This window comes from Halomonas sp. NO4 (assembly GCF_010994375.1).
GTDB lineage: Bacteria > Pseudomonadota > Gammaproteobacteria > Pseudomonadales > Halomonadaceae > Halomonas.
Genome location: NZ_WHMA01000009.1, coordinates 38,032 through 94,985 on the forward strand (window position 1 = coordinate 38,032; position 56,954 = coordinate 94,985).

The window sequence follows — 56,954 nt, forward strand, 5'->3', positions numbered from 1 at the left end:
GGAGCGGGAAACGAGATTCGAACTCGCGACCCTCGCCTTGGCAAGGCGATGCTCTACCACTGAGCTATTCCCGCATGACCGACAGTCTATGCTATCGCTAACGCTACCGGAAGTGGCGTCCCATAGGGGGTTCGAACCCCTGTTCCCGCCGTGAAAGGGCGGTGTCCTGGACCACTAGACGAATGGGACGCATGTTTCTCGCCTCAACGAGGTGGCGCGAATATTACTCAAGCCCCCCGTGACTGTCAACTCCGACCATGAACGCCCGGGGGGATGGAAATTCCCGCCAGCGACAGTGTCTGATGGAAGGACCTGTCGAGCCCCTGAAGAAACGCCCGAACCGAAAGGAAAAGGAGAAGAGGCCATGCGCAAAAAGGTCGAGAAGAGCGACGTCGAGTGGCGTGCCCAGTTGACCCCGGAGCAGTACCGCGTCACCCGGGAAAAAGGCACCGAGCGCCCCTTCAGCGGCAACTATCGCGTCAGCGACGAACACGGCATCTACCACTGCATCTGCTGTCACGCCCCGCTGTTCGAGAACGAGCACAAGTACGACGCCGGCTGCGGCTGGCCGAGCTTCGACCGCCCACTGGGCAGCTCCGTCGTGGAAGAGCGCCCCGACGACTCCCACGGCATGCAGCGTACCGAGGTGGTGTGTGCCCACTGCGATGCCCACCTGGGCCATGTCTTTCCCGACGGGCCACCCGACACCACCGGGCTGCGCTACTGCATCAACTCGGTGGCGATCGCCTTCCACCCCGGCGAATAGCCCGGCTCCCGCTGCCCTGAGACGGCCGCCCATCTGCTATGATGGGCGGCCGTCACGCTTTTGGCAGGAGAGACGTAATGCTCGGCTGGTACCCGGGACACATGAACAAGGCGCGCCGCCAGATCAAGGAGGCACTGCCCGAGATCGACGTGGCGATCGAGGTGCTCGACGCCCGCCTTCCCTACTCCAGCGCCAACCCCATGCTGGCCGAGCTGAACCGCCACACGCCGGTGCTCAAGATCCTCTCGCGGGCCGATCTCGCCGACCCCGAGCGCACCCGCGAGTGGGTCGCCCACTTCGATGCCCAGCCCGACACGCGGGCACTGGCCGTGACCACTACCCAGGCCCGCGAGCTAAAGCGCATCCCCCGGCTGTGTCACGACCTGGCCGGGCAAGTGCGCGCCGACCGCGACGTGCGAGTGATGGTCATGGGCATTCCCAACGTCGGCAAGTCGACCCTGATCAACGGCCTGGCCGGCAAGGCCATCGCCAAGACCGGCAACGAACCGGCGGTGACCAAGCGCCAGCAGAAGGTGCGCATCGCCGGTCGCGTGGCGCTGGTCGACACCCCCGGCGTGCTGTGGCCGAAGATCGAGGACCAGGCCAGCGCCTATCGCCTGGCGGCGAGCGGCGCCATCCGCGACACGGCCATCGACTACGTCGACGTTGCCGTGGTCACCGCCGCCGAGCTGGCCCGGCGCTACCCCGAGGCCCTCCAGGCGCGCTACAAGCTCAAGGCCCTGCCCGCCTACGCGCCCCACCCCGAGGCCGAGCGCGTCGAGGCCGACGGCCCCGAGCGCCCCGACCTACTGGCGCTGGCCGGCTTCGACGGCCATGCGATACTCGCCGAGATCGCCAGCAAGCGCGGCGGCCTGCGCGCGGGCGGCGAAGTCGACCTGCACCGCGGCGCCGAGGTGCTGCTCCACGAACTGCGCCACGGCAAGCTGGGGCGGCTGACGCTGGAAACACCGGCGGACATCCCCGCCCCCGCGGCCGAGAGCGGCGAGAATGTCGCCGGCAGCGACGCCTCGGCCTGACACGACCCGCGCCCCAGCGGGCGCCACTGGACACCACAGACTTTCGGAATCGCCATGGACACGCCCTCCCTGTTCAGGAAATCACACAAGCTCGACAACGTCTGCTACGACATCCGCGGCCCCGTGCTCGAGCACGCCAAGCGGCTGGAGGACGAAGGCCAGCGCATCTTGAAGCTCAACATCGGCAACCCCGCGCCGTTCGGCTTCGAGGCCCCGGAGGAGATTCTCCAGGACGTGATGCGCAACCTGCCTACCGCCCAGGGCTACTGCGACTCCAAGGGGCTCTACTCGGCACGCAAGGCCATCATGCAGGAGTGCCAGCGCAAGGCGATCCCCGGCGTGGGCGTCGAGGATATCTACATCGGCAACGGTGTTTCCGAGCTGATCGTGATGGCCTTCCAGGCGCTGCTCAACGACGGCGACGAGGTGCTGATCCCGGCACCCGACTACCCGCTGTGGACCGCCGCCGCCAACCTCTCGGGCGGTCGCCCCGTGCACTACCGCTGCGACGAGCAGGCCGACTGGGCGCCCGACCCCGCGGATATTCGTTCCAAGATCACCGGCCACACCCGCGCCATCGTCATCATCAACCCCAACAACCCCACCGGGGCCGTCTATCCGCCCGAGGTCATCCGCGAGCTGCTGGCCATCGCCCGCGAGCACGACCTGGTGGTGTTCTCCGACGAAATCTACGACAAGATCCTCTACGACGGCACCGAGCACGTCTCCACCGGGGCCCTGGCCGACGAGGACCAGCTGGTGGTGACCCTCAACGGGCTCTCCAAGAGCTACCGCTGCGCCGGTTTCCGCTCCGGCTGGATGATCCTCTCCGGCCAGGTGGCCATGCAGCGCGCCAGCGACTTCATCCAGGGCATCACCATGCTCGCCTCCATGCGCCTGTGCGCCAACGTACCGGCCCAGCACGCCATCCAGACGGCGCTGGGCGGCTACCAGTCGATCAACGACCTGATCCTGCCCGGCGGGCGCCTGCTGGCCCAGCGCGACATCACCCATGAAAAGCTCAACGCCATCCCCGGCGTCTCCAGCGTGAAAGCCAAGGGCGCGCTCTACGCCTTCCCCAGGCTCGATCCCAAGGTGTTCAACATACGCGACGACCAGCAGCTGGTGCTCGACCTGCTGCTGCAGGAGAAGATCCTGCTGGTCCAGGGCACCGCCTTCAACTGGCCGGAACCGGACCACGTTCGCATCGTCACCCTGCCCTGGGCCGACCAGCTCGGCGACGCGCTCGACCGCTTCGCGCGCTTTCTGTCGCGCTACCGTCAGTGAGGCCGGTATGATCGGCTGGACCTGGCGCCGGAGCGCTTGAAACCCGGCGCCCAAGACCGTATCTAAGCATCAGCTTTTTTGCGCCGTGACCGGCGCGGCCCCACGACGATCGACGGAGAGATCCCGACATGATGCGAATCCTGCTCTTCCTGGCCACCAACCTGGCAGTACTGGTGGTGGCCAGCATCACCCTGCGCCTGCTGGGGGTGGACAGCTACCTCAGCGACCAGGGCCTCAACTTCCAGAGCCTGCTGATCTTCTGCTTCATCTTCGGCATGGCCGGCTCGATGATCTCGCTATTCATCTCCAAGTGGATGGCCAAGCGCTCCACCGGCACGGTGATCATCGAGCAGCCGTCGAATGCCACCGAAAAGTGGCTGCTCGACACCGTCGCCGAGCTGGCCCGCGACGCCGGCATCAAGACCCCGGAAGTGGGTATCTTCCCCGCCCAGCAGTCCAACGCCTTCGCCACCGGCTGGAACAAGGACGACGCCCTGGTAGCGGTGTCCGCCGGCCTGCTCAACCGCATGAAGCCGGAAGAGGTGCGCGCCGTGCTCGCCCACGAGATCGGCCACGTGGCCAATGGCGACATGGTCACCCTGGCGCTGATCCAGGGCGTGGTGAACACTTTCGTGATGTTCTTCGCCCGCGTGGTCGCCCACCTGGTCGACCAGTTCCTGCGTTCGCGCAGCGACGGCGAGGGCGGACTCGGCTTCATGGGCTACTTCGCGGTGGTGATCGTCGCCGAGATCGTCTTCGGCATCATCGCCTCGGCCATCGTCGCCTGGTTCTCGCGCTTCCGCGAGTACCGCGCCGATGCCGCCGGCGCCAAGCTCGCCGGCTCCGGCGCCATGATCAACGCCCTGGCGCGCCTCAAGGCGGAGGTGGAGATGCCCGACCAGATGCCGGACACCCTGCGTGCCATGGCCATCACCAAGGGCCAGACCGCCTCGCTGATGGAGCGGCTGTTCGCCAGTCACCCACCGCTGGATGATCGGATTCGGGCATTGAAGGAAGCGGCTTATCGTTGAGCTGCCAATCCGCCTAGCGCAAACAGCACGGGCCCGCCAATGGCGGGCCCGTGCTGTTTTGGCCTTGACGAACCGCGGCTCAAGTCACCCGGAAGCCCGCGCCGGCCAGCAGCGGCGCGAGGTCGTCGGCCCCCTCCCCCACTTCCACCCTGAGCGTGGCGAACTCGCGGCGCAGCGGGTAGTTCGCCCGGCAGGCGTCGAAGCCGCGGGCGATTCCCTGGCGGTGCTGTTCGCGCAGCAGGCTGTCATGGTCGCGGCGCACGTCGTAGACGGCCCGCGCACAGAGCGCGAGCGCCGCCTCGGGCGCGAGCCCTCCTTCCAGGCGCAGCCCCGACACCGCCGGAGTGGGCAGCAACGCGCCCAGGGCCCGCCGAGCCGGCAGCCCCACCGCCTCGCACAGCGCGCGGTAGACCTGGTAGGTGCCGCGCAGCTTGCCGTCGAGGCTGTGGCCGGCAATGTGCGGCGTGGCGATGGTCGCCAGGTCGCGCAGGGCCGGGTCGATGGCCGGCTCGCCCTCCCAGACATCGAGCACCGCCGAGATGTCGCCCGGCCCGGCCAGGCGGCCGCGCAGCGCCTGGCCGTCCACGCAGTCGCCGCGCCCGGCATTGAGCAGCAGCGTGCCCGGTGCCAGCTCGGCGAGGCGCCGGGCACCGAGCAGGTGGCGGGTGGCGTGGGGGCCGTCGCGCACCAGGGGGGTATGCAGGCAAAGCACGTCGCAGGCATCGATCAGGGCGTCGAGGTCGTGAAAGCCAGCCGTGCCCTCTCGCTCGGCACGCGGCGGGTCGCAGGCCAGGCACTCGACGCCCAGGGCGGCGAGCCGCGCCTGGAGCCGCCCGCCCACGTTGCCGACGCCGACAATGCCCACGCGCCGATCGGCCAGCCGCCAGCCGTAGCGTTCGCCCAGCGTCAGCAGACACGTGAGCACGTAGTCCACCACCGCCTCGGCGTTGCACCCCGGCGCGCTGGAAAACGCTATCCCCTGACGGGCCAGCGCCGCCTCGTCGACATGGTCGGTACCGATGGTGCAGGTGCCCACGAAGCGCAGCCGACTGCCCGCCACCAGCGCCTCGTCGACGCGGGTGATGGAGCGAACCACCAGAGCATCGGCCTCGCGCACCGCGGCGGCATCGATCTCGCGACCGGGCAGGCGGACCACCTCGCCCACCTCCCCGAAGCAGGTCTCGGCCGCGGGTACGTTGGCGTCGACGACAATGCGCATGCTCACTCCCATTCGAGTTCCTGGAGAACCACCGCCGGGATGGGGGCATTCGACCAGACGCCCGTGAGCCCGACCTTGTGGATCGCCTGCTGCGGTTTCAGAAAGAGGAAGACGTTCACCGCCTCCTCGGCCAGATGGCGCTGCGCCTCGCCCAGCAGGGCATGGCGAGCCTCCGGCTCCTGGGCGGCCTCGATCTGCGTCCAGAGCGCCTGGAAACGCGGATCGCGGTAGTTGAAGTAGTAGTCGTCCCGGGCGTAGATATCGATGTCCATGGGCTCGACATGAGCCACGATGGTCAGGTCGTACTCCCGGTCGTTGAACACCTGCTCGAGCCATTGCGGCCAACTGACCCGCTGCAGCGCCACCTCGATGCCCACCGCCTCGAGATCGGAGGCGATGTAGAGGCTGGAGAGTTCGGCATACTGGGTCGGCGGCACCGTGAGGGTCAGCGACAGGCCCTCGGCATGGCCGGCGTCGGCCAATAGCTCCCGCGCCCGCTGCGGGTCGTGGGGGTAGCGGTCGGCGAGGTCGACGTAGGCCGGATGGCCAGGCGAGAAGTGGCTGCCGATCAGCGGCGGCGTGATGGCAGGGTAGATCTCGAGCAGCGCCTCGCGGTTCACGGCGTGAGCGAGCGCACGGCGCACGCGACGATCCGCGAAGGGCTCGCGGGCGTGATTGACGGCCATGATCACCTCGCCCTCGCTGAAGCCGTCGAGGATGCGGTAGTCGGCGCGATGGGAGAGGGCCAGGTGCGAGGTGAGGCTGCTGGCGTCAGGGTAGAGGTCGATCAATCCCTCGGCGAGCCCGCCCTCCAGCTCCAGCCGATTGCTGGTATACGTGAAGGTCGCGCGCTCGATGGCCGGCGCCTCGCCCCAGTACTCCGCAAACGCCGCCAGCGCCACGCCCTCGCCGCGCTCCCAGCCCTGGAACGCATAGGGGCCGGTGCCCACCGGCCGGCTGGCGTTGGTGGGCTCGCTGGCGGGGTGCACCATCACCGCCGCGGAGAGCCCCAGGCGAAACGGCAGCAGGCTGTCGGGGCGCGACAGGTGCAGCACGAGGCTGTGCGAGCCAGCCACCTCCACCTCACGGATCGCCTGGTAGAGCAGCCGCTGCGGGTTGCCGGCCGCTTCGCTGAGCAGCCGGCGTAAGCTGTAAGCCGCCACCTCGGCATCGAACCGTTGGCCATCGTGGAAGCGCACCCCCTGGCGCAGCCAGAAGCGGTACTTGAGGCCATCCTCGCTGACCTCCCAGCGCTGCGCCAGGGCCGGGCGCACCTTGCCGTGGCGGTCGATGCGCGTCAGCCCCTGGAAGACATTGCGGTGCGTCGTCTCGGCCGTGGTGGCCGAGGCCGTGCGTGTGGGGTCCAGGTGCGGCGGCTCGAGCTGCAGGTCGACCCTTAGGCTCTGCTGGGCCACCGCCAATGCGGGCACCGCCATCAGCAGGGCCAGCCCCCATGCCGCCATCACGCTGCTTCGCTTAGCCATCGCCTCCTCCCTCGCTGTCCGACTGGCGTAGCGGTCGCACCACCACGCGGTTGCGCCCGCGCCGCTTGGCCTCGTAGAGCGCCTCGTCCGCCGCCTTGAGGCACAGGCTGAAGGCCGCTGCAGGAATCTTCTGCGCCACCCCGAAGCTTGCCGTCACCCGCAGACTCACTCCGTCGACGACGATGGCGCTGCGCGCCAGGCGACGGCGCGTGGCCTCGAGCAGTGGCTCGAGCGCCGCCGCCGAGTACCCGGGAACCAGCGCCACGAACTCCTCACCACCGTAGCGCGCCAGCAGCGCCGCCTCCGGAAGCCCCTCGTCCAGCAGCTCGGCCACCCGGCAGATCACCTGGTCGCCAGCAGCGTGGCCATGGGTGTCGTTGATGCGCTTGAAGTGGTCGATGTCGACCATCACCACGCTGTAGAGGTTCTCCTGCAGCTCCGCCTGGCGCGCGTCGAGGGCGCGCTCGAAATGGTGGCGGTTGTACAGATGGGTCAGGGCATCGTGGCTGGCCAGGAAGTCGAGCTCGCGGTTCATGGCCAGGATGCGTCGTTCGTTGTCGCTGATATCGTGCATGTAGCGCTGCATGGAGCGCGCCATGCGGGCGATCTCGTCGCGACCACTGACGTCGAGCTCCTCCGGGGCGGGGCGCTGGCGACTGATCGCCCGGTGCAGCTGCAGCACGCGACGCACCACCGAGCGATTGACATAGAGCACCGTCACCAGCAGCACCAGCATGGCCACCCCGGCGAAGGCGGCCAGCACGCGCTCGCGCCGGCGAATCTCCTCGTTGAGCCGTTCCACCGAGGTGTCCAGTTGCGAGCGGATATGGTTGACGTGGAATCCCACCGCCACGCCGAGCTCCATGGACAGCGTGCGGTTGATGCGGACCTGCTCGGCGATGCGCTCCTCGAGGTGGTGCAGGCGCAGAATGCCATCCGCATCGTGCAGTCCGCGACTGACGCGCTGCGCCTGGGTGTCGATGCGCTGCTGCACCAGGGTGTCCAGCGCCCGCAAATTGTCGACCAGCTGCTCGAGCGTCTCGTCGAGTTCCCCGAAGGTGCCCTGGGTGGCGGGCGAGGCCTCCAGCTCCACCACCAGCTCGCGAATCCACGCCTCGCGGTCGCCGATCTCGAACATGGCCTGGCGGCGGCTGAAGTGATCGTCGGCGAGCAGCAGCAGGGCACCGCTGCCCACCATGCTCTCGCTTTGCTGCTTCAAGCGGCTGGCGGTCATCAGCGCCCGGGTCGACTCGCTGGACAGGCGCGACAGCGCCTGGCGGTACTCGCCGAACGACAGCAGCGCCACGCCGATGGTCGACAGGATCACCAGCGTCAACAGCGCCGTCAGGACCGCGAGCCTGGCGGTCAGACCGAATCCCTCTCTCATGTCACATCCTGTGCCCGATGCGTGGCCCTCGCCACACACCCGCCTGGCAAGGTAACCGTGCCGCGCTTGTCCGGCAGCGCGAGTGCTTTACAATACTCCCTCTTTTTCTATCGGCCGCCATGGCGGCGACTTGATGGCCACAGCCGGGAGCAAGCGTGATCGTCCGCTGGGAAAGTGACCATGACTACGTGCTGGTGCATGTCCACCAGGACATGTTCGGCGACTGGATCTTCAGCCGCGCCTGGGGCCAGATCGGCACCCAGTTCGGGGGGCTGAAGCATCAGCTGGCCGACGATCACGCCCAGGCAATGATGTGGCTCGGCGACGAGGCCACCATCCAGGCCTCGCGCGGCTTCCGCAAGGTGCTGGAAGCCGACGACCACAGCCCCGAAGGGCGCGAGGCGGTGGGCCAGCTCTCGCTGCTCGACGACGCCTGAGCCGAGACTCAGCCCAGGTAACGCCGCCCCTGGCGCATGACGGCGCCGCGTGGCGCAGCGCGCGCCACTTCCTCGGCGCCCTCTCCCCCGGCTTCTTCCAGGCGAGCCCAGGCCGCCTCGTCCAGTCGGCCGCGCGCCGCCAGCCAGGCGGCCAGCCGTGGCGGCTCGAAGCCGCGATCGAGCTCCTCCCCCGCCGCATCCACCAGCACCGGAATGCGTACCCCGTAGCGCTCGACCAGCGCCGCGTCCTCGCTGATCTCCACCCTGTCCAGCCGATACGCCCCGCGATGCAGCCTGGCCAGCAGCGCCTCGAGCTGCTCGCAGAGATGGCAGCCCAGGGTGGTGTAGAGAGTCAGGCGATTCATTCGGCCTCCGGGTGGCGAATCAGGAACACATGGTGCAGGTCGGGGTTGCGGGTGAAATCCGGATCGAATGTCCGCGCCGAGATATCCTCCACCGCGTAGCGTTCGGCGAGGCCGGCATTGAGGCGGAAGCGACGCTGATTGTTGGAGAACACCAGGGTGCCGCCGGGCGCCAGACGCGCCATGGCCAGGTCGACAAGGCGGACGTGATCGCGCTGCACGTCCAGGGTGCCCTCCATCTTCTTGGAGTTGGAGAAGGTGGGCGGGTCGAGGAAAATCAGGTCGAACTCGGCACGCGCCGTCTCCAGCCAGCGCAGGCAGTCGTCGCGCACCACCCGGTGGCGCGCCGGGTCGAGCTTGTTGAGGGCGAAGTTGTCCCGCGCCCACTCCAGATAGGTGTTGGAGAGGTCGACGCTGACGCTGTCACTGGCGCCCCCCGCCGTCTCGCTGCCCAGCGCCGCCTGCACCGTGGCCGTCCCCGTATAACAGAAGAGGTTGAGGAAGCGCTTGCCCGCGGCCATCTCGCCGAGCAGGCGCCGTACCGGCCGGTGGTCGAGGAAGAGCCCGGTGTCCAGGTAGTCGTGCAGGTTGACCCACAGCCGGGCGCGCCCCTCGTTCACCACGAAGCGCTCGCCGCGCTCGGCCTGCTTGCGGTACTGGGCCCGGCCGCTCTGGCGCTCGCGGCGCTTGACCACGAGGCGCGACGGGTCGACCTCGAGCACCTCGGGAATCACCGCCAGGGCATCGAACAACCGCTTCTGCGCCTGGGCCGGGTTGACCGAGCGCGGCGGCGCGTACTCCTGCACGTGCACGCGGTCGCCGTAGACGTCGATGGCCATGGCGTACTCCGGCATGTCGGCGTCATAGAGGCGGTAGCACGCCTCGCCGGAACGACGCAGCCACTTGGCGAGCCGCTTGCGGTTCTTGACCAAGCGATTGGCGAACATCCGGGCCCCTTCGCCGTGTGGCGACTGTGCGACCTCGGCAGTCGCCGGATCGTGCCCCTCCGCCACCGCGGGCACGTCCATCAGCAGCAGCTTGGCCTCCAGGGGGCCGTTGCGCAGCGCGTACTGCTTGTCGGCGCGCAGGCCGATGCGATGCCCCAGATCCGGGTTGGCGGTGAACACCGCCAGACGCCAGCCGGGGAAGGCGCGCCGCACGGCCTCCCCCAGCTCGGCGTAGAGGCTGACCAGCTCGGGCAGCTCGCCGAGCCGCTCGCCGTAGGGCGGGTTGGTGATCACCAGCCCCTGCGCATCCCGCTCGAGCGATTCCGGCCGCCGCAGCTCGCCGAGCGAGGCCCCGTGGAACTCGATCAAGGCGGGAATGCCGGCGCGCATGGCGTTGGCCCTGGCCGCGGCGAGCGCCGGCGGACTCTGGTCGAAGCCGAACAGGCGCGCCCGGCAGCGCTTGCGCCCGATGCGCGCTCGCGCCTCGGCCTCGCGCTTGAGCTCGCGCCACACCCCCGGGTCGTGGCCCGCCCAGCCGTGGAAACCGAAGCGCTCCCGGTGCAGGTTGGGCGCCATGTCGGCGGCCATCAGTGCGCCCTCGATGAGCAGGGTGCCGGCCCCGCACAGGGGGTCGACCAGCGCCTCGCCATCGCGCGCGCGTGCCGGCCAGCCGGCGCGGATCAGCAGCGCCGCGGCCAGGTTCTCCTTGAGCGGGGCGTGGCCCACCTCGCGCCGGTAACCGCGGCGGTGCAGGCTCTCGCCGGCGAGATCCACCCCCAGCGTCAACCGACCGCGATGCAGGTGGGCATAGAGGCGCAGATCGGGCTGCTGGAGCTCCACCCGGGGGCGCGGCTGGCCGGCCAGCTGCAGGGCATCGACCACGCCGTCCTTGACGGTCTGCGCGCCGAAGCGGGTGTGGCGGATCTGCTCGCTGCGGCCATGGAAGTCCACCGCCAGGGTGGCGCCGGAGCGCAGGTGCTGCGTCCAATCGACGCCAGCCACGACCGCGCGCAGCGCCTCGGGGCGCTCGATGCCCTCCTCGCGAACGAGACACCGCACGATGCGGTTGGCCAGCCGCGACCACAGGCAGGCGCGATAGGCGCCCGCCAGGTCGGCGCGGAAGTGCACGCCGGCCACGGTGGTCTTGAACGGCTCGCCGCCCAGGGTGCGCAACTCGTCGGCCAGCAACTCCTCGAGCCCGCGGGGACAGGTCGCCAGGAAGGCAGGGTGCTGCGTGTCAAACTCGGTCATGACGCTCCCGCCGGCCGTTGGGGCCGGTGATGTCTGCATTGTTACAATTCGACACCGATCTTATGACAAAAGATGGGTCGACAATCGGCTCCATGATGCGCTATGACTGACAACAGTAGCTACTATCACAACGCATGCGTTCTGTCCGCGGGCCCTGAGCCCGCCCCCACTCGCTCGGCCGTTGCCCACGGCCCTGGAGCGGTGGCACGACGGGCCACACCTTAAGGTGCGGCCCAACCAGGTACCTTTCAAAGAGGTCATCCGATGAAAAGACAGAAACGTGATCGGTTTCAGCGCGCCTATCTGCATGGCTACAAAGCGGGTATCACGGGGCGCTCCCGCGACGACTGTCCCAGTCAGGATGTCAATGTACGCGAATACTGGATGAGCGGTTGGCGTGAAGGCCGTGGGGATCAGTGGGCCGGCATGACCGGCGTCTCCGGCATTCACAAGAACCCCATGGTCATTTGACCTTCCACCCTCGTTACACCCAATCGATTGTCCCCTGCCGTCGCCAAGGCGGCGGCCAACAGCCAAGCCCGTGACTGCGGTCACGGGCTTTCTTCGTTTCGCGACGTCGCCGGGGGCGGCGTTGGCGCCTCCCTCGGCTCGCGTCCAGGCAGGGCCTTGAGCCCCCGCGCGCACTCCGCCACCAGCGCCGGGCCTCGGTAGATGAATCCCGAATAGAGCTGCACCAGGTCGGCGCCGGCCTCGCGCTTGGCCACCGCGGCTTCGCCACTGTCGACGCCGCCCACCCCGATGATCGGCAGCTCGGACAAGTGACGACGCAACTCGCGCACCACCGCATTGGAGGCCGCGAACACCGGGCGGCCGGAGAGCCCGCCCGCCTCCTCGGCGTGGGGCAACCCGGCCACCGCGTCGCGCGACACCGTGGTGTTGGTGGCGATCACCGCATCGATGCCGTTGGCGGCGATGCTGCGTGCCACCAGCGCGACCTCCTCGGCGCTCATGTCCGGGGCGATCTTCACCGCCAGGGGCACCCGCCGCCCGCTCTCACGGTCGAGCCGGCTGCCGGCCTCGCGCAGCTTGCCCAGCAGTGCATCCAGGTGCTCACCGAACTGCAGCTCGCGCAGCCCGGGGGTGTTGGGCGAGGAGATGTTGACGGTCACGTAGTGGGCGTGAGCGTGCACCTTCTCGAGGCACAGCAGGTAGTCGTCGACGGCACGTTCCACCGGCGTGGTCAGGTTCTTGCCGATGTTGATGCCGATCACGCCATCATAGCGGCTCGCCTTGACCCGCTCGACCAGGTGGTCCACCCCGGCGTTGTTGAAGCCCATGCGATTGATGATGGCCCCCACCTCGGGCAGGCGAAACAGGCGCGGCCGTGGGTTGCCGGGCTGAGGACGGGGCGTCACCGTACCCACCTCGACGAAGCCGAAGCCCAGCGCACCCAGGGCGTCCAGGTGGTCGGCGTTCTTGTCGAGCCCGGCGGCCAGTCCCACCCGGTTGGGAAAGCGCAGCCCCATCAGTTCCACCGGGTCGGCGACCCGCTCGCCGGCCAGGCGCGAGGCCAGACCCAGCCGCGTCGCCGCATCGAGGGCACGCAGCGCCACCCCGTGGGCGGTCTCGGCGTCGAGGCGGAACAGCAGCGAGCGGGCAAGGGCGTACATGGGCATCTCCGGGCAGCAACGAGCGGCCAGGAGTATACCAGCCCTGTCCGCCCGTCACGACGCTACCCTCGGCTCACCCCTCGCCGTTGCTCTCGGCCAGGTCCACCAGCTCGCGAACGGCCACGGCAAACAGCGGAAAACCGCCCTGGCCACCCCCGCGCACCTCGCTGACCAACCGGCACCAGCGTTCGTGCAGGTGGCGGTGCTGGTCGAGCCAGTGGGCGACCCGCTCGTCGGGTTCGCGGCCGCCATCCTCGGCCTTGAGCACGCTGACGGTGAGTGCCAGCTGCTGGCGGTCGATATCGTCGCGGAAGGTCTCCCGCGCCTGGGCCTGCCAGCTGTCGCGCACCTTGAGGTCGGTGACCTGCTGGAGCATCCACGGCAGCTCGAGGCGATGGCCGACCTCGAAGAATACCTCAGCCACCCGCTGCGGCTTCTCGTCGGACTGTCGCGCCGCCTGAATGATGCCCAGCGCGCCGTAGAGATTGCCGGCGGCGGCCACCGTGGCGGCCAGCCCCTCGGGCACACCGGCGGCGAGCAGTTCTTCGCGGCGGACCTCCCACCGGCTGTGTTCCTCGCCGCGCAGCAGCTCGCCGATGCCCTCCTGGAGCTGGGCCACGCGCGGGGCGAAATACTCGATCGCATCGCGGGTGGAGAGGCCCAGTCGCTGGCGCAGGAACCAGCGGGTGGCGCGCCGAATCAGGCGCATCAGGTCGAGCATCATGGCGTACTGCACCTGGCTCGGCACCTGGTTGTCCAGCGCCTCGATCTGCTCCCAGGTGGTGGACAGCTGGAAGCTGTCGCGGGCCACGATGTAGGCGCGGGCGATCTCCGAGCGCTCCGCGCCGGTGGAGTCGATCAGGCGTCGCACGAAGACGATGCCCATGTGGTCGACCAGGTCGTTGGCCACCTGGGTGGTGACGATCTCGCGCTTCAGGCGGTGGTCATACATCTCGTTGCGGAAACGCTTGACCAGCACCGGCGGGAAAATGCGCTCCAGGTACTGCTGGATATAGGGATCGTCAGGCACGTCGGAGGCCAGCACCTCGCCCTTGAGCACGCTCTTGGCGTAGGAAATCAGCACCGAGAGCTCGGGCAGCGTCATGCCCTGGTCGTTGTTCACCCGCTCGTGGAGGTCCTCGTCGGAGGGCAGGAACTCCAGCTCGCGGTCGATCTGGCCGGCCGCCTCCAGTTCGCTGATGAAGCGGCGGTAGGGGCCGATGCCCACCCGCGAGAGGATCTCCGAGAGATCCAGCGCCTGGGTTTGGCGATAGTTATCGCGAATCACCAGCGCCGAGACCTCGTCTGTCATCTCGGCGAGCAGTTGGTTGCGCTGCTTCTCGGTCATGTCGCCGCGCTTGACCACCTCGTCGATGAGGATCTTGATGTTGACCTCGTGGTCGGAGCAGTTCACCCCGCCGGCATTGTCGATGAAATCGGTGTTGACGCGGATGCCCCTGGCGGCAGCCTCCATGCGGCCGCGCTGGGTCAGGCCCAGGTTGCCGCCCTCGCCCACCACGCGGCAATTGAGGTCGCGGCCATTGATGCGCAGGGCGTCGTTGGCCTTGTCGCCCACCTCGGTATCCGTCTCGTCGCTGCCCTTGACGTAGGTACCGATCCCCCCGTTCCAGACCAGGTCGACCGGCGCCTTGAGCAAGGCGCGGATCAGCTCGTTGGGCGCGAGCTTGTCCTCCTGGATGCCGAAGACCTTCTTCATCGGCTTGGAGATGGGGATCGACTTGGCGCTGCGCTTGAACACCCCGCCGCCGGCGGAGATGAGGCTGGTGTCGAAGTCCTCCCAGGACGAGCTCGGCGCGGTGAACAGGCGCTGGCGCTCGGCGTAGGTGGCCGCCGCGTCGGGCTCGGGATCGACGAAGATGTGCAGGTGGTTGAAGGCCGCCACCAGACGGATCTGGTCGGAGAGCAGCATGCCGTTGCCGAAGACGTCGCCGGCCATGTCGCCGATGCCGAGCACCGTGAAGGGCTCGCGCTGGGTATCCAGGCCCAGGCCACGGAAATGGCGCTTGACCGACTCCCAGGCACCCTTGGCAGTGATGCCCATCTTCTTGTGGTCGTAGCCGTTGGCCCCGCCCGAAGCGAAGGCATCGCCCAGCCAGTGGCCGTACTCCGCGGAGATCTCGTTGGCGATGTCGGAGAAGGTCGCCGTGCCCTTGTCGGCGGCCACCACCAGGTAGGGGTCGTTGTCGTCGTGGCGCACCACGTCGCGCGGGGGCACCACCTCGCCGCCCACCAGGTTGTCGGTGACATCGAGCAGCGCGCGGATGAAGGTCTTGTAGCAGGCGATGCCCTCCTCCTGGAGGGCCTTGCGGTCGCCTCCCTCGGGCAGGCGCTTGCACACGAAGCCGCCCTTGGCGCCCACCGGCACGATGACGGCGTTCTTGACCTGCTGTGCCTTGACCAGCCCCAGCACCTCGGTGCGGAAGTCCTCGTGGCGGTCGGACCAGCGCAGTCCGCCGCGCGCCACCTTGCCGCCGCGGAGGTGCACGCCCTCAACCCGCGGCGAGCAGACGAATATCTCGTACACCGGCCGCGGGCGCGGCATGTTGGTGACCCGGCTGGGGTCCAGCTTGAAGGCGATGTAGTCCTTGATGCGCCCCTCGGGGGTGGCCTGGTAGTAGTTGGTGCGCAGGGTCGCCAGCATCAGCTCCATGTAGCGGCGCAGCAGCTGGTCGTCGTTGAGACTCGCCACGTCATCCAGGAGGCGGACGATGCGCTCTACGCTGGCATCGATGGCCTCCGGCTCGCCCTGCTGCTGCGGATGGAAACGCAGCTCGAAGAGGCGCACCAGCTCGCGGGTGATCTCGGGGTGGTTGGCCAGGGTGGTGGCGATGTAGTCCTGGGACATGCCGAAGCGGATCTGCTTCAGGTAGCGGGCATAGCCGCGCAGCACCGCCACCTCGCGCCAGTCGAGGTTGGCCATGATCACCAGGCGGTTGAAGGCGTCGTTGTCGGCTTCGCCGGCCCAAATGCGCTGGAAGGCCTCGATGAAGGGCTCGCGCATCGCCTGCAGGCTGACCTCGACGCTGGTGTGGTGCTCCAGATCGAAGTCGTGGATCCAGTAGCCGGCCTCCGGGGTGTCGATCTCGTAGGGGCGCTCGCCGATCACGCGCAGGCCCAGGTTCTCCATCATCGGCAGCACGTCGGAGAGCGGGATCGGCCGATCGCGATGGAACAGCTTCAGGTTGACCCCGCTGCTCTCCTCTTCCACGAGACGGTAGAGCGACAGCGAAAGGGCCTTGCCCTCATCCAGCGAAACCAGGTGGTGGACGTCGAACACCGCCGTGCGAGCGCCGAAGTCCTCCCGGTAGCTGGCCGGGAAGGCGTTGCGGAAGCGATCCATCAGGTGGTTGGCCTGCTCCTCGCCGTAGCCCTCCACCATGGCCTCCTGCAACTCGTCGCGCCAGTTGCGCGCCAGGCGCGCCACCTTGGCCTCAATGCGCTTGATGTCGAACTCCACCGGCGCCTCGCGATTGAAGCGCAGGATGAACTGGATGCGCGCCAGCACTGACTCCGACAGGTAGGTATTGAAGTCCCCGAAGGTGGCATCCAACTCTTCACAGAGCAGGTCTTGGATGCGCAGACGCAGGTCCGTGGAGAAGACATCGCGCGGCACGAAGACCAGGCAGGAGTGGAACCGCCCGGAATGGTCGGTGCGCACGAACAGCCGCACCCGGCGCCGCTCGCGGATGTCGAGAATCCCCAGCGCCGTGCGCGCCAGTTCCTGGATGTCGATCTGGAAGAGGTCGTCGCGGGGGTAGACCTCGAGGATCTGCAGCAGCTGCTTGCCGTTGTGCCCCTTGGGATTGAAGCCGGCGATGTCCATGACCGCCTGGAGCTTGCGCCGCAGCAGCGGGATGTTGCGCGGCGACTCGTTGTAGACGGTGGCCGTGAACAGCCCCAGGAAACGCCGCTCGCCGACCACCCGGCCATGCTCGTCGTAGCGATCCACCGAGATGTAGTCGGGGTAGGTAGGGCGGTGCACCCGGGCGTGGTGGGCGCTCTTGGCGAACGACAGCAGCTGCGGCACCAGCACGAAGCGGCCGCCCTCGATGCCCAGCTCGGTACGGATGCGCTCGCGATAGCGCGGCTGGTCGAGACGGAAGACCCCGAGCTCGCTGCCGGCGACCTTCTCCAGGCGGTCACCGTCGCCGTCCGACTCGATGGTGAACTCGTCGTAGCCCAGGAAGGTGAAGTTGTCGCGGACCAACCACTCGAGAAAGGCAATCGCCTCGTCGTGGTCCGCCGGGTCGACCTGTTCCGGACAGCCCGCCTTGAGCTCCTCCACTGCGGCCCGGACCCGTTCGCACATGGCGTGGTAGTCGCCCACGGCGGTACGCACGTCCTGCAGCACCTCGTGGAGCCCGGCCTCGATCTCCTCGAGGAAGCGCGCATCGGAGTGTCGGTCGATCTCGATGACGATCAGCGACTCGCGGGCCTCCGGCGCCGTCTCGTCGCTCGGCGAGGTGACGCGCTTGAGGTCGTGCTTGGCACTGCGCTCCACGGCGAGCACCGAGTTGTGGATGGCGTGCACGGTGAGCCCGCGCCGATTGAGCTCGAGGCGCACCGAATCCACCAGAAAGGCCATGTCCGGGTGCAAGACCGCCACGAAGGTGTGGGTTGACTGCCAGCCGTGCTCCTCGAAATCGGGGTTGAAGACCCGCACCTTGGGCTTGGCGGGGTTGTGGTACTGGATGAAGTGCCAGACCGAGAGCGTGGCGCCGTAGAGGTCGTCGAGTCGCCGATCGGCGAGATCCTCCAGGGGCACCGTGGCATAGAAGTAGCGCGCGAAGGCATCCACCGCCTCGACACGCGCCGGCTCGAGCCCACTCTCGAACCGCTCGCGAAGCTGGTCGAGAATGTCCTGCCTGTCCGCTTCGATCGTCTCGTAATGCATCCCTCACCTCGGCTGCCACGGGCCACCGACGGCGGCCCCGGAAAATGTTCAGCGGCCCTCGACCGCTGACGCGAGCTTACGCCAGGCCCCGCACGCAACCCACCGACTTGCCGGTCTTTTCATGGTGCATGTCGCTTGCGCATCGCCATCGGCGGCGCGGCCGCTTGACTTTTCCGGCGGCAGCGAGGCCGCTCAGGACTCGCGCCTTTCCAGCAGTACGCCGCACTCGCAGTGGCCGGTCCAGGGAAACTGGTCGAAGAGCGCCAGACGCGCGACGTCATGGGTTCGGCTCAGAGTCTCCAGGTTGCGCTCCAACGTCGCGGGGTTGCATGAAATATAGACGATACGCCGATACTCGCTCAGCTGACGGCAGCTGGCCTCGTCGAGCCCGGCGCGCGGCGGGTCGACCAGCACGGTGGAGAAGTCGTGGTCCTCCAGCGCCATGGCTGCCACCCGGCGGCCGCCCTTCTCCCCCTTGAGCGCCACGGCGAACTCCTCGGCGGACATGCGCGCCACATGGACGTTGCCGATGCCGTTGGCCGCGAGGTTGGCCCGGGCGCTGGCCACCGAGACCCGCGAGATCTCCGTGGCCACCACGCGCCGGAAATTCTCGGCCAGCGCCACGGTGAAATTGCCGTTGCCGCAGTAGAGCTCCACCAGGTCGCCGTCGCCGCTGTCGCGCGTCGCATCCCGCGCCCAGGCGAGCATCGACCGACACACCTCGGCGTTGGGCTGGGTGAAGCTGTTCTCCACCTGCTGGTAGTGGAAGGTATGCCCCTCCACCTCGAGCCGCTCCCAGACGTGATCCCGGGAGAGCACCAGGCGCTGCTTGCGGGCCCGCCCGATGACCTCGATGCCCAGGCGCGCCTGCAGACAGCGCGCTTCCGCCTCCCAGGCCTCATCCAGACGGCGGTGGTAGATCAGGGTGACCAGCGCCTCGCCGGACAAGGTGGTGAGAAACTCCACCTGAAAGAGCTTGCGACGCAGTACGGGGCTTTCCAGCAGCACCTCGCGCAGGCGCGGCATCAGGGTATTGATGCGCCGGCTCGCCACCGGGTAGTCGTCCAGGCGCACCACGCGCTTCTGTTGGGGGTCGTCGGGATCGCCCTCGGAGCCTGTCGTCTCGAACATGGCGTAGAACAGGTCGTCGCCTTCATGCCACAAGCGGAACTCGCAGCGCTGCCGAAAGTGGATCGGCGGCGAAGGGAAGACTTCCAGCTCGGGGGGCGAGAAACGCGCGAACAGGCGCTGAATGCGCTCGCGCTTGGCAGCGAGCTGGTCGGCATAGCGGGACGGGTCGACAACGGGAACGGACACGGCATCTCCTGGCAGGGGAAAGCAATCAGAGGGCGAAAACGGGATGGCGGAAAGCGCTCAGCCGAGGGGCAGCAGGCGCGGCTCGGCGAACTGGAAGCGGGCCAGCGCCCGGGCCAGGCGCGCATCGGGTGCGGTGGCCAGGCTCGGGTCGAGGCCGCGACGCGGGTCGGGGTCGCTCACCACCTGGCCGGTACGGCGGGCGATGGCCGCACTGGAGTCGACCAGGGTGACCGGCCAGGGAGACGCCGCGGCGAGCGCGTCGCGCAGCAACGGAAAGTGCGTGCAGCCGAGCACCACGGTGTCCAGTGTCGGGACCTGCCACAGCGGCGCCAACGCCGCCCGGATGGCAGCCTCATCCACCGCGTCCCCCGACACGTGCCGCTCGGCCTCGGCCACCAGGCCGTCGGCCGCCACGCGCGACACCCGGCAATCGCTGGCGAACTCGCGGATCAGTCGCTCGGTGTAGGGGCGCCCCACGGTGGCGGTGGTCGCGAGCAGGCCGATATGGCGGCTGCGGCTCAGCCGGGCGGCCGGCTTGATGGCGGGCACCGTGCCCACCACCGGCACGGCCAGGCGGTCCCGCAGCGCATCCAGGGCCAGGGTGCTGGCCGTGTTGCAGGCCACCACCAACGCCGCGCAGCCGCTCGCCGCCACGGCCGCCTCGCACACCGCCAGGATGCGCGCGACCAGCCAGGCGTCGGGGCGGGTGCCGTAGGGCAGCATGGCATTGTCGCAGGCGTAAGCCAGTGCCGCACCGGGCAGCTGGCGGCGCAGCTCGGCGACCACCGAGAGGCCACCGACACCGGAGTCGAAGATCAGGATCGGGCCGGGCATGCAGCGGTGCGAGTCATTCCGTTGAAGCGTCCCTGCCGGCTGGGCCGGCAGGGACGGGGCGAGAGGTCAATCATGCGGCAGGGCTCCGCGGTGGCGAGGCGCCCATTCTACCAGTCCTCCGCTTCACGCAAAGCCCGACGATCGGCCGCTCGTCTCAGGTCGCGGGTTCGGGCGCCTCCTTGAGTTCGGCATAGAGCTCCGGATAGGCCTGCTGGAGCCGTTCCAGCTCGGCCGCGGCACCCTCCGGCAGTGCCTCGGCGAGGCGGTCCAGATCCTCATCGTCGAAGTGTTCCCGGATCAGCGGAAACAGCAGCTCGCGCTCATCCCGCAGGTAGGCGCGGTGGGCGTCGAGGTAGGCCCTGAGATCATCGGCGAAGCGATCCATGGGCACCACGGCATCCATGAGGATCATGTCGAGATCGTTGGAGAGCCGCTTGAGCTGGCGCCGCAGCGCCTGGTAATCCTGGCTGAGTCGGTCCGTCAGATCCCGGCAGCCCGGCTCCTTGGCCTGCAGACGCTCGGCCAGGACACGCTCCAGCGGCTGGGTGAACCCCTCCATGTAGTCGAGAATGTAATCGACCACCTCCCGTACCAGCTGGAAGTTGGGGCGCTCACCGGCAGACAGGGTCTTCTGCTTGAGCTGAAGGACGTGCAACATGCGCGCCATGTTGGCATGATCCTGGCGCAGCTGGGTCAGCATGGGCATGTCGAAGCCTCCTCTACCTGCGGATGGACGGCATATCATCTTGGAGTCACGTAACGCGGGGCGGGTTCAGTGCCGGTTCTCGCCCGGCCCGATGTGGGACGCTGTATCAAGCTAGTGCCTTTGCGCCGACTCCGCCTATCGCCAAATGTCATATAGACAAAGCGGAAACGCAACATTCAACGCTTGACGCCCGGGGTCCGCCCCGACACCGTTCCAGTCACCCCGCGCGAGGACACGCCCATGGACCTGTTCGAGCAGGCAAACGACGACGCCCCCCTGGCCTACCGGATGCGCCCCCGACGCCTGGCCGACTACGTCGGCCAGCAGGCGCTGGTAGGGCCGGGCAAGCCGCTGTCACGCATGGTGGAGACGGGCAAGGTGCGCTCGATGATCCTGTGGGGGCCGCCCGGCAGCGGCAAGACCACCCTGGCCGAGATTCTGGCCGAGGAGTCGGGCGCCCACCTGGAGCGCCTCTCGGCGGTCATGGCCGGCGTCAAGGAGATCCGCGCCGCGGTGGAGCGGGCCCGTGCAGCCCAGGGCCAGGGGCAAGTCACCCTGCTGTTTCTCGACGAGATCCACCGCCTCAACAAGAGCCAGCAGGACGCCCTGCTGCCCCACGTGGAGTCGGGCCTGCTGACGCTGATCGGTGCCACCACGGAGAATCCCTCTTTCGAGGTCAATTCGGCGCTGCTGTCGCGAGCCCGGGTGCACGTGCTCAAGTCCCTCGACGAGACGGAACTGATCGAGGTGCTGCAGCGCGCCCTGACCGATCGCGAGCGTGGCCTGGGCGAGCGGCAGATCCAGGTAGACGAGGAGGTGCTTGGCCTGCTGGCTCGCGCCGCTGCCGGCGATGCCCGCCGGGCCCTGGGTCTGCTGGAGACTGCCTGCGACTTCGCCGAGCCGGCGCCGCAGGGCGGCGAGGTGTTGCGTCGCGAGGTGCTGGACGACGTGCTCGGCCACCAGGCGAGCGCCTTCGACAAGCAGGGCGACCGCTACTACGACCTGCTCTCGGCGATCCACAAGTCGGTGCGCTCCTCGCGCCCCGACGCGGCCCTGCTCTACATCGCCCGCTTCATCCAGGGCGGTGGCGACCCGCTGGACGTGGTGCGCCGCCTGACCGCCATCGCCTCCGAGGACGTGGGCAACGCCGACCCGCGCGCCCTGCCGCTGGTCATGGCCGCCTGGGACGCCTACCGGCGCCTGGGCGACTACGAGGGCCAGCGCGCCATCGCCCACGCCGCCCTGCACCTCGCCGTGGCACCCAAGAGCAACGCCATCGACCAGGCCTGGAAGCGCGCGAAGGATTTCGTGGCCGCCCAGCCGAGCCTGGAGGTACCCACCTACCTGCGCAACGCCCCGACCCAGCTGATGGAATCCCTGGGCCACGGCGCGGGCTACCGCTACGCTCACAACGAGCCCCACGGCTACCCGGCCGGCACGAGCCACGACTGCTGGCCGGAGGCACTGCCGCGCGAGCGCTTCTACCGGCCCACGGAGTACGGCCAGGAGAAGCGCTACGGGGAACTGATGGCGTGGCGCGAGCGGCTCGACGCCGAGGCGGACGAAGGCAGCGCGTAGCGCTGACCACCTTGAACCTTGTTACTGGCCGAAGGCCCTATTGCGTCTGGCGAATCACGTCGACGCCATCGGGGACATCGAGCGTGAACCGGTCGGCATCGATGGCCGGGTTCATCTGCACGTCGAGAAACTCGATGGCGGTCTGCTGGCCGGTGCTGTCGGTCATCCGCAAAAAGCGCAGCTGCTCGCCGCGAAAGGTCATCTCCAGCGACTCGAAGAGGGTGTCGGGCGCCTTGGGTACCAGAGTGAAGCTCTCGGCGCTGCCCTGCTGGCTACGCGATACCTCGTAGCTCTCGGTGAGCTCGCTGGCGCTGCCGGAGAGCAGCAGCGCCGGCGTATGGGTGACGCGCTGGTCCAGCGCCTGAACGGTGACCTGCTCCAGATCGGGGTCGTAGAGGGAGACCTCCTCGCCATCCGATACCACCACCTGTTCGTAGGGGGCATCCACCTCCCAGCGGAACCTGCCGGGGCGCGACAACCACATCTGGCCGCGAGCCTCCTGCAGCCGCTCGCCGCTGCCTTCGAGGATCAGCTGCTCGAAGCGGGCCTGGTAGGACTCGAGCGGCTCGAGCATGGCGGTCAACCGTTCGGCGCCCTCGCTGGCCAGCGCCGTCAGCGGCACGGCAAGGGCGGCAACCAGCGCGGCAAAGCATTTCTTCACGGTCATCGTCATGGGTCTCCCTGGACGGTTGCACGACATTCCTGTCACTCGGACTGCCGCGGCGCCGGCGGGTTGCATACCCGCCGACGCTTGCAGGATGGTTGCACGGTTGTCGCTCGCTGTCGCTCGGCGAAGACAGCGTCAATCGCCTGCCGGCGGCGGCGCCAGCACCTCGCGAGCCCCGTTGGTGCCCATGGAGGAGACCACGCCGGCCGCCTCCATCGCCTCCACCAGGCGCGCCGCACGGTTGTAGCCGATCTTGAAGCGGCGCTGCACCGCCGAGATGGAGGCGCGGCGGCTCTCGGTGACGAAGGCCACCGCCTCGTCGTAGAGGGCATCCTGCTCGGCGTCGTCGCCCTCGCCGCCGCCCTCTGCCTCGAGCCCGGTGAGCGCCTCCGCGCTGACCCCGCCGGAGAGGATCTCGTCGATGTACTCCGGCTCGCCGCGGCGCTTCCAGTCCTCCACCACGCGGTGCACCTCGTCGTCGTCGACGAAGGCGCCGTGCACCCGGGTAGGCAGGCCGGCCCCCGCCGGCAGGTAGAGCATGTCGCCGTGGCCGAGCAGGTTCTCCGCCCCGCCCTGGTCGAGGATGGTGCGCGAGTCGACCTTGGAGGAGACCTGGAAGGCCATGCGGGTGGGGATGTTGGCCTTGATCAGACCGGTGACCACGTCCACCGACGGCCGCTGGGTAGCGAGAATCAGGTGGATGCCCGCGGCGCGCGCCTTCTGCGCCAGGCGGGCGATAAGCTCCTCGACCTTCTTGCCGACGATCATGAACATGTCGGCGAATTCGTCGATCACCACCACGATGTAGGGCAGTTTCTCGAGCACCGGCGGATGCTCGTGCATCTGCCAGGGCTGCGGTTCCCACAGGGGGTCGGCCACCTGGGCCCCGGCGCGCTCGGCCTCGTCGAGCTTGGCGTTGAAGCCGGCGATGTTGCGCACCCCCATGGCCGCCATCAGCTTGTAGCGCCGCTCCATCTCGGCCACGCACCAGCGCAGGCCGTTGGCGGCCTCCTTCATGTCGGTGACCACCGGCGCCAGCAGGTGCGGGATGCCGTCGTAGACGGAGAGCTCGAGCATCTTGGGGTCGACCATGATCAGGCGCAGCTCGTCGGGAGTGGCCTTGAGCAGCATCGAGATGAGCATGGCGTTGACCCCCACCGACTTGCCCGAGCCGGTGGTGCCGGCCACCAGCAGGTGGGGCATCTTCCCGAGGTTGGCCACTACCGGGCCGCCGCCGATGTCCTGGCCGAGCGCCAGGGTGAGCGCCGAGGCGGCCTCCTGGTAACGGTCGGAGTCGATCACCTCGCGCAGGCGGATCATCGCCCGGTGCGGGTTGGGGATCTCGATGCCCACCGTGGGGCGCCCCGGGATCACCTCCACCACGCGCACGCTCTTGACCATCAGCGAGCGCGCCAGGTCCTTGGCCAGGTTGCTGATCTTGGAAACCTTCACGCCCGCCGCCGGCTTGATCTCAAAGCGCGTGATCACCGGGCCCGGCCAAGTGTGCACCACCTCGGCCTTGACGCCGTATTCGCGCAGGCGCGTCTCCAGCAGCTCGGCCATCTCGGCGAGCTGCGCCTCGCTGTAGTTCTGCTGGTGGGGCTCGGGCGGCGTCAGCAGGCGCAGGCTGGGCAGCTTGCCGTCGGGCTCCGGCAGGCCGTCGAGCACCGGGCGCTGGCTCTGCAGGTGCTCCACGGTCCACAGCGCCGGCCCTTCCGGCTCATGAGCCGCCGTACGGGCCTGCTCGGCAGTGGCCATGCGTCCCCTGTTCTCATCGTTGTCCGTTCCGACAGCCTCGGACGGCGCGCCGTCGTGGGCGGCGGCGGTCTCGCGCCAGGTCCGTAGCCCGGCCGCCTGGTCGCCCGCTCCCTGGGGCTCGGGCGGGGTGTCCGGCTCGCTCTCGGACGGCTCCGGCGGGGCAAAGGGCGTGCCGGCATGGGGCGCGGGCGCGGATGCCTCAGCCCCCGACGGGGGTTCATCAACCATCGCGTCCCAGCGCAGCCGCGGCTCGTTGTCCGGCACGTCGGGCTCGGTCGGTTGCCAGTCGCCAACGCCCGGTTCGCGGCGCTCCCCACGCCCCGGGCGGGAGGCCGCCTCGGGCTTCGGGGCGGTCGGCTTCGGCGCGGCCGGTTCCAGCGGCGCCGCCGAGCCGGGATCGGCCGCGATGGCCGAGGATTCGGGCTCACGGGCGCTCAGCGGCATGGCCTCGGCGGCCGGGTCGGGCTCGTCACGCCGGGCACTGAGCGACGGCATGACCGGCTCGCGGGGCTCGACCGCGGCGGCGGCCTCGGCGGTCCGCTCCTGCCGTACGGCGTAGGCGGCCGCCGGCTGCTTGGCGGAGGGCGTGCGCTCGGGCACCTCCCAGGGAATCTCGGTGTCGCCGTCATCGCCGTAGCCGGCATCGTGAGCGCCGGCATGCAGCGCCGGCTCGCGGCTCGCGGCTCCGGCACGCCGCCCGGGGAGCCAGCGCCGCCAGCCGCGGCGGGATGCCTCGTCGTCACTGGCCGGTGCTTCTGCCGCCTCCTCTTGCGACTCGTCAACCGCCGCCTCGGTCTCGGCGCCGGCCTCGCTGCGGCGTGCCGCGCGGCGCTCGCGGGCCAGCCCGAAGGGCACCGCCACCCAGCGCCAGAGCCTGAGCGCCCCGTGGCCCAGATCATCCATGACGCTCAGCCACGACAGGCCGCTGAACAGGGGGAAGCCGCACAGCATGGCGGCCACCGCCAGCAAGCCAGTGCCGCCGGTATCCACCAGGGGCACCAGCGCGCCCACCAGCCCTTCGCCGAGAATGCCGCCCGAGGCGTAGGGCAACCGGCTCTCGGGATGGTAGAAGTGCAGCGCGCCCAGGGTGGTGGTACCGAGCAGCAAGAGCACGAGGCCCCCCAGGCGCACGGCGAGCGCCGTGGCATCCCACTCGAAGCGCACCTGTCGCGAGCGCACCAGCCACCAGCCGGCGAAACCCAGCATCCCGGGCCACCAGAGTGCACTGGCGCCGAACAGCGAATAGAGCACGTCGGCCAGCCAGGCACCGATGGGCCCCATCCAGTTGCTCACGCTGGTCTCGGGCCCGCGATGCGACCAGCCGGGGTCCGCCGGCTGGTAGCTGAACAGCGCCAGCAGCAGGAACACGCACGCGGCCAGCAGCACGATCACCACGCCTTCGCGCGTCGCCCCCTGCAGGCGCAGCCCGAACCGTTTGGCGCTCGCTCTGGCCTGTTCGGCCGTGGCCCGTGCCGAGGCCCGCTTTTCCTTCACGCTCAAGTGTTTCCCCCTCGCGCCGCGGCAGCGACGCCTTGCTGGAAGCCTGAAAAGGTGCGAATTCGTCTCCGGGGCTCATCATACCGGCCCGACGCGCCAGCGCACAGGGAGCAGCCACGGTGCTTGAGCTGCCCGGGCAGCACCGTCACACTGAGTGTTCATTCGCGCGGAGACGCCCTGTTCATGCTGCCCTGGCTGCCCCCGTTCCCGGTCCGGTTCCCGCCCGTCACCCAGGCACTGCGTGACCCCGACGGCCTGCTCGCCGCCGGCGGCGACCTGACCCCGGAGTGGCTGCTGGCGGCCTACCGGCGCGGCATCTTCCCCTGGTATGGCGACGACCAGCCGATCCTGTGGTGGAGCCCCGACCCGCGCATGGTGCTCTTTCCCGAGGCGCTGCGCGTCTCACGCAGTCTCGCCAAGCGGCTGCGCAACGGTGGCTTCGCGGTCACCTTCGACCGCACCTTCGAAGCAGTGATCGCCGCCTGTGCCGCCCCGCGACCCGGCCAGCCGGGGACCTGGATCACCGACGAGATGCGCGAGGCCTACGTCAGCCTGCACGCCATGGGCTTCGCCCGCTCGGTGGAGGTGTGGCGGGGTGAGCGCCTGGTGGGCGGGCTCTACGGCGTGGCCATGGGCGGCGCCTTCTTCGGCGAGTCGATGTTCTCCGGCGAGCGCGACGCCTCCAAGGTGGCCCTGGTCCATCTGGCGAACGCCATGCAGGCCGGCGACGGGCGCCTGATCGACTGCCAGATGCACACCGACCACCTGGCGCGGCTCGGCGCGCGGGACATCGCCCGTGAGGCGTTCATCGGCTATCTTGAAGAGTGCCTGAAAACCCCGGCGCCGCGGCGCAGCGGCTATCCGCTGCCCGCCTGGCCGCTGCCAGACAACGCCGTGCGCCCGTCAGCACATCATGCACTCACATAGGAGGCGGTCGCCGTGAGCAGCAATGCGCCCCACCAGCCGGTGCGCGACCTGCGCTTCTTCCTGACGGTGCCTCACGCCTGCAGCTACCTGGAGGGACGCGAGGCCACCACCCTCTTTCTCGATCCTCAGGAGTCCCACAGCGAGGGCGTCTACGACGCCCTGGCCCTGCTCGGCTTCCGTCGCAGCGGACGCCACCTCTATCGCCCCCACTGCGAGGGCTGCAGCGCCTGTCTCTCGGTGCGCATTCCGGTGGCCGACTTCGCGCCCAGCCGCAGCCAGCGCCGCGTACGGCGCCGCAATGCCGATCTCCGCTGGCAGGTGCGCCCGGCGCTCTACGACCCCGAGCACTACGCGCTCTACGATCGTTACATCCGCACGCGCCATGCCGACGGCGACATGTACCCCCCGAGCCACGAGCAGTATCGCACCTTCCTGACCCTGGACGAGCCCTACGCCCGCCTGATGGAGTTTCGCCTGGGGCACCAACTGCTCGGCGTGACCGCCTTCGACCGCCTCGACCACGGCCTCTCGGCGATCTACACCTTCTTCGACCCCGACCCGACCTGGAACCGCCGCTCACTGGGCACTTTTGCGGTCCTCAGCCTGGTGGCCTATGCCCAGCACCTGGGGCTGCCCCACCTCTACCTGGGCTACTGGATCCGCGAATGCCGCAAGATGGCCTACAAGGAGGCTTACCAGCCCCTGGAAGTGCTCGACGGCCGCCACTGGCGACGCCTCCTGACTGCCGGCTGAGCACGGCCTTTCCGCCGGGGGCGCGTGGCTTTGCCTTGACGACCGGCTTGCGGCACAATATCGCGCTATCCTGTCTGGCACGGGGAGTCGTTGTGCGCACCTGCCACCGGCCTCCGCCGCCACGTCAATCCAGACACCATCAGCGAGGAATCGCCTATATGGCACGTGAAGACCATATCGAAATGGAAGGCGTCGTCGTCGATACCCTTCCCAACACCACCTTCCGCGTCGAGCTGGAAAACGGCCACGTCGTGACCGCCCATATCTCGGGCAAGATGCGCAAGAACTACATCCGTATCCTCACCGGCGACAAGGTCAAGGTCGAACTCACGCCCTACGACCTCACCAAGGGTCGCATCGTCTACCGCTCGCGCTGAGCCCACGCTCCCCCGCCTCGCTGCGTCGAGCGTCGCGCCCGGAACAGGCCCCGACGTCTCCAGCCCTGACACGACAACGCCCCGTCCGTAGACAGGGCGCTGTGCGTGCCATCGTTGCGACGGCGATCAGGGCGCGTCGGCCAGCTCCGACTCGGTGGCCAGGTGCAGCTCGTCGTCCTCCACGCTGACGTGAACCACCCCGCCGTGCTCGGCCAGCTCGCCGAACAGGATCAGCTCGGCCAGGGGCTTCTTGAGCTTCTCCTGGATCAGACGTGCCATGGGGCGAGCCCCCATGTCGGGATCGTAGCCCTTCTCGGCCAGCCAGCTGCGGGCTGCCTCGTCCACGTCGAGCTGGACGCGCTTCTCGTCGAGCTGGGCCTGCAGTTCCACCAGGAACTTGTCCACCACGCTGCGCACCACCTCGGTGGGCAGGGAATGGAACTGGATGATGCCGTCCAGGCGGTTACGGAACTCCGGCGAGAAGGTCTTGCGGATGACCTCCAGGGCGTCGGTGGAGTGATCCTGGGTCTGGAAGCCGATCGAGCGACGGGCCTGCTGCTCGGCGCCGGCATTGGACGTCATGATCAGGATGACGTGGCGGAAGTCCGCCTCGCGGCCGTTGTTGTCGGTCAGGCGGCCATGGTCCATGACCTGCAGCAGCAGGTTGAAGACTTCCGGGTGCGCCTTCTCGACCTCGTCGAGCAGCAGCACGCAGTGCGGCTGCTTGGTGATCGCCTCGGTGAGCAACCCACCCTGATCGTAGCCGACGTAGCCGGGGGGCGCACCGATCAGCCGCGACACGGTGTGGCGTTCCATGTACTCCGACATGTCGAAGCGAACCAGCTCGATGCCCATGATGTGCGCCAGCTGACGAGCCACCTCGGTCTTGCCCACCCCGGTGGGGCCGGAGAAGAGGAAGCTGCCCACCGGCTTGTCGGGCGACTTGAGCCCGGCACGGGAGAGCTTGATGGCGGCGGCCAGGCTGTCGATGGCCTCCTCCTGACCGAACACCAGCATCTTGAGGTCGCGGTCGAGGTTCTCGAGCAGCTTGCGGTCGGAGCTGGAGACGCTCTTCGGCGGAATGCGCGCGATGGAAGCCACCACCGCTTCGACCTGGTCGACGTCGATGGTGTCGACGCGCACCTCCGGCGGCAGCAGCCGCTGGTGGGCGCCGGCCTCGTCGATCACGTCGATCGCCTTGTCGGGCAGGTGGCGGTCGTTGATGTAGCGATCCGCCAGGCGCGCCGCGCTCTCCAAGGCCCCATCGGTGTACTTGAGCTGATGGTGCTCCTCGAAGCGCGAACGCAGCCCCTTGAGGATGCGAATGGTGTCCTCCACCGAGGGCGCCATGACGTCCACCTTCTGGAAACGCCGCGCAAGCGCCCGGTCCTTCTCGAAGATGCCACGGAACTCCTGAAAGGTGGTGGAGCCGATGCAGCGCAGATCACCAGAGGAGAGCAACGGCTTGAGCAGGTTCGAGGCGTCCATCACCCCGCCGGACGCGGCGCCGGCGCCGATCACGGTGTGGATCTCGTCGATGAAGAGGATGGAGTTGGGCTGCTTGCGCAACTCGGCCAGCAGGCTCTTCAGGCGCTTCTCGAAGTCGCCGCGGTACTTGGTGCCGGCGAGCAACGCACCCATGTCGAGGGCGTAGACAACAGCGTCGCCGATCACCTCGGGGACGTCCTCCTCGACCACGCGCTTGGCCAGGCCCTCGGCGATGGCGGTCTTGCCCACGCCGGCCTCGCCGACCAGCAGCGGGTTGTTCTTGCGCCGCCGGGCGAGGATCTGGATCACCCGCTCGAGCTCGTGGTCGCGGCCGATCAGCGGGTCGATCTTGCCCAGCCGCGCCTGCTCGTTGAGGTTGGTGGCGTAGCCGGTCAGCGGGTTGGCGCTGGTCTCGGCACTGCCTTCCTCGGCCTCCTCGGACTCCTGGGAGGGCGAGGCCTGGTTCTGACCGTGGCCGGCCACCTTGGAGATACCGTGGGCGATGTAGTTGACCGCATCGACGCGCGCCACGTTCTGCTGCTTGAGGAAGTAGACCGCCTGGCTCTCCTGCTCGGAGAAGATGGCCACCAGCACGTTGGCTCCGGTCACCTCGCTCTTGCCGGAGGACTGCACGTGGAAGACGGCGCGCTGCAGCACGCGCTGGAAGCCCAGCGTCGGCTGGGTCTCGCGATCGCCCTGATCCTCGGGGATCAGCGGCGTGGTGGAGTTGATGAAGTCCTGCAGGTCGGACCGCAGCTTGTCGAGGTTGGCCCCACAGGCCCTGAGCACATCCGCCGCGGAGGCGTTGTCGAGCAGAGCCAGCAGCAGGTGTTCCACGGTCATGAACTCGTGCCGCTTCGAACGCGCCACGGTAAAGGCCGTGTTCAGGGTCAGTTCAAGTTCTTTGCTCAGCATGGCAGTCCCCTTCTCGCCGCCTAGGGCTTGCGTCGGATCTTTCACAGTCCGGCATCAATCAACATCGGGCACAAACGCGACCGTTGCAAGTCGGGCACTCAACGACGCCTTTCACATCCCGTCTGACCATGCCAGCCGTCAGTCCGCTGCCTCGGTATCGCAGAGCAGCGGATGCTGACACTCTCTCGCATATTGATTGACTTGATGGCTTTTGGTTTCCGCGATGTCGCGGGTAAAGATTCCACAGGTGGCCTTGCCGCGGGTGTGAACCGTCAACATGACCTGCACCGCGGTCTCGCTGTCCATGTGGAAGAAGGTCTGGAGCACCTCCACCACGAACTCCATGGGGGTGAAGTCGTCGTTGTGCAACACCACCTTGTACATCGGCGGGCGGGCCAGCTCGGGATCCGAGGACTGCACGGCCAGGTCGCTGTCGTCGTCCTCCTCGGGTCGCGGGCGCTGCGTCATGCCGGCGACAGGACCGGCCAACACCCACCCGCAGAGATCATCTGTCTTGAACATAAGAGCCACACACCATCTCGACAAGCCGGAAACCACCGGGCGCCTCCAGAGCGTTTTGACGCCGCGTCGCCGGCAGGGTTCACCGATTCGTGTCCTCGCCTGCCGTCGTGGCGGCAGGCTCCAACGCAAGGGCCCCTGCCCGCCTGGCGGCGAACAGGGGCCCCGTGCCTGGACGTCGCCCGTTACATGTTGTCGGCGACGGCCTGGCCGAACTCGGAGCACTTGAGCAGCACCGCCTTCTCCATCACGCGGTGGAAGTCGTAGGTCACCTCGCCCTTGGCAATGGCCTTCTCCATGCCCTTGAGCACCAGGTCGGCTGCCTCGATCCAGCCCATGTGACGCAGCATCATCTCGGCGGAGAGGATCAGCGAGCCGGGGTTGACCTTGTCCTGGCCGGCATACTTCGGCGCGGTGCCGTGGGTCGCCTCGAACATGGCCACGGCGTCGGAGAGGTTGGCGCCCGGGGCGATGCCGATACCGCCCACTTCCGCGGCCAGGGCATCGGAGAGGTAGTCGCCGTTGAGGTTCAGGGTGGCGATGACGTCGTACTCGGCCGGACGCAGCAGGATCTGCTGCAGCATGGCGTCGGCGATGACGTCCTTGACCACGATCTCCTTGCCGGTGTTGGGGTTCTTGAAGGTCATCCAGGGGCCGCCGTCGAGCAGCTCGGCACCGAACTCCTCCTTGGCCAGCTCATAGCCCCAATCCTTGAAGGAGCCCTCGGTGAACTTCATGATGTTACCCTTGTGCACCAGGGTCACCGACGCGCGGTCGTTGTCCACGGCGTACTGCAGGGCCTGGCGCACCAGACGCTTGGTGCCTTCCACTGAGACCGGCTTGACGCCGATGCCGCAGTTCTCGGGGAAGCGGATGTTCTGGACACCCATCTCCTCGCGCAGGAACTTGATCACCTTCTCGGCTTCCGGAGTGCCGGCCTTCCACTCGATACCGGCGTAGATGTCCTCGGAGTTCTCGCGGAAGATGACCATGTCCACGTCGGCGGGCTTCTTGACCGGGCTCGGCACGCCTTCGAACCAGCGCACCGGACGCTGACAGACGTAGAGGTCGAGCTTCTGGCGCAGGGCCACGTTCAGGGAGCGGATGCCGCCGCCCACCGGGGTGGTCAGCGGGCCCTTGATGGAGACGACGTAGTCCTTGACGGCCTCCAGGGTCTCCTCGGGCAGCCAGGTGTCGGAATCGTAGACCTGGGTGGCCTTCTCGCCGGCGTAGATCTCCATCCAGTGGATCTTGCGCTCGCCGTTGTAGGCCTTCTGCACGGCCGCGTCGATGGCGATCTTCATGGCGGGCGTCACATCGACACCGATGCCGTCACCCTCGATGAACGGTATGATCGGCTCGTTCGGCACGTTCAGGGTGTTGTCGGCGTTGACGGTGATCTTCTGGCCGCCTTCAGGGACGACGATTTTCTGGAACCCCATTGAGAACTCCCCTGTCTGGTCTGTTCAGTGGAGCGCGGAGTATAGCATTCACCGCGCCGATCGGAGTAGGCTTGGAATCAGATTTGTCGACAATCCATGGTAGCAAGACCTTGGTCGAATGAGCGCCCTCTACTTGTTGCACAAGCCCTACCGCATGCTCTCCCAGTTCACCGACCGTCGCGCCGGGGAGGAGGCGCGCCGTGCGACCCTGGCCGACGCCATCAACGTGCCGGGCATCTACGCTGCCGGCCGGCTCGATTACGACTCGGAGGGCCTCCTGCTGCTCACCGATGACGGGGCGCTGATCCACCGCATCAGCGATCCGCGTCACAAGCAACCCAAGACCTACCGCGTGCAGGTGGAGGGCACCCCGGACGAGGCCGCCCTCGCCGCGCTGCGCAATGGCGTCACCCTCAAGGACGGCCCCACCCGGCCGGCGAGGGTGCGCCGGCTCGAGGCGCCCGAGTTGCCCGAGCGCGACCCGCCGGTCAACCCCCGGCGCCACCCCGAGACCACCTGGCTGGAGCTGACCCTCACCGAAGGGCGCAATCGCCAAGTGCGTCGCATGACGGCCCAGGTCGGCCACCCCACCCTGCGCCTGGTGCGCACCGCCATCGGCCCCTGGCGCCTCGACGGCCTGGCCCCCGGCGAGTGGCGCCGCGAGGCCCTGCACGCCCCGCGGCGCTCGCCGCGGGCCAGGAGGCGTCAATGAACCGCTGGCAACCCCGCGTCACCGTGGCCACCGTCGTGGAGCGCGCCGGGCGCTTCCTAATGGTGGAGGAGCACCCCGACGGCGGAGAAACGGTGTTCAACCAGCCCGCCGGCCATCTGGAGCCGGGCGAGCGCATCCGCGAGGCGGCGCTGCGCGAGCTGCGCGAGGAGACCGCCTGGCAGGTCGGCATCACCGACTACCTGGGCATGTACGTCTATGAGGCGCCGGGCGGCCAGACCTTCCACAGCCACGGCTTCTTCGGCATGGCGCTGGCCCACCTCGGCACGCCCCGCGACCCGGACATCCTGGCCGTGCACTGGCTGACCCTCGAGGAGTTGGAGGCGCTGGAGCGCGCCGGCCGGCTGCGCAGCCCCCTGGTGCTGCGCCGCGTGCGCGACGCCCTGGCCGCCAAGTTCTATCCCATGGACGTGATCCACGAGCGCTAGGCTTTGCCCCGCATCAACAGGCGGTAGAGTGCCGGAATCACCAGCAGGGTCAGCAGCGTCGAGGCGACAAGCCCCGAGATGATCGCCCAGGCCATCGGCGGCCACAGGGTCGACTGGGTCAGCGTCAGCGGCACCAGGCCGGCCACCGTGGTCGCCGTGGTGAGCAGTACCGGCCGCGTGCGCCGCGCCACTGCCGCGATCACCGCCTCGGCCACCGCCAGCCCCTGACGGTGATGGGTATTCATCAGGTCGATCAGCACGATGGCATTGTTGACCACGATGCCGACCAGGGCCACGACGCCCAGGATTGCGGTAAAGCCGAACGACTGACCGGTCAGCCACAACCCCGGCACCACGCCGACGACGGCCAGCGGCACCGTCGCCAGGACGATGACCAGCTGGCGGAAGGAGTTGAACTGCGCCAGCAGGCACACCACCAGCAGCAGCGCGCCGATCGGCAGCGTCTGGAAGAGCGCCGTGTTGGCCTCCCCCGCCGACTCGGCCGCGCCGCCCACGCGAAAGCTCACCCCGGCGGGCAGCTCGAGCCCCTCCAGGCGCGGCAGCACCTCTTCGAGCACGCCGGCATAGGTCCAGCCCTCGGCCACCTCGGCCAGCACCGTCGTCATGCGCTGCAGGTCGCGATGCTGGATGACCGCGGGACGCCAGCCCAGTTCCAGCGCAGCGATCTCGCCGAGGGGCACCGCACGGCCGTCGGCGCCGCTCAGGCGCAGCCCCTCCAGCCCTTGGGTGGGAAAGCGCTCCCCCTCGGGCGCGCGCACCAGCAGCGGGGCGGGATCGCGCTCGCCGCGCCAGGTGCTGACTTCCACGCCGCGACTCGCCCCGGCCAGCGCGCGGGCCACGTCGCCCCGGGTGAGGCCGTGCTCCGCCGCGCGGGCATCGTCGGTGACCACCGCCAGGGTGGCCAGTCCCTCGCCCAGCCGATGGCGCGCGTCCCGGGCGCCATCGGCCTCGCGCACCACGGACAGGATGCGGCCGGCCGCCGCGGCCAGCGCCGCGCGCTGCTCGGCGAACACGCGAATCTCCACCGGCGCCTCCAGCGGCGGGCCCTGACCCAGGCGCCTGGCCACCACCTCGGCGGCCGGCAGGCGCTCCGGCGACACGACCCGCAGCCACGCCATCAGCGCCGGCAGATCATCGCGGCTCCCGGTCTCCACCACCAGCCGCGCCAGGTGAGGCTGGCGCGGCTGCTCGACGAGGTTGTAGTAGAAGCGCGGCCCGCTGAAGCCGGCGAAGCGGTGCACCGCCCGCACTTCCGGCCGCTCGCGCAGCGCCACGGCAAGCGTCTCGGCCCGGTGAGCAGTGACATCGAGGTGGGTCCCCTCAGGGAAGGTGAGATCGACGAGCAACTGGTTACGGTCGGTGTCGGGAAAGAAGTCGTGGTTGAGCAGCGGCGTCATCGCCACAGCACCGGCCAGCAGCACGGCGGCGCCCACCAGCACCCAGGCCGGCCGGCGCACGGCAGCCCCACCCAGGCGCGCGCCCAGCGCCGGCAGGCGCTCGCGGCGTGCTGCCCGGCGCGGCCTGAGGATGACGGAGGCGAACAGCGGGGTGACGAAGACGGCATAGACGTAGCTCATGGCCAGGGTGAGCATCACCATCACCGGGATGGCGCGGGTGAAGTCGGCGGTGTTGCCGCGGGAGAGCAGCAGCGGAACGAACGCCGCCAGGGTGGTACCGGTCGCCGCCAGCAGCGGCATGGCAAGCTCGCGCACCGAGCGGGTCACCGCCTGAGCCGCCGAGCGCCCCTGGTCGCGGTGCCACTGGATGTTCTCCACCATGACGATGGCGTTGTCCACCAGCATGCCCAGGGCGACCACCATGCCGGCCACGGCGATCTGGTGCAGCACGCCGCCGCCCATGGCGTAGAGCGCCAGGGCGGAAAAGGTCACCAGCGGCACGATCACCATCACGGCGAGCCCCAGCCGCGGCCCCATGGCGAGGAACAGCAGTACACCCAGAATGGTGATGCCCAACAGCAGCGACAGGCCCAGCTCGTCCAGGCGACGCTCGACCCAGCGCGGCTGGTAGAAGGTCTCCTCGATGGCCAGCGGCGCGTAAGCGGGCCGCAGCTCCTCGACCAGCGCCCGCAGCCGCTCGCCGACGCGCACCGCGTTGACACGGTCATTGGCCAGCACCACGCCCAGCGCCACCGCCGGCCGGCCGTCGTGCCACAGCCGCGCGGTGGGCGGCTCCTGAGGAGCAAGGTGCACGTCAGTGAGCTCGCCCAGCGGCACCTGATCCCCCTGCCGGGTGCGAATCGGCGTGGCGGCGAGGGCCTCGAGCGAGGCGAACTCGGTCTGCGGGTCGAGCACCAGCGAGCGCCCACCCACCCTGAGGCTGCCGCCGGGCGAGGTGAGGTTGCGCGAGGCGAGCTGGTCGCCGAGCGCCCGCGCGTCGAGGCCGGTCCGCTCCGCCAGGGTGTCGTCCCAGCCGATCACCACCTGCTGCCCGGGGTCGGCGAGCAGGTCGATGCGGGCGATCGCCTTGAGCCGGAAAAGATCACGCCGCAGCCGCTTGGCCGCCTCACGCAACTCGAGCAGGTCCGTGGAGCCGGTGACCGCGAGCACCACGCCATGGGCGTCCGAATCGCGGTCGCTGATGTCGGCCTCGCCCACCCCCTCGGGAAAGCGGCGGCTGGCCCGCTCCACGGCGATGCGCACTCGCTCCCAGGCGGCATCGGTGTCGTAGACGTGCTCGTGCATCTCGAGGGTGAAGTGGGCCACCCCCAGGCGCGCGGTGCCGATGATGTCGTTGATCTGCTCGACCTGAGCCAGCTCCTCCTCCAGGGGGTTGAGCACCAGCCGCTCGACCTGCTCCGGCTGGGCGCCGGGATAGGGCACCAGCACCTGGCCGAAGCGGTAGGGGAAGAAGGGATCCTCCTGGCGGTCCATGGCCATCCAGGCCGCCAGGCCGAGCAGCGCCAGCAGCCCCGCCAGGGTGAGGATCAACCGCCGGTAGCGCAGCGAGGTGAGCAGCCAGGTCATGGCAGCACCTTGACCCGGTCCCCCGCCGTGAGGCGCCCCTGGCCGGCCGTCACCACCCGGTTGCCCGCCGAAAGCGACGGCGACGACACCGCCACCCAGCCCTGGGCCAGCCGGCCCGGTGTCACGGCGACGCGATGCACCCGTTCATCGTCGTCCAGCACCAGCACGTGCGGGTCGTGGCCGCCCGGGTCGACGACCGCTGCCAGGGGCACCTGCAGAGCGGGTGGTGCCGCCGCGGCCAGCTGCACCCAGAGCGATTCGCCCAGCGCCGGCGCGGTGGCGGCATCGACGGCAATGACCACCGGCGCCATGCTCGCACCCGCCCCGCCGATGTCGCGAACCTGGCCGGCAACGCGCTGTGCGCCGAACGTCGCCATCAGCTGCGCAGGCTGGCCCACCGCCAGCCGCTCGGCCAGGGAGGCCGGCACCCGGATTTCCACCTCGCGCGCGCCCAGGCCGGCCAGGTTCAGGATCGGCTGGCCGGCGGCGACGAACTCGCCCGGCTCGACCAGCAGGTCAGTCACCTCGGCGGCGAAGGGCGCGCGCAGAGTGAGCTCGTCGAGCTGGGCCGCGGCCTCGTCGCGCCGGGCCAGGGCCTGCTCGCGGGCCTGAACGGTGGCATCGCGCTCCGCCACCAGCCGATCCAGCTCATCCTCAGCGCTGTGGTTGCGCTCGCGCAGCGTGCGCACGCGGGACACGTCCTGCTCCAGCCGGCGCAGGCGCGCCTCGAGCTCGCGCACCCGGGCCTCGGCGGCCGCGAGCCCCGGGGCCATGGCCGGGTTGTGGAGCCGCGCCAACGGCTCCCCCGCTTCAACGCGCTGACCGCGACCCACCCGCCGCTCGCGGAGCACGCCGGCGTGCAGGAAGGCCGGCGACGCTCGCTTGCGGGCGCGCAGCGTGCCGGGAAAGCGATAGCGCGCCTCGGCCGCCGAGAGGCGCACCGCCACGCTGCGCACCGCAGGCAGCGCCTGCGCAACAGGCTCGCCTCGAGCGGGCTCGGCATGGACGCTCGCCAACACAGGAGCTACCAGCATCAACGCAGCCCTCAGGGCCCATCGCTTCATCGCCTTCATCGCCGCCTCCCAATAACGAACTGGCCGACCAGTCAATTATCCGCTCAAAAAAACGCCTCAGCCGCGGGGGGTAACCCCTTCCATGAAGATCGTCAGGAAATCCGCCAGAAACGCCTCATCGCTGCCCATGCCCGGCCATTGCTGATGATGAGGCTTCGCCTCGAACCACTGGGTGCAGGCCATCACGAACACCGCGATCACGTGGGTGGGGTTGACGTCGCCGCGCAACAGGCCGCGCTGCTGCGCCTGGCGAACCCATTCGGCCCCCGCCCCAACGAGCTTGGCATCCAGCTCGCTGCAGGTGTCGTCGCCTTCCAGGTGGGTCCAGGCGAACAGCCGCACCACGCCGGGGTTGTCGCGCAGGAAGTGGAAATAGGCTTCCACCGACGAGCGCAGCAGGGCCGCATCGGGTTCGCCGGCCTCCTCGAGCATGGCCATCTGGGCCGTGAAATAGCGCTCGAAGGCGCGATCCTTGACCGCCTCCCACAGCTTCTCTTTGCTGCCGAAGTGGTGATGAATGAGGCTCTTGGTGACGCCCGCCGAGCGCGCCAGGGCGCTCAGCCGGACGGCGGAGAAGCCCTGATCGACGAACAGCGCCTCGGCGGCATCGAGGAGGCGGGTGCGGGTGCGCTCGGGGTCGCGGGTCTGGACGGTCGTGTTCATGCTCCCCAGCCTAGTTTTAACTGGTCGGCCGGTCAATTATTTGACCAGTACTACCGCATCACTTCGCTGACCTGTGGCCATGGGACATCTCGCGCGAGGCTGATCCGTCGACAGGTCCCGGGGCGCCGGACCGTCGATGAGGCGCTGTGACCCCCTCCCTGGGCGCTACCTTCGCCATCCATGGCGAAGGACCTCCTCTTCGACCTGTCCCCGGCGCCTCTTGCTTGCGCGGCTTCACGGATGAAGCCGTGGCGCAAGATACGCTATAATCCCCGCCCATTTGAGACACATCACCCGAGAGCGCCCATGACCGCCACCCCAGGCAAGGTGATCGTCGGCATGTCCGGCGGCGTCGACTCCTCCGTTTCCGCCCTGCTGCTGCTCGAACAGGGCTACCAGGTCGAAGGCCTGTTCATGAAGAACTGGGACGAGGACGACGGCACCGAGTACTGCACCGCCAAAGCCGACCTGGCGGACGCCCAGGCCGTGTGCGAGAAGCTCGGCATCAGGCTCCATACGGCCAACTTCGCCGCCGAGTACTGGGACAACGTCTTCGAGCACTTCCTGGCCGAGTACCAGGCCGGCCGCACGCCGAACCCGGACATCCTCTGCAACCGCGAGATCAAGTTCAAGGTGTTCCTGGAGTACGCCGAGATGCTGGGCGCCGAGCGGATCGCCACCGGCCACTACGTCCGCCAGGGGGTGGTGCGCGGCGACGCCGACGGCCAACTGCGTCCGCGGCTGCTCAAGGGTGTGGATCCCAACAAAGATCAGAGCTACTTCCTGCACGCCGTGCCCGAGGCCGCCATCGCGCGCACCCTCTTCCCGGTGGGCGAGCTGGAAAAGCCCGAGGTACGCGCCCTGGCCGAGCGTCATGGCCTGGCCACTGCCAGGAAAAAGGATTCCACCGGCATCTGCTTCATCGGCGAGCGGCGCTTTCGCGACTTCCTCAAGCAGTACCTGCCGGCCCAGCCCGGCGTGATCGAGACGCCCGAGGGCGAAGTAATCGGCGAGCACATGGGGCTGATGTACTACACCCTGGGCCAGCGCCAGGGGCTGGGCATCGGCGGGCTTGCCGACCACCCCGAAGCGCCCTGGTACGTGGCCGCCAAGGACCTCGCGCGCAACGTGCTCGTCGCCGTGCAGGGCAAGCACCACCCGCTGCTCTATACCGACAGCCTGGCCACCGAGCCCATGGACTGGGTGGCCGGCGAGCCGCCGGTGGCCGAGGGACACGTCACCGCCAAGGTACGCTACCGCCAGACCGACGTGCCCTGTACTCTCCACACGCGGGAGGATGGCGGCGTGGAAGTGCGCTTCGACGCGCCACAACGTGCCGTCACGCCGGGGCAGTCGCTGGTACTCTACGACGGCGCGATCTGCCTCGGCGGCGGGGTGATCCGCGACACCTGGAATGCCACGGAGGGCCGCCCATGACCGCCACGACCCCGATCCACCGCGCCCCGGACTCGCCGGTGGCCCGCCAGGCGCTGGCGCTGGCCGGCGTCTTCCAGGCGGCGAGCCTGGTCGACGAGCTGGCCCGCACCGGGCAAACCGAGCCGCGCCCCTGGGAGACGCTGATCCACGCCACCGTGGACACCAATCCGGAGAGCTTCGAAGCGATCTACGGCGGCCACCCCAACAACCTGCGCCGCGGCCTCGAGGTGCTCGAGGCGGTGGTGGGACGCCGCCAGGCCAATCCCGCGGTCATGCGCTACGGCTTTTCGATGCTGCTGCTGATGAACAAGCTGCGCACCAACACCGCCATGATGGATGCGCTGGGCACGCAGCTCACCCGCATCCAGGGTCAGGCCGAGCACTTCGGCGCCACCCACGAGAACGTCATCGCCAGCCTTGGCGAGGCCTACCAGGAGACGCTCTCCACCTTCAAGACGCGCATCGTGGTGCAGGGCGACCCGTCGCTGCTGCAGAACCGCATGATGCCCGAGCGGGTGCGCGCCATCCTGCTCGCCGGCATCCGCTTCGCCCTGCTCTGGCATCAGCAGGGCGGCCGGCGCTGGAAGCTGGTCTTCCAGCGCGGCGCCCTGAAGAAAGCCCTCGACCAGCTTTCCTGAGCCCTTCGTTTCCCCTTGATCACCCAGACCCGGAATTCGACCATGCAACCCGCTGCCCTGCCTCTCTCTGCCCTGACCGCCCTCTCCCCCGTCGACGGCCGCTACGCCGCCAAGGCGGCCAGCCTGCGCGAGCACTTCAGCGAGTTCGGCCTGATCCGCGCCCGCGTCACCGTCGAGGTGCGCTGGCTGCAGCGCCTCGCCGAGCAGCCCGGCATCACCGAGGTACCGCCGCTCTCCGCCGCGGCCACGGCCTTCCTCGAGGCGCTGGTCCGTGACTTCTCGGTGCCCGACGCCGAGCGCATCAAGGCCATCGAGGCCACCACCAACCACGACGTCAAGGCAGTGGAGTACTTCCTTAAGGAGCGGATCGCCGAGGTTTCGGAGCTCCACGCCGTCACCGAGTTCGTCCACTTCGCCTGCACCAGCGAAGACATCAACAACCTCTCCCACGGCGTGATGCTCACCGACGGCCTCGCCGCCCTGCTGCCGGTGATGCGCGAGGTCGCCGACGCCGTGGCCCGCCTCGCCCATGAGCATGCCGCACTGCCGATGCTCTCGCGCACCCACGGCCAGACGGCGAGCCCCACCACGCTCGGCAAGGAGATGGCCAACGTCGCCTATCGGCTGCGCCGCCAGCTGAAGCAGATCGAGGGCGTGGAGATCCTCGGCAAGATCAACGGCGCGGTGGGCAACTACAACGCGCATCTCGCCACCTATCCGGAGGTGGAGTGGCAGGCCAACGCGCGCACCTTCGTCGAGGGCCTGGGACTCACCTTCAACCCCTACACCACCCAGATCGAGCCCCACGACTACATCGCCGAGCTGTTCGACGCCATCTGCCGCTTCAACACCATCCTCATCGACTTCGACCGCGACGTCTGGGGCTACATCTCGCTGGGCTACTTCAAGCAGAAGACCGTGGAGGGCGAGATCGGCTCCTCGACCATGCCCCACAAGGTCAACCCCATCGACTTCGAGAACTCCGAGGGCAACCTGGGGCTGGCCAACGCCGTCCTCGGCCACCTGGCGCAGAAGCTGCCGATCTCGCGCTGGCAGCGCGACCTCACCGACTCCACGGTGCTCAGAAACCTCGGCGTGGGGCTGGCCTACGGTCTGATCGCCTACCACGCCTCGCTCAAGGGCATCGGCAAGCTCGAGGCCAACCCGGCGCGGCTGGCCGAGGACCTCGATGCCAGCTGGGAGGTGCTCGCCGAGCCCATCCAGACGGTGATGCGCCGCTACGGCATCGAGAAGCCCTACGAGAAGCTCAAGGAGCTGACCCGCGGCAAGCGCATCGACCAGGCCGGCTTCGCCGCCTTCATCGATACCCTGGAGCTGCCGGCCGAGGTGAAGTCCGAGCTCAAGGCGCTGACGCCGGCCACCTACATCGGCAACGCCGCCGAGCAGGCGCGCCAGCTATGAGTGGCTCCGACTCGCCCCTCACCCTGCTCGGCGGTCTGAGCGCCGCCGAGTTCCTGCGCGACCACTGGCAGCGCGAGCCGCTGCTGATTCGCGGCGCCTTCCCCGATTTCCAGTGCCCGCTCGACCCCGACGAGCTGGCGGGACTGGCCTGCGAGGAGGGCATCGAGGCGCGGATCGTCGAGGAGCGCGGCCGCGACGGGCCCTGGCAGGTGAGCCACGGCCCCTTCGACGAGCGCACCTTCGCCAAGCTGCCCGAGCGCGACTGGACGCTGCTGGTGCAGGCCGTGGACCACTACGTGCCGGAAGTGGCCGAACTGCTCGACCACTTCTCCTTCCTGCCCCGCTGGCGTCTCGACGACATCATGATCAGCTACGCCCCGCCGGGCGGCAGCGTCGGCCCCCATGTCGACCAGTACGACGTCTTCCTGCTGCAGGGCAGTGGCCGGCGCCGCTGGCAGCTGGGCGGCAAAGTACCCGACGACGCCCCGATCCTCGCCGGCATCGACCTGCGCATTCTCGAGCGCTTTGACGTGGAGCCGGGACACGATTGGGTTCTCGAACCCGGCGATATGCTCTACCTGCCGCCCGGCTGGGCCCACCACGGCGTCAGCCAGTCCGACGACTGCCTGACCCTCTCGGTGGGCTTCCGGGCACCCTCGGCGGATGAGGCGATCACCTCCTTTGCCGACTACCTGGGCGAGCAGCTGCCTGCCTCACAGCGCTACGCCGACCCCGGCATGACCCCGCCCGTCGATCCCGCGGAGCTTGACGACGCCGCGGTCGCGCGCATGCGCCGGCTGATCCTCGACACCCTCGACGACCCCGCTCAGCTCGCCCAATGGTTCGGGCGGGTGATGACCCAGCCCAAGTACGTCGACCAGCTGGTTGCCGCGGAGACGCCGACCGAGATCGCCGACCTTGTCGCCGAGCTACAGGCCGGTGCCGAACTGCTCCGCAGCCCCGGCTCGCGCTTTGCCTGGCGCGCCCTGGACGTCGACCGCGCGACCCTCTTCGCCGATGGCGACGGCCTTGACTGCTCCCTCGAGCTGGCCCGGGCCCTGGCCTCCGACGCCCCGCTGGACGCCGAGCTGCTCGACATTCCCGGGGCTGCCGAGGTGCTCGCCACTCTGCTGGATGCCGGCAGTCTCGCCTGGGACGACGAGGAGGAGTGAACGCATGCCAAGCGCCATGCCCGCCAAGGTCGAGATACAGGAAGGCAGCTGGGCCGAGCTCGGCGCGCCAGCCAGCGAGATCCGCCGCGTTGTCTTCATCGAGGAACAGCAGGTCCCCCGGGAAGAGGAGTGGGACGGGCGCGACGACGCCTGTCGCCACTTCCTCGCCCGGCTCGACGGCACCCCCGTGGGCACCGCCCGGCTGCTGCCCGATGCCCATATCGGCCGGGTCGCCGTGCTCGCCGAGGCGCGCGGCCGGGGCATCGGCGTAGCGCTGATGCAGGCCGCCATCGACGCCGCGCGCCGCGACGGCCACCCGGCCGTCGAGCTCGCCGCCCAGACCCATGCCCTGCCCTTCTACGAGCGGCTCGGCTTCCAGGCCTTCGGCGGCGAGTTCCTCGACGCCGGTATTGCGCATCGCAATATGCGCCTCTCCTTCGTGCCTTGACCCGCCTGCGGCACCGAAACTCGACTACAGGAACGCTGCCGGCCACCGCGCTTTTGTAGTCGAGCTACAACGTCTCCTGCCCCCAAGTGTCAATTGTTGAACCCCGTCGTCGTGCGCCATAGTGGAACCAAGACGAGGTTAAAACAGCCGTTCGGTCCCGTCCTTTCCCTCGAGCACCAATGGCCTGTATCACCTCGACGGCGGTTCGACCAAGGCCGTAGAGACTTCCTCCACGATCTGGTTGAACCTGATTATCACTTCGCAGGTGCAGCATGGCCCGCTCCGGCTCAGTCCATGCCACCGCCACGCGAACGAGACGGCAGCGATGCGCCACCCCGAGGCTCTCGACGTCGTCGCTATTCAACAGACCGGAAGGATGGTTCCATGTCATATCAAGACGACATCAAGGCACTGGCTCAACTGCGCGAGGCCCAGCGGGGCAAGTGGGCGCACATCAGCCCCGAGAACGTCGCGCGCCTGCGCGCCCAGAACCGCTTCAAGACCGGCCTGGACATCGCCCGCTACACGGCGAAGATCATGCGCGAGGACATGGCCGCCTACGACGCCGACAGCTCCCAGTACACCCAGTCCCTGGGCTGCTGGCACGGCTTCATCGGCCAGCAGAAGCTGATCTCCATCAAGAAGCATTTCGGCAGCACCAAGCGCCGCTACCTCTACCTCTCCGGCTGGATGGTTGCCGCCCTGCGCTCCGAGTTCGGCCCGCTGCCCGACCAGTCCATGCACGAGAAGACCAGCGTGCCGAGCCTGATCGAGGAGCTCTACACCTTCCTGCGCCAGGCCGATGCGTGGGAGCTCAACCACCTGTTCCGTGACCTCGAGAACGCCAAACAGACCGGTGACACCGCCAAGGCCGAGGAACTGATCGCCAAGATCGACAACCACGAGACCCACGTGGTGCCGATCATCGCCGACATCGACGCCGGGTTCGGCAACGCCGAGGCCACCTACCTGCTGGCCAAGAAGATGATCGAGGCGGGCGCCTGCTGTATCCAGCTCGAGAACCAGGTCTCCGACGAGAAGCAGTGCGGCCACCAGGACGGCAAGGTCACCGTGCCCCACGAGGACTTCATCGCCAAGATCAACGCCGTGCGCTACGCCTTCCTGGAGCTCGGCGTGGAAGATGGCGTCATCGTCGCCCGCACCGACTCCCTGGGCGCCGGCCTGACCCAGAAAATCGCCGTGACCAAGGAACCGGGCGACCTGGGCGACCAGTACAACAGCTACCTGGACGGTGACGAGATCACCTCGGCCTCCGACATCGACAACGGCGACGTGGTGATCAAGCAGAACGGCAAGCTGGTCAAGGTCAGGCGCCTCGCCTCCGGCCTCTACCAGTTCAAGCCGGGCACCGGCGAGGACCGCGTGGTGCTCGACTGCATCACCAGCCTGCAGAACGGCGCCGACCTGCTGTGGATCGAGACCGAGAAGCCCCACGTCGGCCAGATCAAGGGCATGGTGGACCGCATCCGCGAGGTGTGCCCGGATGCCAAGCTGGTCTACAACAACTCGCCCTCCTTCAACTGGACGCTGAACTTCCGCCAGCAGGTGTTCGACGCCTGGGAAGCCGAGGGCAAGGACGTCTCCGCCTATGATCGTGCCGACCTGATGAACGCGAAGTACGACGACACGCCGCTTGCTCAGCTGGCCGACGAGTGGACCCAGAACTTCCAGCGCGACGGCTCGCGCGAGGCCGGCATCTTCCACCACCTGATCACCCTGCCGACCTACCACACCGCGGCGCTGTCCACCGACAACCTGGCCAAGGGCTACTTCGGCGAGGAAGGGATGCTGGCCTACGTGGCGGGCGTGCAACGCAAGGAGATCCGCGAGGGGATCGCCACCGTCAAGCACCAGGACATGGCCGGTTCCAACATCGGTGACGACCACAAGGAATTTTTCCACGGCGACGCCGCGCTCAAGGCGGGTGGCAAGGACAACACCATGAACCAGTTCGGCTGATCGTTCCGCCGAACCACACGACTGGAACCCTTGGGGAGGCCTTGCGCCTCCCTTTTTTCGTCAGACGCCGCACTTGCACAGGATTTGTCGACTTCGCCCGTGCCGGTCATGGCACCCTGCCGCGACACGGTGGTCAAATTCGGCACACTTGGTTAAGCTTATTGCAGAACAGTGTTCCCTAACCTGCTAGACCCGATGCCAGGCCCGTGGCCTGCCATCGTCCCAGACTCCGGAGGTCTTCATGAAGCGTCTTCTTCCCATCCTGGCCATTGGCTTGCTGACACTGGCCGGCTGCGCCAATACCGCCCCCTATGGCGGCAACGTCTATCGCGGCAACCAGACTGGCGCCGAACAGACGGTGCGCTTCGGAACCATCCAGGCCCTGCGCCAGGTGCAGATCCAGGCCGATAGCCGCGCTGGCGGCATCGTCGGCACCGGCGGCGGTGCGGTGATCGGCGGCCTGCTGGGCAACCAGGTCGGCGGCGGCTCGGGGCGCACCCTGGCTACGGCAGCCGGAGCCATCGTTGGCAGCGTGGCAGGCAGCAAGGTCGAGGAGTCAGCCAACCGCGTCACCGCCTGGGAGATGGAGATTCAGCGTGACGACGGCATGAACGTGGTGGTGGTGCAGAAGGCCGACCAGGCCTTCGAAGTGGGACAGCGCGTGCGCCTTATCGGCAGCGGAACCAACGTGACCGTCGCCCCGTACTGAGCGACTCGACGAGCCGGCAAGGCGAAGGCCCGCGGCAGCTGCCGCGGGCCTTGGCGTGTCAGCAGAGGGCCGAGTTGGCCATCACGCTCGCTGTCAGTGAAAGTCGGCCTTGTTCATGGCCCAGCCGGTGAGCTTGCCGGCAATGAGCACCACGATGCCGATGAGGATGGCGATCATCAGGATGTCTACTGGGCGTACCAAGGTCGTCGCGCCCAGGATGGCCAGCGCCAGGCTCCAGACCACGCGGTTGTCGTCATCGTGCTTGATCACCCGCGGCAGCACCTTGTCCAGGCCCGGGCTCACGGAGGACTCCCAGCGCCTGATGCTGAAAAAGAGGATGAGGGCAAAGGCAATCAGCCAGATCACGATCTCGGTCATGGGCGGTCTCCTGGAGGGATGGACATGGGGTCGCGGTTACGGGTGGCAAAACGAATCCCGCTAGGGTAGCCGCGCCACCCCCGGTGGCGCAACCGCGCCAAAAGGCGTGAATAGGCTTCAGCCAGGGCCAAGGCAACCTGAAAAATCCCTTATTCCCCCTGACACTGGCAGCGGCGGCACGTTACCATGAGACTGACATGCACACACCGAAAGGTTCATCAATGCAGATTGCGCAAAATGCCGTTGTCGCGTTCCACTACACCCTGACCAACGATGCAGGGGAGGTGCTGGACAGTTCCGAGGGCCGTGACCCCCTGACCTATCTCCACGGTGCCGGCAACATCATTCCCGGCCTGGAGAAGGAGCTCGAGGGCCACGAGGCCGGCGAAAAGCTCAATGTCGCCGTCACCCCGGAAGAGGGCTACGGGGAGGTGCAGCCGCAGCTGGTTCAGGAAGTGCCGCGGGATGCATTCCAGGGTGTGGAGTCCGTGGAGCCGGGCATGCAGTTCCAGGCCCAGACTCAGGGCGGGCCGCTGATGGTCACCGTGACCCAGGTGGAAGGCGACACCGTCACCGTTGACGGCAACCATCCGCTGGCCGGCCAGAAGCTCAACTTCGACGTCGAGATCGCCGAGGTTCGCGAGGCCAGCCAGGAAGAGATCGAGCACGGTCACGTGCACGGTGCCGGCGGCGTCGAGCACTGAATCGCCGTGCCAGTCGCGTCATGTCGGGGGCAGCCAGATGGCTGCCCCCGTCTCGTTGGAGGAAGGTCACCCGCTCAATGGCGCACCGCCGAGCGCCGCTGCGTCGCCTCGCGCGAGGCGTTGCCCTCCCCCCGGCGCCAGGCGAAGTAGCGGGAGAGCCAACCCAGCAGCCGCTCGGGCTTGTGGGCGTTCTTCCACACTCCGGCGCTCGCCTTGGCCGCTTCCGACCAGGTGGGATAGGAGTGCACGGTGCCGAGGAGCTTGTTCAGCCCGATGCCGTGTGTCATCGCCAGGGTGAACTCGGCCAGCAGTTCCCCCGCGCCGTGTCCCACCACCGCAGCGCCGAGAATCCGATCCTTGCCCGGCACGGTGAGCACCTTCACGAAGCCCTCGGTGAGCCCCTCGGCAATGGCCCGGTCGAGTTCGGCCAGCGGATAGCGGGTTACCTCGAAGGCGACGCCGCGGCTACGCGCCTCTCGTTCGGAAAGACCCACCCGCGCCACCTCCGGCTCGGTATAGGTGACCGCAGGTAGCGCCCGGTAGCTGACGCGAAAGCGCTTGAACTCGCCGAACAGAGCGTTGACGGTGGCGTGCCAGGCCTGGTGGGCGCTGGCGTGGGTGAGCTGGAACGGCCCGGCCACGTCGCCACACGCCCAGACGTTGGGCAGCACGCTCTGCAAGGCCTCGTCCACCGCCAGGGTGCCGTCGGAGCGCGTCTCCACACCCAGTGCCTCGAGCCCCAGCCCGTCGATGCTGGCCTGGCGACCCACCACCACCAGCAGGCGGTCGAACGGCACTCGCCGCTCCTGCCTCTCGCCCTTCTCGTCGCGCGCCTCGACCACCAGCACGTCGGCACCGTCATCGGCAGCCCCCGCCTCGACGCGCAGGGCGCGCGTGTCGAGCCATACGGCCACCCCCTCGGCATCGAGGCGCTGCTGCAGGACCTCGGCCACCTCGGCATCCTCCCGCGGCAGCAGCTGGCCGCCCATCTCCACCAGGCTCACCCGCGAGCCCAGCCGCGCGAAGCTCTGGCCGAGCTCGCAGCCGATGGAACCGCCGCCCAGCACCACCAGCCGCTCGGGCAGGGTCTCGAGCTGCCACAGGTTGTCGGATGTGAGGGTCTCGACGGCCTCGAGCCCGGGCAGGTCAGGCACCCGTGGCCGCGCCCCGCTGGCGATGATCACGTGGCGCGTGGTGAGCACTCGCTCGCCGCCGGGCCCGGAGACCCGCACCCGCCAAGGGTCGTCCAGATGGGCATTGCCGGCGACCACCTCGACCCCCAGCGCCTCGTAGCGCTCGCGGCTGTCGTGGGGCTCGACCTCGCGGATCGCCCGCTTGACGTGAGCCATGACGGCGGGAAAGTCGATGGCGGGCGCGGTCGTGTGCACCCCGTAGCGCGGCGCCTCGCGCACCTCCTGGGCCAGGCGCGCGGCACGGATCAGCGCCTTGGAGGGTACGCAACCGGTGTTAAGGCAGTCGCCCCCCATACGGTCGCGCTCCACCAGCGCCACCTTCGCCTTCACCGCCGCCGCGATATAGCTTGCCACCAGGCCCGCCGAGCCGCCGCCAATCACCACGATGTCGTGGTCGAAGTGCCTCGGCCGGCCGAAGCGGGCCGCCAGGTGCCGGCGCTTGGCAATGGCCACCCCCGCTCGCGCCAGCCAGGGGAAGACCCCGATCAGGGCGAAGGAGCCGATCAAGCCGGGCGAGAGAATGCCGGAGAGCGTCTGCAGCTCGCCGAGCTCGCGCCCGGCGTTCACGAACACCGCCGTGCCGGGCAGCATCCCCAGCTGGCTGACCCAGTAGAAGGTCCACAGACGCATGCGGGTGAGCCCCAGCACCAGATTGATGACGAAAAAGGGGAAGAGGGGGATCAGGCGCAGGGTGAAGAGGTAGAAGGCGCCCTCACGCCGGATGCCGGCGTTGATGCGCTCGAGCTGGGTCGCAAAGCGGCGCTCCAGAGGCCCGCGCGCGAGGGTACGCGCGATCAGCGCTGCCAGAGTCGCCCCGAGCGTGCTGGCGAAGGAGATGATCACAAGTCCCCAGCCCAGCCCGAACAGCGCCCCGCCTAGCACCGTCATCAGGGTGGCGCCGGGCAGCGACAGAGCCGCCATGATCACGTAGAGCACGAAGAAGCCGCCGACCACGGTGAGCGGATCGGCGGCCAGCCACGCCTGGAAGCGCGCCTGTTCGGCCTGGAGGTTGGCCAGGGTGAATGCCTCGTCGGCCCCGCTCAGGAAGAAGGCGGCCACGGCCAGGGCAATCACCGCCAGCAATAACAGTCGTCGCTTGCTCACTTAGGCACTCCTCGGCTCCGGGGAAAACGGTGTCTCTGCGTCGCCGGGGGGTGAGCTACCTTACAGGCGGCCCGGACGCCACGGAACCCCACCGGCGTAGCAGCATCCAAACTAGCACCCTCCCGCGACACAGGCATGCACCATGTACCGGACGTCACCTCTCACGCCACTGCTGATCGCCCTGTTGCCGGTGGCGCTCGCCTCCTCTGCCCTCGCCCAGGAGGACGCCGACAGAGCCCGCGCGGTGTTTGCCGGCGGCTGTTTCTGGTGCGTCGAAGAGGCCTTCGACAAGGTGAACGGCGTGCTCGCCACCACCTCCGGCTTCAGCGGCGGCGATGTCGAAAATCCCAGCTACGATCAAGTGGTCGCCGGCGGCACCGGCCATGCCGAAGTAGTCGAGATCGAGTACGATCCCGAGCGGGTCGACTACGAGTCGCTGCTGCACGTCTTCTGGCGCAACATCGATCCCTTCGCCGAGGGGCGGCAATTCTGCGACGTGGGCGAGAGCTATCGCAGCGCCATCTTCGTCCTGAACGAGCGGCAGCGCGAGCTGGCCGAGGCCAGCCGGGAGGCGCTGGCCGAGCGCTTCGACCGCGAGATCGCCACCGAGATCAATGAATTCGAGGCGTTCTACACCGCCGAGGAGGACCACCAGGACTACTACCGCAAGAACCCGCTGCGCTACAACTACTACAAGGCCGCCTGCGGGCGTGAGGATCGCCTCGAGCAGGTGTGGGGCGACGAGGCCGGCGGCCTAGACGCCGACTACCTGTCGCGGCGCTGAGCGTTCCTGCCACCACAGCCACAGCGCCAGGCCCAGCGTCATGCCGAGCACCAGCCAGGAGCCCAACGCCACCCCGGGCCAGCCGCCGCGCTGCCAGAACGGCTCCAGCCATGCCCCGCCCAGGCTCGCCCCCAGGTAGTAGAACACCAGGTAGAGCGCCGAAGCGCTGCCGCGGGCGCGCTCGGCGTGACGTCCGACCCAGCTCGACGCCATGGAGTGCGCCAGGAAGAAGCCGAAGGCGTTGAGGGTGAGCCCGGCGATGATCCAGCCCAGCGACGCGGCCAGGGTGACCGCCGTGCCCGCCATCAGGAGGACGATGCCCAGCATCATGCAGGCCGGCTGCGACAGCCGTCCGGCCAAGCGCCCGGAGAGCGAGGAGCCCAGCGTCCCGCCCAGGTAGGTGAGAAAGATCAGCCCCAGCAGACGGGCCCCCAGGCCGTAGGGCGCCTCGGCGAGGCGGAAGGTGAGGTAGCTGTACTGGTTGATGAAGATCAGGAAGTTGAGCCCGCCCAGCAGGTAGGCGGGCAGCAGCTGAGGGTGGCGCAGGTGCCCGACGAGGTCCGCCACGGCGCCGCGCAGCTCGAAGGGGCGCGGGGTGAAGGCACGCGCCGGCGGCAGCAGCTTCCAGAAGAGCACCAGCCCCGCCAGGGTCAGCGCCCCCACCGCCAGGAAACTCGCCGCCGAGCCGGCCACCTCGGCCACGGCGCCACCCAGGACCCGGCCCCCGATGCCTCCCAGCGTGTTCGCGCCGATGTACAGGCCCACTGCGGAGAGCAGCGCCGGCCGCTCGAACTCGTCGCCCATCCAGGCGATCGCCACCGCCGGCAATCCCCCGAGCACGAATCCCTGCACGGCCCGCAGCGCCAGCAAGGTCTCGAAGCTGGGGGCCAGGGCCAACCCCAGGGAGAGCACTCCCGCCGCGAGCAGGGTCAGGCGCATGATGCCGCCGCGGCCGATGGCGTCGGAGAGCGGGCCGAACACCAGCAGCGAAACCGCCACCGCCAGGGTGGCCACCGACATCACCAGACTGATCGCCAAGGTCGAGACGCCGTAGGCGGCGCGCAGCTCGGGGAGCAGCGGCTGGGGGGCATAGAGGTTGATGAACACCAGAAAGGAGCCGAGGCACAGCGCCAGGGTCGCGCGCCACCAGGCCGGCGTATGCGCTTGAATCATGTCACCATCGTCGCGGAAGGGCTTGGCAGGCGATGATCGCGCGCCCAAAATGATAAGCCAAACAGAAAAAAGCGATGACAACCATCACTATTGCTTATGAGCCTGCCCTTCGACCTGCGCGCCCTGCGTGTCTTCCTGGCCGTCGCCGACCGCGGCGGCTTCAGCGCCGCCGCCCGTGAGCTGAAGGTGGCCCAGTCGGCGGTCAGCCAGACCGTCGCCACCCTGGAACAGCGCCTGGAGCTGACGCTCTTTCACCGCCACGAGCGGCGCATCGGCCTCACCCCGGAGGGGGAAACCCTGCGCGCCCATGCCCGGGAACTGCTCGAGCGTGCCGATGCCACCCACCTGGCCATGCGCGAGCTGCACGGGCTGGTCAAGGGAGAGGTGCGCATCGGCATCCCCTCGATGCTCGGCTCCTACTATTTCCCGCCGCTGCTGATGGGCTTCAAGGCGCGCCACCCCGGCATCCGCCTGACGGTGGTGGAAGCCGGGGCACGCCGGCTGCAGCAGCTCATCGCCGCCGGCGAACTCGATCTGGGGGTGGTGATCGACGATGACAGCACGCGACATCTGGAGCGGCGCCACCTGCTGCGCGAGGAGATGGTGGTGTGCGTGCCGCGCGACCATCCGTTCGCCGCACGTGGGGCGGTCAGCCCCGAGGCGGTGTTCGCCGAACCCCTGGTGCTCTTCCAGGACGGCTACTTCCACCGCGAGTTCGTCGATGCCCTGGCCAGCCGCAGCGGGGCGACAGCCAACGTGGCCTTCGAGTCGAACCTGATTCCGCTGACCAAAGCGATCGTGCGCCAGGGCTTCGGCATCACCACCTTCCTGCGCCGCGTGGTGGACGAGCCGGAGCTGGCGGCTGTCTCGCTGGCCCCGCCGGCCTGGCTGGACCTCTCGCTGGCCTGGGCGAGCGGCGCCTACCTCTCCCACGCCGAGCGGGCCTTCGTGGACTTCGTCACCGACCCCCGCCACGCCTTGTGACGCCCGCCTACCCTTCGTCGCTGAAGGGCACGCGCTGCGCCAGCAGCGTCGGCGCCAGGGTGCGGCGCGCCTGCCAGTAGTGGCGCCGCCAGTAGGCGTTGTCCAGGCGCGAGAGCGTCACCCCCTGGGAGGTGGAAGCATGCAGAAAGAAGCCCTCGCCGACGTAGATACCCACGTGGTCATAGGCGCCGGGCGGGCGGAAGAAGACCAGGTCGCCGACCTCCAGGGCATCGCGCGCCACCGGATCGCCCTCCTGGACCTGCCTGCCGGTGGTGCGCGGCAACTCGAGACGAAAGGCCTCGGCAAAGACGCGCTGTACCAGCGCCGAGCAGTCGATCCCCCGCTGCGTGCTGCCGCCCAGTCGATACGGTGTGCCCGCCCAGCGCTCATGCTGGTCAAGTAGCGCCAGGCGCAGCCGTTCGGGCGGCGAGCCGTCGATGCTCCCCAGGTAGCGCGGCGTGTCCGCCGGCGACATCATGGGGTCCCAGCCGTGGGGCAGGCCCGGCATCTGGCGGGCGAAATAGTCGTCCGGCGCCTGGTCGGGACGCGATGACGACCCGGCACAGCCGACCAGCAGCAGCAGGGCCAGCAGCAGCCCCGCTTTTCCCGCGGCACACAGCGATCTTGTGGTAACCATCCGGCGAGAGCCTCATGCCCTGAGCCGCACCTTGCCACCGCCGCGGTGGTGACCGCGCGGCGATCCTGGGCAGTCGCTGTGGCAGTGGCGTCAAGATGCCACTGGCGCAGCGGCCCCCGGCGGCTCGCTGTCTTGGCAAGCAGACCCCCGAAAAGGGGCCATTTCCATCCAACGGGTGACTATAAGCCATCCCCCGAAAGCATGGCGATCTTCTAATGCAGAGTGCGTGCATCCCCCGGCAGCGTATCGACATGCATCGGCGCCCAGTGGCGCGGCCGCGCCCCGGGAAAGTCGAGGCTCGCCCAGGGGCCGCCCAGCGGCGGAGCCCCGGTCAGCCAGGCGACCAGCGCTTGGCGCATGCCGGCGAGAAAGCTGTCCCGCTCGGGGGTCTCGCCCATGAAGAACGAGAAGCCGGCATAGAGAGCGCGGGCATAGGCGCTCCAGTTGGCATAGTGCTCGGCGGCCAGCGCATGGGCACGCTCCAGGACGTCATCGAAGGCGTCGGCTTGCAGCCAGCCGAGCTGACGCCCGGCAATCGCCAGGTCCACCGCCTGAGCCAGGTCCCAGGCGGTCAGATCGACCTCGTTGCAGCCATCCTCGTTGTCGCGCACCCGCCGCAGGCGCAGCAGATGGTTGCGGTCCTCCTCGCTGCATTCCCCGGACTCCAGCATGGCGATCTCGGAGGCCAGCCGCGCCGCGTTGAGGGTGTAGGGGGCGTAGTTGATCTGGTATTCCTGGCGATCCCCCGCCTCGAGCAGGAAGTGGACGAACTCGGCCAGTTCGGCGGGCCCGGTGATGGCGTAGTGATCGTCGACCCACTCGCGGATCGACACCGCCTCGCGCTCGCTCTCCACCCGAGGTTCGCTCCAGGCCGGCATGTTGAGCGGCCCCACCAGCGCCATGGCGGTGAAGCGTCGCAGACTGGGTCGCGGCCCCGGCTCGCGCCACTCGCGGCTGCGCCAGTCCAGCCAGTGGAAGGGGCTGCCGGGATCCTCCAGGTGCCAGCGAATCTCCGCGGTCAGCGGCGGCTGTTCGGCCTCGGGCAGCAGCGCCTCCCAGTGGGCCCAGGCCTCGAGAAGGCGTCGCGCGTCGGGATAGAAACGGCACAGGGTGCTGCACAGGGCCTCGGCGAAACGCTCCAGGGCCGCCGATTCGAAGGCTTCGGTGTCCATCGCCATCTGCAGGTAGAAGGCGTATTTCTCGGCCATGTGAACGGTAGCTGCGTAGCGGCTCGCCTGGCGCAGGGCATCGCGGGCGGCCAGGTCGGCCGAAGCGGGCGCGCCGAAGCGCGTCTCGGCACCCGGCAAGGCGCCGTGCGCGGCATCGGCGGCGAGCTGGTTGAGGTGGTGGGCCTGAGCCGGCAGCCAGTAGCGCGCCAGCGCCTCGGTGCCCTCGTCGGGGTGCAACTCGAGGGTGTCGCGCAGATAGTTCAGGGCATCGTCGCGCCGGGTCGCCGGGACCGGCGCTAGGGGCCCTTGCCGGGTGGCGAGTTCCGGCTCGCGCACGGAGGCGAGCGCCGATACCCAGTGGCGCGGAGAACGGCGCCACTCGGCCATGGCCTGCCGCGCCGCCTCCCGCTCGTCCGGCTCGACCAGTTCCTGCAGCGCAGTGCGCCACGGGCTCACCGGCGACTGCAGCAACAGCTGCCAGTCACGCTCCAGGCTCTTCAGGCGGTTGCGTCCCTCGAACAGGCTGCGACCGCGCTGATAGGCCCGCGCCAGCGCCGACCAGTCGCTGTAGCGATGCTGCACCAGCTCCAGGGCATGGGTGGCAAAGGCCGCGGCTTCCGTCTCCTCGAGCCACCCCTGGCAGGCGCCCGCCCAGGCCAGGTCGACCAGGCGCAGCCAGTCCCAGGCGGCCCACTCCAGCGGCTCGCCCTGCTCCAGGAAAGCCAGCATGACCCGACCGTAGGCGGCATCCGGGGCGGGCAGCGCCTCGCGCCAGGCCCGGCGGGCATCGGCATCGGCCTGCAGCAGACGCGTGGCGTCGAGATCCCAGGCCTGGCGATGGCCCTGTCCGGCCAGCCACAGCAGGCAGCGGACCAGGTCGTCGCGCCCCTCGATCTGCCACCCCTCGGCCAGCCAGGCGGCAGCGTCCGGCCAGTCCTGGGGTATCGCCGGCAGCGCCACCACCGGAGCGAAGGCGGCACGCAGTCGCCAGGCGCGCTCGCCGGGCGCATCGGGCCACAGCGACGGGCCGTGCCGCTCGCGGGCAACCCATTCGGCCACCAGACTCCAGGTGACACCCTCCCCCTCGTGCTCGAGCTTGGAGAGCGCCTCGCAAGCCTCCCAGAAGCCATCGTCGCCGCGCACCCAGCCCTCGGCGCTGCGCGCGTGCAACAGCGCTTCCAGCCAGTCGTCGAGGTCGGCGTGCCCCGCGGTGATCTCGTCGGCCAGGTGCAGCGCCCAGCTGCGCGCACGCGCCGCGGGGATCCAGCCGGCGGCCCCCGCCAGGGCCGCGAGTTCGAGTGTGGCCAGCAGGCGCGCCGGATCGGCATGCCCGCCGTCGCACGACTCGAGCAGCCGCCAGCCGAGCTCGCCGCGATCATTGATGCCCAGCGCATCCAGCCGCGCGGCCGCTGCCGACGCATCGAGCGCCAGGGGATCGGGGGCAAAGGCCCAGCCACACAGGACCAGTTGCTGGGCCCACCAGGCATTCAGGGGGTCGACCAAGGCTCACCTCGACGTTCCAAGCGACGGGAGCGGGCGTCTCTCGGCCCGCGCAAATGGCGCCTAGTGTAACGGAAAGCGCGGCGCACGCCGATGGGCGCGACACGCAAAAACCCGCCGTATCGGCGTTACCATGGCTTGGCGAGGCGTTTTAAATATTGCACACTCGACCGACAAGATAATCAACATGCCCGGAGTCCCCATGTCCCGCTCCTCCCTGCCGATCACCAACGACGCCTACATAGCCGGCCAGTGGCGCGGCGCCGCGCGCCGTTTTGCCGTGACCGACCCCGCCACCGGCGAGCTCCTGGCCGAGGTCCCCGACCTCTCCGCCGAGGATGCCCGCGACGCCGTGGCCGCCGCCGAGGCCACCTGGCCGGCCTGGCGGCGGCAAACCGCCAAGCAGCGCGCCGCCCTGCTGCGTGCCTGGTTCGATGCCATCATGGCCCACCAGGAGCCGCTCGCCCGGTTGATGACCCGCGAACAGGGCAAGCCGCTGGCCGAAGCCCGCGGCGAGGTCGCTTATGGCGCATCGTTCGTGGAGTTCTACGCCGAGGAGGCCAAGCGCATGGCCGGCGAGACGCTGCCCGGCCACGGCGCCGACAAGCGCATCCTGGTGTTTCGCGAACCGATCGGCGTGGTGGCGGCCATCACCCCCTGGAACTTCCCGCTGGCGATGATCACCCGCAAGTGCGCCCCGGCGCTGGCCGCCGGCTGCCCGGTGGTGATCAAGCCCGCCGAGGCCACCCCGCTCACCGCCCTGGCGCTGGCGAAACTGGCCGAGGAGGTGGGTTTCCCCGCCGGGGTGATCAACGTGGTCACGGCGAGCCAGCCGGCGGCCATCGGCGAGGTGCTGACCACCGACCCGCGGGTGCGCAAGGTCTCCTTCACCGGCTCCACGGCGGTGGGCAAGCGACTGCTCGCCCAGTGTGCCGGCACGGTCAAGAAGGCCTCCCTGGAACTCGGCGGCAACGCCCCCTTCATCGTCTTCGACGACGCCGATCTGGATGCCGCCGTGGAAGGCGCCATCGCCTCCAAGTACCGCAACTCGGGCCAGACCTGCGTATGCACCAACCGCCTGCTGGTTCAGG

46 protein-coding genes and 2 tRNA genes (1 of these 48 running past the window's edge) are annotated in these 56,954 nt (G+C 68.8%); 23 read left to right on the top strand and 25 right to left on the bottom strand.

Annotated elements, in window-relative coordinates; translation table 11 throughout:
* Positions 1-2: 2 nt before the first annotated feature.
* Positions 3-74, bottom strand: a tRNA-Gly gene (locus FEF15_RS08965).
* Between the two features lie 39 nt (positions 75-113).
* Positions 114-189 (bottom strand) — tRNA-Glu (locus FEF15_RS08970).
* Between the two features lie 175 nt (positions 190-364).
* Here FEF15_RS08970 and msrB point away from each other — a divergent pair.
* From msrB to htpX, 4 genes are all read left to right on the top strand, one after another.
* Positions 365-766 carry a peptide-methionine (R)-S-oxide reductase MsrB gene (msrB, locus tag FEF15_RS08975; RefSeq protein WP_163558821.1) on the top strand — a complete coding sequence of 134 codons (402 nt, stop codon included), beginning with the start codon at positions 365-367 and terminating at the stop codon, positions 764-766.
* 77 nt (positions 767-843) lie between these two features.
* The gene (ylqF, locus tag FEF15_RS08980) at positions 844-1,803 is read left to right on the top strand and encodes a ribosome biogenesis GTPase YlqF (protein WP_163558822.1); all 960 of its coding nucleotides are present in this window, start codon (positions 844-846) and stop codon (positions 1,801-1,803) included.
* A 54-nt stretch (positions 1,804-1,857) separates the two neighbouring features.
* Complete coding sequence (locus FEF15_RS08985; protein WP_163558823.1) at positions 1,858-3,090, top strand: pyridoxal phosphate-dependent aminotransferase; 1,233 nt, start codon at positions 1,858-1,860, stop codon at positions 3,088-3,090.
* Between the two features lie 128 nt (positions 3,091-3,218).
* Positions 3,219-4,121, top strand: coding sequence for a protease HtpX (gene htpX, locus FEF15_RS08990; RefSeq protein WP_163558824.1), 903 nt, complete (start codon positions 3,219-3,221; stop codon positions 4,119-4,121).
* 79 nt (positions 4,122-4,200) lie between these two features.
* On the opposite strand, the gene pdxB is transcribed toward htpX, so the two are convergent.
* The 3 genes from pdxB to FEF15_RS09005 are packed head-to-tail and all read right to left on the bottom strand — an operon-like array spanning position 4,201 to position 8,211.
* Positions 4,201-5,340: a 4-phosphoerythronate dehydrogenase PdxB gene (pdxB, locus tag FEF15_RS08995; protein ID WP_163558825.1), complete on the bottom strand. Its 1,140-nt coding sequence runs from the start codon at positions 5,338-5,340 to the stop codon at positions 4,201-4,203.
* Positions 5,341-5,342: 2 nt separating this feature from the next.
* A complete protein-coding gene (locus FEF15_RS09000) occupies positions 5,343-6,824 on the bottom strand; it encodes an ABC transporter substrate-binding protein (RefSeq protein ID WP_163558826.1) in 1,482 nt (493 codons plus the stop codon).
* Positions 6,817-8,211, bottom strand: a complete 1,395-nt coding sequence (locus FEF15_RS09005) for a GGDEF domain-containing protein (protein WP_163558827.1) — start codon at positions 8,209-8,211, stop codon at positions 6,817-6,819. Before FEF15_RS09005 ends, FEF15_RS09000 begins: the two co-directional genes overlap by 8 nt.
* A gap of 155 nt (positions 8,212-8,366) precedes the next feature.
* On the opposite strand from FEF15_RS09005, the gene FEF15_RS09010 reads away from it, so the two are divergent.
* A complete protein-coding gene (locus FEF15_RS09010) occupies positions 8,367-8,648 on the top strand; it encodes a hypothetical protein (RefSeq protein ID WP_163558828.1) in 282 nt (93 codons plus the stop codon).
* An 8-nt stretch (positions 8,649-8,656) separates the two neighbouring features.
* On the opposite strand, the gene FEF15_RS09015 is transcribed toward FEF15_RS09010, so the two are convergent.
* Positions 8,657-9,013 (bottom strand): glutaredoxin family protein, encoded by a 357-nt coding sequence (locus FEF15_RS09015; RefSeq protein ID WP_163558829.1) that lies wholly within the window; start codon positions 9,011-9,013, stop codon positions 8,657-8,659.
* Positions 9,010-11,208: a bifunctional 23S rRNA (guanine(2069)-N(7))-methyltransferase RlmK/23S rRNA (guanine(2445)-N(2))-methyltransferase RlmL gene (gene rlmKL, locus FEF15_RS09020; protein ID WP_163558830.1), complete on the bottom strand. Its 2,199-nt coding sequence runs from the start codon at positions 11,206-11,208 to the stop codon at positions 9,010-9,012. Before rlmKL ends, FEF15_RS09015 begins: the two co-directional genes overlap by 4 nt.
* A 264-nt stretch (positions 11,209-11,472) precedes the next feature.
* Between rlmKL and rmf the strand changes: the two genes are divergently transcribed.
* Positions 11,473-11,679 carry a ribosome modulation factor gene (gene rmf / locus FEF15_RS09025; protein ID WP_163558831.1) on the top strand — a complete coding sequence of 69 codons (207 nt, stop codon included), beginning with the start codon at positions 11,473-11,475 and terminating at the stop codon, positions 11,677-11,679.
* Between the two features lie 80 nt (positions 11,680-11,759).
* Here rmf and FEF15_RS09030 read toward each other — a convergent pair whose 3' ends face one another.
* From FEF15_RS09030 to FEF15_RS09050, 5 genes are all read right to left on the bottom strand, one after another.
* The gene (locus FEF15_RS09030) at positions 11,760-12,839 is read right to left on the bottom strand and encodes a quinone-dependent dihydroorotate dehydrogenase (protein WP_163558832.1); all 1,080 of its coding nucleotides are present in this window, start codon (positions 12,837-12,839) and stop codon (positions 11,760-11,762) included.
* Between the two features lie 73 nt (positions 12,840-12,912).
* On the bottom strand, positions 12,913-17,754 hold the full coding sequence (locus FEF15_RS09035; protein ID WP_163558833.1) for an NAD-glutamate dehydrogenase: 4,842 nt from the start codon (positions 17,752-17,754) through the stop codon (positions 12,913-12,915).
* A gap of 192 nt (positions 17,755-17,946) precedes the next feature.
* On the bottom strand, positions 17,947-19,071 hold the full coding sequence (gene trmA / locus FEF15_RS09040) for a tRNA (uridine(54)-C5)-methyltransferase TrmA (protein WP_163558834.1): 1,125 nt from the start codon (positions 19,069-19,071) through the stop codon (positions 17,947-17,949).
* A 57-nt stretch (positions 19,072-19,128) separates the two neighbouring features.
* Positions 19,129-19,905 carry a glutamate racemase gene (gene murI / locus FEF15_RS09045; protein ID WP_163558835.1) on the bottom strand — a complete coding sequence of 259 codons (777 nt, stop codon included), beginning with the start codon at positions 19,903-19,905 and terminating at the stop codon, positions 19,129-19,131.
* Between the two features lie 154 nt (positions 19,906-20,059).
* A complete protein-coding gene (locus FEF15_RS09050; RefSeq protein WP_163558916.1) occupies positions 20,060-20,605 on the bottom strand; it encodes a hemerythrin domain-containing protein in 546 nt (181 codons plus the stop codon).
* Positions 20,606-20,851: 246 nt separating this feature from the next.
* Here FEF15_RS09050 and FEF15_RS09055 point away from each other — a divergent pair, with 246 nt between their 5' ends.
* A complete protein-coding gene (locus FEF15_RS09055; RefSeq protein ID WP_163558836.1) occupies positions 20,852-22,189 on the top strand; it encodes a replication-associated recombination protein A in 1,338 nt (445 codons plus the stop codon).
* Between the two features lie 37 nt (positions 22,190-22,226).
* Here FEF15_RS09055 and lolA read toward each other — a convergent pair whose 3' ends face one another.
* Both lolA and FEF15_RS09065 read right to left on the bottom strand, forming a co-directional pair.
* Positions 22,227-22,856 (bottom strand): outer membrane lipoprotein chaperone LolA, encoded by a 630-nt coding sequence (gene lolA, locus FEF15_RS09060; protein WP_163558917.1) that lies wholly within the window; start codon positions 22,854-22,856, stop codon positions 22,227-22,229.
* A gap of 135 nt (positions 22,857-22,991) precedes the next feature.
* On the bottom strand, positions 22,992-26,114 hold the full coding sequence (locus FEF15_RS09065) for a DNA translocase FtsK (RefSeq protein ID WP_240454122.1): 3,123 nt from the start codon (positions 26,112-26,114) through the stop codon (positions 22,992-22,994).
* A 180-nt stretch (positions 26,115-26,294) separates the two neighbouring features.
* On the opposite strand from FEF15_RS09065, the gene aat reads away from it, so the two are divergent.
* The 3 genes from aat to infA all read left to right on the top strand — a co-directional run bounded on the left by aat (position 26,295) and on the right by infA (position 28,168).
* Complete coding sequence (gene aat / locus FEF15_RS09070) at positions 26,295-27,038, top strand: leucyl/phenylalanyl-tRNA--protein transferase (protein ID WP_163558837.1); 744 nt, start codon at positions 26,295-26,297, stop codon at positions 27,036-27,038.
* Positions 27,039-27,050: 12 nt separating this feature from the next.
* A complete protein-coding gene (locus FEF15_RS09075; protein ID WP_163558838.1) occupies positions 27,051-27,791 on the top strand; it encodes an arginyltransferase in 741 nt (246 codons plus the stop codon).
* Between the two features lie 158 nt (positions 27,792-27,949).
* Positions 27,950-28,168 (top strand): translation initiation factor IF-1, encoded by a 219-nt coding sequence (gene infA / locus FEF15_RS09080; RefSeq protein WP_010627817.1) that lies wholly within the window; start codon positions 27,950-27,952, stop codon positions 28,166-28,168.
* A gap of 126 nt (positions 28,169-28,294) precedes the next feature.
* Here infA and clpA read toward each other — a convergent pair whose 3' ends face one another.
* The 3 genes from clpA to icd form a co-directional block, all read right to left on the bottom strand.
* The gene (clpA, locus tag FEF15_RS09085; RefSeq protein ID WP_163558839.1) at positions 28,295-30,571 is read right to left on the bottom strand and encodes an ATP-dependent Clp protease ATP-binding subunit ClpA; all 2,277 of its coding nucleotides are present in this window, start codon (positions 30,569-30,571) and stop codon (positions 28,295-28,297) included.
* A 138-nt stretch (positions 30,572-30,709) separates the two neighbouring features.
* Positions 30,710-31,039 (bottom strand): ATP-dependent Clp protease adapter ClpS, encoded by a 330-nt coding sequence (gene clpS, locus FEF15_RS09090; RefSeq protein ID WP_163558919.1) that lies wholly within the window; start codon positions 31,037-31,039, stop codon positions 30,710-30,712.
* 236 nt (positions 31,040-31,275) lie between these two features.
* A complete protein-coding gene (gene icd / locus FEF15_RS09095) occupies positions 31,276-32,532 on the bottom strand; it encodes an NADP-dependent isocitrate dehydrogenase (protein ID WP_163558840.1) in 1,257 nt (418 codons plus the stop codon).
* A gap of 118 nt (positions 32,533-32,650) precedes the next feature.
* On the opposite strand from icd, the gene FEF15_RS09100 reads away from it, so the two are divergent.
* Both FEF15_RS09100 and FEF15_RS09105 read left to right on the top strand, forming a co-directional pair.
* Positions 32,651-33,244 (top strand): pseudouridine synthase, encoded by a 594-nt coding sequence (locus tag FEF15_RS09100; RefSeq protein WP_163558841.1) that lies wholly within the window; start codon positions 32,651-32,653, stop codon positions 33,242-33,244.
* On the top strand, positions 33,241-33,690 hold the full coding sequence (locus FEF15_RS09105; protein ID WP_163558842.1) for an NUDIX domain-containing protein: 450 nt from the start codon (positions 33,241-33,243) through the stop codon (positions 33,688-33,690). Before FEF15_RS09100 ends, FEF15_RS09105 begins: the two co-directional genes overlap by 4 nt.
* On the opposite strand, the gene FEF15_RS09110 is transcribed toward FEF15_RS09105, so the two are convergent.
* The 3 genes from FEF15_RS09110 to FEF15_RS09120 all read right to left on the bottom strand — a co-directional run bounded on the left by FEF15_RS09110 (position 33,687) and on the right by FEF15_RS09120 (position 38,431).
* Positions 33,687-36,695 carry an efflux RND transporter permease subunit gene (locus FEF15_RS09110; RefSeq protein WP_163558843.1) on the bottom strand — a complete coding sequence of 1,003 codons (3,009 nt, stop codon included), beginning with the start codon at positions 36,693-36,695 and terminating at the stop codon, positions 33,687-33,689. The genes FEF15_RS09105 and FEF15_RS09110 overlap by 4 nt on opposite strands.
* A complete protein-coding gene (locus FEF15_RS09115; protein WP_163558844.1) occupies positions 36,692-37,729 on the bottom strand; it encodes an efflux RND transporter periplasmic adaptor subunit in 1,038 nt (345 codons plus the stop codon). Before FEF15_RS09115 ends, FEF15_RS09110 begins: the two co-directional genes overlap by 4 nt.
* 96 nt (positions 37,730-37,825) lie before the next feature.
* Positions 37,826-38,431, bottom strand: a complete 606-nt coding sequence (locus FEF15_RS09120) for a TetR/AcrR family transcriptional regulator (RefSeq protein ID WP_163558845.1) — start codon at positions 38,429-38,431, stop codon at positions 37,826-37,828.
* Positions 38,432-38,737: 306 nt separating this feature from the next.
* Here FEF15_RS09120 and mnmA point away from each other — a divergent pair, with 306 nt between their 5' ends.
* The 7 genes from mnmA to FEF15_RS09155 all read left to right on the top strand — a co-directional run bounded on the left by mnmA (position 38,738) and on the right by FEF15_RS09155 (position 46,237).
* Positions 38,738-39,868 carry a tRNA 2-thiouridine(34) synthase MnmA gene (mnmA, locus tag FEF15_RS09125; RefSeq protein ID WP_163558846.1) on the top strand — a complete coding sequence of 377 codons (1,131 nt, stop codon included), beginning with the start codon at positions 38,738-38,740 and terminating at the stop codon, positions 39,866-39,868.
* Complete coding sequence (gene hflD, locus FEF15_RS09130; protein WP_163558847.1) at positions 39,865-40,506, top strand: high frequency lysogenization protein HflD; 642 nt, start codon at positions 39,865-39,867, stop codon at positions 40,504-40,506. The genes mnmA and hflD overlap by 4 nt, the downstream gene beginning before the upstream one ends.
* Positions 40,507-40,563: 57 nt before the next feature.
* Positions 40,564-41,928 (top strand): adenylosuccinate lyase, encoded by a 1,365-nt coding sequence (gene purB / locus FEF15_RS09135; protein WP_163558920.1) that lies wholly within the window; start codon positions 40,564-40,566, stop codon positions 41,926-41,928.
* Positions 41,925-43,100 carry a cupin domain-containing protein gene (locus FEF15_RS09140; protein ID WP_163558848.1) on the top strand — a complete coding sequence of 392 codons (1,176 nt, stop codon included), beginning with the start codon at positions 41,925-41,927 and terminating at the stop codon, positions 43,098-43,100. The genes purB and FEF15_RS09140 overlap by 4 nt, the downstream gene beginning before the upstream one ends.
* Positions 43,101-43,116: 16 nt before the next feature.
* Positions 43,117-43,548: a GNAT family N-acetyltransferase gene (locus FEF15_RS09145; protein ID WP_163558921.1), complete on the top strand. Its 432-nt coding sequence runs from the start codon at positions 43,117-43,119 to the stop codon at positions 43,546-43,548.
* A gap of 384 nt (positions 43,549-43,932) precedes the next feature.
* On the top strand, positions 43,933-45,528 hold the full coding sequence (locus FEF15_RS09150) for an isocitrate lyase (RefSeq protein WP_163558849.1): 1,596 nt from the start codon (positions 43,933-43,935) through the stop codon (positions 45,526-45,528).
* Between the two features lie 241 nt (positions 45,529-45,769).
* Complete coding sequence (locus tag FEF15_RS09155; RefSeq protein WP_163558850.1) at positions 45,770-46,237, top strand: glycine zipper 2TM domain-containing protein; 468 nt, start codon at positions 45,770-45,772, stop codon at positions 46,235-46,237.
* Positions 46,238-46,330: 93 nt separating this feature from the next.
* Here the strand turns inward: FEF15_RS09155 and FEF15_RS09160 are convergent, their stop codons facing one another.
* Positions 46,331-46,615 carry a hypothetical protein gene (locus FEF15_RS09160; protein WP_163558851.1) on the bottom strand — a complete coding sequence of 95 codons (285 nt, stop codon included), beginning with the start codon at positions 46,613-46,615 and terminating at the stop codon, positions 46,331-46,333.
* Positions 46,616-46,836: 221 nt separating this feature from the next.
* Here FEF15_RS09160 and FEF15_RS09165 point away from each other — a divergent pair, with 221 nt between their 5' ends.
* Positions 46,837-47,319: a peptidylprolyl isomerase gene (locus FEF15_RS09165; protein ID WP_163558852.1), complete on the top strand. Its 483-nt coding sequence runs from the start codon at positions 46,837-46,839 to the stop codon at positions 47,317-47,319.
* Between the two features lie 74 nt (positions 47,320-47,393).
* Here FEF15_RS09165 and FEF15_RS09170 read toward each other — a convergent pair whose 3' ends face one another.
* The gene (locus tag FEF15_RS09170) at positions 47,394-49,616 is read right to left on the bottom strand and encodes a bifunctional TVP38/TMEM64 family protein/FAD-dependent oxidoreductase (protein WP_163558853.1); all 2,223 of its coding nucleotides are present in this window, start codon (positions 49,614-49,616) and stop codon (positions 47,394-47,396) included.
* A 142-nt stretch (positions 49,617-49,758) separates the two neighbouring features.
* On the opposite strand from FEF15_RS09170, the gene msrA reads away from it, so the two are divergent.
* Positions 49,759-50,400, top strand: coding sequence for a peptide-methionine (S)-S-oxide reductase MsrA (gene msrA, locus FEF15_RS09175; protein ID WP_163558854.1), 642 nt, complete (start codon positions 49,759-49,761; stop codon positions 50,398-50,400).
* Here the strand turns inward: msrA and FEF15_RS09180 are convergent.
* Positions 50,371-51,573 carry an MFS transporter gene (locus FEF15_RS09180; RefSeq protein ID WP_163558855.1) on the bottom strand — a complete coding sequence of 401 codons (1,203 nt, stop codon included), beginning with the start codon at positions 51,571-51,573 and terminating at the stop codon, positions 50,371-50,373. The genes msrA and FEF15_RS09180 overlap by 30 nt on opposite strands.
* 96 nt (positions 51,574-51,669) lie before the next feature.
* Here FEF15_RS09180 and FEF15_RS09185 point away from each other — a divergent pair, with 96 nt between their 5' ends.
* Positions 51,670-52,557, top strand: a complete 888-nt coding sequence (locus tag FEF15_RS09185; protein ID WP_163558856.1) for a LysR family transcriptional regulator — start codon at positions 51,670-51,672, stop codon at positions 52,555-52,557.
* Positions 52,558-52,564: 7 nt separating this feature from the next.
* On the opposite strand, the gene FEF15_RS09190 is transcribed toward FEF15_RS09185, so the two are convergent.
* Both FEF15_RS09190 and FEF15_RS09195 read right to left on the bottom strand, forming a co-directional pair.
* Positions 52,565-53,194 carry an NlpC/P60 family protein gene (locus FEF15_RS09190; protein WP_163558857.1) on the bottom strand — a complete coding sequence of 210 codons (630 nt, stop codon included), beginning with the start codon at positions 53,192-53,194 and terminating at the stop codon, positions 52,565-52,567.
* 212 nt (positions 53,195-53,406) lie between these two features.
* A complete protein-coding gene (locus tag FEF15_RS09195) occupies positions 53,407-55,866 on the bottom strand; it encodes a DUF1266 domain-containing protein (protein ID WP_163558858.1) in 2,460 nt (819 codons plus the stop codon).
* A gap of 199 nt (positions 55,867-56,065) precedes the next feature.
* On the opposite strand from FEF15_RS09195, the gene FEF15_RS09200 reads away from it, so the two are divergent.
* Positions 56,066-56,954: the 5' portion of an NAD-dependent succinate-semialdehyde dehydrogenase gene (locus FEF15_RS09200; RefSeq protein ID WP_163558859.1), read on the top strand. It continues 557 nt past the right edge of the window; 889 of the gene's 1,446 nt are visible here — the first part of the coding sequence; it begins with the start codon at positions 56,066-56,068; its stop codon lies off the right edge, out of view.

Excerpts from the sequence above, each read along its gene's own strand:
- msrB (WP_163558821.1), top strand. The coding sequence starts at position 365 with ATGCGCAAAAAGGTCGAGAAGAGCGACGTCGAGTGGCGTGCCCAGTTG.
- ylqF (WP_163558822.1), top strand. The coding sequence starts at position 844 with ATGCTCGGCTGGTACCCGGGACACATGAACAAGGCGCGCCGCCAGATC.
- FEF15_RS08985 (WP_163558823.1), top strand. The coding sequence starts at position 1,858 with ATGGACACGCCCTCCCTGTTCAGGAAATCACACAAGCTCGACAACGTC.
- htpX (WP_163558824.1), top strand. The coding sequence starts at position 3,219 with ATGATGCGAATCCTGCTCTTCCTGGCCACCAACCTGGCAGTACTGGTG.
- pdxB (WP_163558825.1), bottom strand. The coding sequence starts at position 5,340 with ATGCGCATTGTCGTCGACGCCAACGTACCCGCGGCCGAGACCTGCTTC.
- FEF15_RS09000 (WP_163558826.1), bottom strand. The coding sequence starts at position 6,824 with ATGGCTAAGCGAAGCAGCGTGATGGCGGCATGGGGGCTGGCCCTGCTG.
- FEF15_RS09005 (WP_163558827.1), bottom strand. The coding sequence starts at position 8,211 with ATGAGAGAGGGATTCGGTCTGACCGCCAGGCTCGCGGTCCTGACGGCG.
- FEF15_RS09015 (WP_163558829.1), bottom strand. The coding sequence starts at position 9,013 with ATGAATCGCCTGACTCTCTACACCACCCTGGGCTGCCATCTCTGCGAG.
- rlmKL (WP_163558830.1), bottom strand. The coding sequence starts at position 11,208 with ATGACCGAGTTTGACACGCAGCACCCTGCCTTCCTGGCGACCTGTCCC.
- rmf (WP_163558831.1), top strand. The coding sequence starts at position 11,473 with ATGAAAAGACAGAAACGTGATCGGTTTCAGCGCGCCTATCTGCATGGC.
- FEF15_RS09030 (WP_163558832.1), bottom strand. The coding sequence starts at position 12,839 with ATGTACGCCCTTGCCCGCTCGCTGCTGTTCCGCCTCGACGCCGAGACC.
- FEF15_RS09035 (WP_163558833.1), bottom strand. The coding sequence starts at position 17,754 with ATGCATTACGAGACGATCGAAGCGGACAGGCAGGACATTCTCGACCAG.
- murI (WP_163558835.1), bottom strand. The coding sequence starts at position 19,905 with ATGCCCGGCCCGATCCTGATCTTCGACTCCGGTGTCGGTGGCCTCTCG.
- FEF15_RS09050 (WP_163558916.1), bottom strand. The coding sequence starts at position 20,605 with ATGCTGACCCAGCTGCGCCAGGATCATGCCAACATGGCGCGCATGTTG.
- FEF15_RS09055 (WP_163558836.1), top strand. The coding sequence starts at position 20,852 with ATGGACCTGTTCGAGCAGGCAAACGACGACGCCCCCCTGGCCTACCGG.
- lolA (WP_163558917.1), bottom strand. The coding sequence starts at position 22,856 with ATGACCGTGAAGAAATGCTTTGCCGCGCTGGTTGCCGCCCTTGCCGTG.
- aat (WP_163558837.1), top strand. The coding sequence starts at position 26,295 with ATGCTGCCCTGGCTGCCCCCGTTCCCGGTCCGGTTCCCGCCCGTCACC.
- infA (WP_010627817.1), top strand. The coding sequence starts at position 27,950 with ATGGCACGTGAAGACCATATCGAAATGGAAGGCGTCGTCGTCGATACC.
- clpA (WP_163558839.1), bottom strand. The coding sequence starts at position 30,571 with ATGCTGAGCAAAGAACTTGAACTGACCCTGAACACGGCCTTTACCGTG.
- clpS (WP_163558919.1), bottom strand. The coding sequence starts at position 31,039 with ATGACGCAGCGCCCGCGACCCGAGGAGGACGACGACAGCGACCTGGCC.
- icd (WP_163558840.1), bottom strand. The coding sequence starts at position 32,532 with ATGGGGTTCCAGAAAATCGTCGTCCCTGAAGGCGGCCAGAAGATCACC.
- FEF15_RS09100 (WP_163558841.1), top strand. The coding sequence starts at position 32,651 with ATGAGCGCCCTCTACTTGTTGCACAAGCCCTACCGCATGCTCTCCCAG.
- FEF15_RS09105 (WP_163558842.1), top strand. The coding sequence starts at position 33,241 with ATGAACCGCTGGCAACCCCGCGTCACCGTGGCCACCGTCGTGGAGCGC.
- FEF15_RS09110 (WP_163558843.1), bottom strand. The coding sequence starts at position 36,695 with ATGACCTGGCTGCTCACCTCGCTGCGCTACCGGCGGTTGATCCTCACC.
- FEF15_RS09115 (WP_163558844.1), bottom strand. The coding sequence starts at position 37,729 with ATGCTGGTAGCTCCTGTGTTGGCGAGCGTCCATGCCGAGCCCGCTCGA.
- FEF15_RS09120 (WP_163558845.1), bottom strand. The coding sequence starts at position 38,431 with ATGAACACGACCGTCCAGACCCGCGACCCCGAGCGCACCCGCACCCGC.
- mnmA (WP_163558846.1), top strand. The coding sequence starts at position 38,738 with ATGACCGCCACCCCAGGCAAGGTGATCGTCGGCATGTCCGGCGGCGTC.
- hflD (WP_163558847.1), top strand. The coding sequence starts at position 39,865 with ATGACCGCCACGACCCCGATCCACCGCGCCCCGGACTCGCCGGTGGCC.
- FEF15_RS09140 (WP_163558848.1), top strand. The coding sequence starts at position 41,925 with ATGAGTGGCTCCGACTCGCCCCTCACCCTGCTCGGCGGTCTGAGCGCC.
- FEF15_RS09145 (WP_163558921.1), top strand. The coding sequence starts at position 43,117 with ATGCCCGCCAAGGTCGAGATACAGGAAGGCAGCTGGGCCGAGCTCGGC.
- FEF15_RS09150 (WP_163558849.1), top strand. The coding sequence starts at position 43,933 with ATGTCATATCAAGACGACATCAAGGCACTGGCTCAACTGCGCGAGGCC.
- FEF15_RS09155 (WP_163558850.1), top strand. The coding sequence starts at position 45,770 with ATGAAGCGTCTTCTTCCCATCCTGGCCATTGGCTTGCTGACACTGGCC.
- FEF15_RS09160 (WP_163558851.1), bottom strand. The coding sequence starts at position 46,615 with ATGACCGAGATCGTGATCTGGCTGATTGCCTTTGCCCTCATCCTCTTT.
- FEF15_RS09165 (WP_163558852.1), top strand. The coding sequence starts at position 46,837 with ATGCAGATTGCGCAAAATGCCGTTGTCGCGTTCCACTACACCCTGACC.
- msrA (WP_163558854.1), top strand. The coding sequence starts at position 49,759 with ATGTACCGGACGTCACCTCTCACGCCACTGCTGATCGCCCTGTTGCCG.
- FEF15_RS09180 (WP_163558855.1), bottom strand. The coding sequence starts at position 51,573 with ATGATTCAAGCGCATACGCCGGCCTGGTGGCGCGCGACCCTGGCGCTG.
- FEF15_RS09185 (WP_163558856.1), top strand. The coding sequence starts at position 51,670 with ATGAGCCTGCCCTTCGACCTGCGCGCCCTGCGTGTCTTCCTGGCCGTC.
- FEF15_RS09190 (WP_163558857.1), bottom strand. The coding sequence starts at position 53,194 with ATGGTTACCACAAGATCGCTGTGTGCCGCGGGAAAAGCGGGGCTGCTG.